At 71.7% G+C, this 54,847-nt stretch carries 53 protein-coding genes; 34 read left to right on the top strand and 19 right to left on the bottom strand.

Going from position 1 to position 54,847, the window contains the following annotated elements:
* Positions 1 to 239 precede the first annotated feature (239 nt).
* From ACTZWW_RS11665 to ACTZWW_RS11640, 6 genes are all read left to right on the top strand, one after another.
* Positions 240 to 1,019 (top strand): protein phosphatase CheZ, encoded by a 780-nt coding sequence (locus ACTZWW_RS11665; RefSeq protein WP_444781124.1) that lies wholly within the window; start codon positions 240 to 242, stop codon positions 1,017 to 1,019.
* A gap of 148 nt (positions 1,020 to 1,167) precedes the next feature.
* The gene (gene rpmG, locus ACTZWW_RS11660) at positions 1,168 to 1,335 is read left to right on the top strand and encodes a 50S ribosomal protein L33 (protein ID WP_372424943.1); all 168 of its coding nucleotides are present in this window, start codon (positions 1,168 to 1,170) and stop codon (positions 1,333 to 1,335) included.
* Between the two features lie 296 nt (positions 1,336 to 1,631).
* A complete protein-coding gene (gene tkt, locus ACTZWW_RS11655; protein WP_444781123.1) occupies positions 1,632 to 3,662 on the top strand; it encodes a transketolase in 2,031 nt (676 codons plus the stop codon).
* 94 nt (positions 3,663 to 3,756) lie between these two features.
* Complete coding sequence (gene gap, locus ACTZWW_RS11650; protein WP_444781122.1) at positions 3,757 to 4,764, top strand: type I glyceraldehyde-3-phosphate dehydrogenase; 1,008 nt, start codon at positions 3,757 to 3,759, stop codon at positions 4,762 to 4,764.
* A gap of 89 nt (positions 4,765 to 4,853) precedes the next feature.
* A complete protein-coding gene (locus tag ACTZWW_RS11645) occupies positions 4,854 to 6,059 on the top strand; it encodes a phosphoglycerate kinase (RefSeq protein ID WP_444781121.1) in 1,206 nt (401 codons plus the stop codon).
* 46 nt (positions 6,060 to 6,105) lie between these two features.
* Positions 6,106 to 7,131, top strand: a complete 1,026-nt coding sequence (locus ACTZWW_RS11640) for a class I fructose-bisphosphate aldolase (RefSeq protein WP_444781120.1) — start codon at positions 6,106 to 6,108, stop codon at positions 7,129 to 7,131.
* A gap of 85 nt (positions 7,132 to 7,216) precedes the next feature.
* Here ACTZWW_RS11640 and ACTZWW_RS11635 read toward each other — a convergent pair whose 3' ends face one another.
* Positions 7,217 to 7,615, bottom strand: coding sequence for a methylglyoxal synthase (locus tag ACTZWW_RS11635; RefSeq protein ID WP_444781119.1), 399 nt, complete (start codon positions 7,613 to 7,615; stop codon positions 7,217 to 7,219).
* Positions 7,616 to 7,741: 126 nt separating this feature from the next.
* Here ACTZWW_RS11635 and ACTZWW_RS11630 point away from each other — a divergent pair, with 126 nt between their 5' ends.
* Positions 7,742 to 8,365, top strand: a complete 624-nt coding sequence (locus ACTZWW_RS11630; RefSeq protein WP_444781118.1) for a vitamin K epoxide reductase family protein — start codon at positions 7,742 to 7,744, stop codon at positions 8,363 to 8,365.
* Here the strand turns inward: ACTZWW_RS11630 and ACTZWW_RS11625 are convergent.
* Positions 8,322 to 9,161 carry an SDR family NAD(P)-dependent oxidoreductase gene (locus ACTZWW_RS11625; protein ID WP_444781117.1) on the bottom strand — a complete coding sequence of 280 codons (840 nt, stop codon included), beginning with the start codon at positions 9,159 to 9,161 and terminating at the stop codon, positions 8,322 to 8,324. The genes ACTZWW_RS11630 and ACTZWW_RS11625 overlap by 44 nt on opposite strands.
* 94 nt (positions 9,162 to 9,255) lie before the next feature.
* Here ACTZWW_RS11625 and ACTZWW_RS11620 point away from each other — a divergent pair, with 94 nt between their 5' ends.
* Positions 9,256 to 9,816 carry a hypothetical protein gene (locus tag ACTZWW_RS11620; protein ID WP_444781116.1) on the top strand — a complete coding sequence of 187 codons (561 nt, stop codon included), beginning with the start codon at positions 9,256 to 9,258 and terminating at the stop codon, positions 9,814 to 9,816.
* Between the two features lie 42 nt (positions 9,817 to 9,858).
* Here ACTZWW_RS11620 and ACTZWW_RS11615 read toward each other — a convergent pair whose 3' ends face one another.
* Positions 9,859 to 11,631 carry an acyl-CoA dehydrogenase gene (locus ACTZWW_RS11615; RefSeq protein WP_444781115.1) on the bottom strand — a complete coding sequence of 591 codons (1,773 nt, stop codon included), beginning with the start codon at positions 11,629 to 11,631 and terminating at the stop codon, positions 9,859 to 9,861.
* A 215-nt stretch (positions 11,632 to 11,846) separates the two neighbouring features.
* On the opposite strand from ACTZWW_RS11615, the gene ACTZWW_RS11610 reads away from it, so the two are divergent.
* Together ACTZWW_RS11610 and ACTZWW_RS11605 are read left to right on the top strand one after the other, a co-directional pair.
* Positions 11,847 to 12,197, top strand: coding sequence for a cupin domain-containing protein (locus ACTZWW_RS11610; protein ID WP_444781114.1), 351 nt, complete (start codon positions 11,847 to 11,849; stop codon positions 12,195 to 12,197).
* Between the two features lie 84 nt (positions 12,198 to 12,281).
* The gene (locus ACTZWW_RS11605; protein ID WP_444781113.1) at positions 12,282 to 13,115 is read left to right on the top strand and encodes a cyclase family protein; all 834 of its coding nucleotides are present in this window, start codon (positions 12,282 to 12,284) and stop codon (positions 13,113 to 13,115) included.
* 4 nt (positions 13,116 to 13,119) lie between these two features.
* Here the strand turns inward: ACTZWW_RS11605 and ACTZWW_RS11600 are convergent, their stop codons facing one another.
* From ACTZWW_RS11600 to ACTZWW_RS11575, 6 genes are all read right to left on the bottom strand, one after another.
* Positions 13,120 to 14,271: a diguanylate cyclase domain-containing protein gene (locus tag ACTZWW_RS11600; protein ID WP_444781112.1), complete on the bottom strand. Its 1,152-nt coding sequence runs from the start codon at positions 14,269 to 14,271 to the stop codon at positions 13,120 to 13,122.
* Between the two features lie 120 nt (positions 14,272 to 14,391).
* Complete coding sequence (locus ACTZWW_RS11595; RefSeq protein ID WP_444781111.1) at positions 14,392 to 14,808, bottom strand: hypothetical protein; 417 nt, start codon at positions 14,806 to 14,808, stop codon at positions 14,392 to 14,394.
* Between the two features lie 100 nt (positions 14,809 to 14,908).
* Positions 14,909 to 16,204: a sulfite oxidase gene (locus tag ACTZWW_RS11590; protein WP_444781110.1), complete on the bottom strand. Its 1,296-nt coding sequence runs from the start codon at positions 16,202 to 16,204 to the stop codon at positions 14,909 to 14,911.
* Positions 16,205 to 16,477: 273 nt separating this feature from the next.
* Positions 16,478 to 19,171 (bottom strand): bifunctional acetate--CoA ligase family protein/GNAT family N-acetyltransferase, encoded by a 2,694-nt coding sequence (locus ACTZWW_RS11585; protein WP_444781109.1) that lies wholly within the window; start codon positions 19,169 to 19,171, stop codon positions 16,478 to 16,480.
* A 163-nt stretch (positions 19,172 to 19,334) separates the two neighbouring features.
* A complete protein-coding gene (locus ACTZWW_RS11580) occupies positions 19,335 to 19,850 on the bottom strand; it encodes a PAS domain-containing protein (protein ID WP_444781129.1) in 516 nt (171 codons plus the stop codon).
* Between the two features lie 227 nt (positions 19,851 to 20,077).
* Positions 20,078 to 21,289, bottom strand: a complete 1,212-nt coding sequence (locus ACTZWW_RS11575; protein ID WP_444781108.1) for a transglycosylase SLT domain-containing protein — start codon at positions 21,287 to 21,289, stop codon at positions 20,078 to 20,080.
* A 349-nt stretch (positions 21,290 to 21,638) separates the two neighbouring features.
* Here ACTZWW_RS11575 and ACTZWW_RS11570 point away from each other — a divergent pair, with 349 nt between their 5' ends.
* From ACTZWW_RS11570 to gmk, 3 genes are all read left to right on the top strand, one after another.
* The gene (locus tag ACTZWW_RS11570) at positions 21,639 to 21,944 is read left to right on the top strand and encodes a hypothetical protein (RefSeq protein ID WP_444781107.1); all 306 of its coding nucleotides are present in this window, start codon (positions 21,639 to 21,641) and stop codon (positions 21,942 to 21,944) included.
* A gap of 217 nt (positions 21,945 to 22,161) precedes the next feature.
* On the top strand, positions 22,162 to 23,046 hold the full coding sequence (locus ACTZWW_RS11565; RefSeq protein WP_444781106.1) for a YicC/YloC family endoribonuclease: 885 nt from the start codon (positions 22,162 to 22,164) through the stop codon (positions 23,044 to 23,046).
* A 70-nt stretch (positions 23,047 to 23,116) separates the two neighbouring features.
* Positions 23,117 to 23,746: a guanylate kinase gene (gene gmk / locus ACTZWW_RS11560; RefSeq protein ID WP_444781105.1), complete on the top strand. Its 630-nt coding sequence runs from the start codon at positions 23,117 to 23,119 to the stop codon at positions 23,744 to 23,746.
* 106 nt (positions 23,747 to 23,852) lie between these two features.
* Here the strand turns inward: gmk and ACTZWW_RS11555 are convergent, their stop codons facing one another.
* From ACTZWW_RS11555 to ACTZWW_RS11540, 4 genes are all read right to left on the bottom strand, one after another.
* Entirely contained in the window at positions 23,853 to 24,944 is a 1,092-nt protein-coding gene (locus ACTZWW_RS11555; protein ID WP_444781104.1) for a crotonase/enoyl-CoA hydratase family protein, read from the bottom strand.
* Between the two features lie 307 nt (positions 24,945 to 25,251).
* Positions 25,252 to 25,422: a hypothetical protein gene (locus ACTZWW_RS11550; protein WP_444781103.1), complete on the bottom strand. Its 171-nt coding sequence runs from the start codon at positions 25,420 to 25,422 to the stop codon at positions 25,252 to 25,254.
* A 17-nt stretch (positions 25,423 to 25,439) separates the two neighbouring features.
* Positions 25,440 to 26,564, bottom strand: a complete 1,125-nt coding sequence (locus ACTZWW_RS11545) for a YeeE/YedE family protein (protein WP_444781102.1) — start codon at positions 26,562 to 26,564, stop codon at positions 25,440 to 25,442.
* A 97-nt stretch (positions 26,565 to 26,661) separates the two neighbouring features.
* Positions 26,662 to 27,639, bottom strand: coding sequence for a sulfurtransferase (locus ACTZWW_RS11540; protein WP_444781101.1), 978 nt, complete (start codon positions 27,637 to 27,639; stop codon positions 26,662 to 26,664).
* Between the two features lie 173 nt (positions 27,640 to 27,812).
* Here ACTZWW_RS11540 and ACTZWW_RS11535 point away from each other — a divergent pair, with 173 nt between their 5' ends.
* On the top strand, positions 27,813 to 28,004 hold the full coding sequence (locus tag ACTZWW_RS11535; protein WP_444781100.1) for a YqaE/Pmp3 family membrane protein: 192 nt from the start codon (positions 27,813 to 27,815) through the stop codon (positions 28,002 to 28,004).
* Here the strand turns inward: ACTZWW_RS11535 and ACTZWW_RS11530 are convergent.
* Complete coding sequence (locus ACTZWW_RS11530; RefSeq protein WP_372424664.1) at positions 27,976 to 28,215, bottom strand: helix-turn-helix domain-containing protein; 240 nt, start codon at positions 28,213 to 28,215, stop codon at positions 27,976 to 27,978. The two genes, ACTZWW_RS11535 and ACTZWW_RS11530, sit on opposite strands and share 29 nt — an antisense overlap.
* Positions 28,216 to 28,365: 150 nt before the next feature.
* On the opposite strand from ACTZWW_RS11530, the gene ACTZWW_RS11525 reads away from it, so the two are divergent.
* Positions 28,366 to 28,704 carry a hypothetical protein gene (locus ACTZWW_RS11525; RefSeq protein WP_444781099.1) on the top strand — a complete coding sequence of 113 codons (339 nt, stop codon included), beginning with the start codon at positions 28,366 to 28,368 and terminating at the stop codon, positions 28,702 to 28,704.
* Here ACTZWW_RS11525 and ACTZWW_RS11520 read toward each other — a convergent pair.
* Positions 28,701 to 29,303, bottom strand: coding sequence for a tetratricopeptide repeat protein (locus tag ACTZWW_RS11520; protein ID WP_444781098.1), 603 nt, complete (start codon positions 29,301 to 29,303; stop codon positions 28,701 to 28,703). The genes ACTZWW_RS11525 and ACTZWW_RS11520 overlap by 4 nt on opposite strands.
* Positions 29,304 to 29,400: 97 nt before the next feature.
* Positions 29,401 to 29,526, bottom strand: a complete 126-nt coding sequence (gene ykgO, locus ACTZWW_RS11515) for a type B 50S ribosomal protein L36 (protein ID WP_029030085.1) — start codon at positions 29,524 to 29,526, stop codon at positions 29,401 to 29,403.
* Between the two features lie 240 nt (positions 29,527 to 29,766).
* On the opposite strand from ykgO, the gene pheS reads away from it, so the two are divergent.
* The 7 genes from pheS to ACTZWW_RS11480 all read left to right on the top strand — a co-directional run bounded on the left by pheS (position 29,767) and on the right by ACTZWW_RS11480 (position 37,604).
* Entirely contained in the window at positions 29,767 to 30,849 is a 1,083-nt protein-coding gene (gene pheS, locus ACTZWW_RS11510; RefSeq protein WP_444781097.1) for a phenylalanine--tRNA ligase subunit alpha, read from the top strand.
* Positions 30,850 to 30,874: 25 nt separating this feature from the next.
* Positions 30,875 to 31,150: a hypothetical protein gene (locus ACTZWW_RS11505; RefSeq protein ID WP_444781096.1), complete on the top strand. Its 276-nt coding sequence runs from the start codon at positions 30,875 to 30,877 to the stop codon at positions 31,148 to 31,150.
* Positions 31,147 to 31,608, top strand: coding sequence for a hypothetical protein (locus ACTZWW_RS11500; protein ID WP_444781095.1), 462 nt, complete (start codon positions 31,147 to 31,149; stop codon positions 31,606 to 31,608). Before ACTZWW_RS11505 ends, ACTZWW_RS11500 begins: the two co-directional genes overlap by 4 nt.
* Positions 31,609 to 31,642: 34 nt before the next feature.
* The gene (gene pheT / locus ACTZWW_RS11495; protein WP_444781094.1) at positions 31,643 to 34,069 is read left to right on the top strand and encodes a phenylalanine--tRNA ligase subunit beta; all 2,427 of its coding nucleotides are present in this window, start codon (positions 31,643 to 31,645) and stop codon (positions 34,067 to 34,069) included.
* 123 nt (positions 34,070 to 34,192) lie between these two features.
* Positions 34,193 to 35,431: a bifunctional glutamate N-acetyltransferase/amino-acid acetyltransferase ArgJ gene (gene argJ, locus ACTZWW_RS11490; protein ID WP_444781093.1), complete on the top strand. Its 1,239-nt coding sequence runs from the start codon at positions 34,193 to 34,195 to the stop codon at positions 35,429 to 35,431.
* A 115-nt stretch (positions 35,432 to 35,546) separates the two neighbouring features.
* A complete protein-coding gene (locus ACTZWW_RS11485) occupies positions 35,547 to 35,729 on the top strand; it encodes a hypothetical protein (RefSeq protein ID WP_444781128.1) in 183 nt (60 codons plus the stop codon).
* Between the two features lie 225 nt (positions 35,730 to 35,954).
* Complete coding sequence (locus ACTZWW_RS11480; protein ID WP_444781127.1) at positions 35,955 to 37,604, top strand: electron transfer flavoprotein-ubiquinone oxidoreductase; 1,650 nt, start codon at positions 35,955 to 35,957, stop codon at positions 37,602 to 37,604.
* A gap of 82 nt (positions 37,605 to 37,686) precedes the next feature.
* On the opposite strand, the gene ACTZWW_RS11475 is transcribed toward ACTZWW_RS11480, so the two are convergent.
* Entirely contained in the window at positions 37,687 to 38,856 is a 1,170-nt protein-coding gene (locus ACTZWW_RS11475; protein ID WP_444781092.1) for a M20 aminoacylase family protein, read from the bottom strand.
* A 398-nt stretch (positions 38,857 to 39,254) separates the two neighbouring features.
* Between ACTZWW_RS11475 and ACTZWW_RS11470 the strand changes: the two genes are divergently transcribed.
* The 8 genes from ACTZWW_RS11470 (at position 39,255) to ACTZWW_RS11435 (ending at position 48,893) form a co-directional block, all read left to right on the top strand.
* Entirely contained in the window at positions 39,255 to 40,850 is a 1,596-nt protein-coding gene (locus ACTZWW_RS11470) for an ABC transporter substrate-binding protein (RefSeq protein WP_444781091.1), read from the top strand.
* Between the two features lie 87 nt (positions 40,851 to 40,937).
* A complete protein-coding gene (locus ACTZWW_RS11465; protein WP_444781090.1) occupies positions 40,938 to 41,918 on the top strand; it encodes an ABC transporter permease in 981 nt (326 codons plus the stop codon).
* Positions 41,919 to 41,930: 12 nt separating this feature from the next.
* On the top strand, positions 41,931 to 42,905 hold the full coding sequence (locus ACTZWW_RS11460; RefSeq protein WP_444781089.1) for an ABC transporter permease: 975 nt from the start codon (positions 41,931 to 41,933) through the stop codon (positions 42,903 to 42,905).
* Positions 42,906 to 43,061: 156 nt separating this feature from the next.
* Positions 43,062 to 44,663 (top strand): ABC transporter substrate-binding protein, encoded by a 1,602-nt coding sequence (locus ACTZWW_RS11455; protein ID WP_444781088.1) that lies wholly within the window; start codon positions 43,062 to 43,064, stop codon positions 44,661 to 44,663.
* Positions 44,664 to 44,744: 81 nt separating this feature from the next.
* Entirely contained in the window at positions 44,745 to 45,725 is a 981-nt protein-coding gene (locus tag ACTZWW_RS11450) for an ABC transporter permease (RefSeq protein ID WP_444781087.1), read from the top strand.
* 104 nt (positions 45,726 to 45,829) lie between these two features.
* Positions 45,830 to 46,744 carry an ABC transporter permease gene (locus tag ACTZWW_RS11445; RefSeq protein ID WP_444781126.1) on the top strand — a complete coding sequence of 305 codons (915 nt, stop codon included), beginning with the start codon at positions 45,830 to 45,832 and terminating at the stop codon, positions 46,742 to 46,744.
* Between the two features lie 110 nt (positions 46,745 to 46,854).
* Complete coding sequence (locus ACTZWW_RS11440; RefSeq protein WP_444781086.1) at positions 46,855 to 47,892, top strand: ABC transporter ATP-binding protein; 1,038 nt, start codon at positions 46,855 to 46,857, stop codon at positions 47,890 to 47,892.
* Positions 47,889 to 48,893 carry an ABC transporter ATP-binding protein gene (locus ACTZWW_RS11435; protein ID WP_444781085.1) on the top strand — a complete coding sequence of 335 codons (1,005 nt, stop codon included), beginning with the start codon at positions 47,889 to 47,891 and terminating at the stop codon, positions 48,891 to 48,893. The genes ACTZWW_RS11440 and ACTZWW_RS11435 overlap by 4 nt, the downstream gene beginning before the upstream one ends.
* A gap of 24 nt (positions 48,894 to 48,917) precedes the next feature.
* Here ACTZWW_RS11435 and ACTZWW_RS11430 read toward each other — a convergent pair whose 3' ends face one another.
* A complete protein-coding gene (locus ACTZWW_RS11430; RefSeq protein ID WP_444781084.1) occupies positions 48,918 to 50,123 on the bottom strand; it encodes a peptide ABC transporter permease in 1,206 nt (401 codons plus the stop codon).
* Between the two features lie 230 nt (positions 50,124 to 50,353).
* On the opposite strand from ACTZWW_RS11430, the gene ACTZWW_RS11425 reads away from it, so the two are divergent.
* The 4 genes from ACTZWW_RS11425 (at position 50,354) to ACTZWW_RS11410 (ending at position 54,185) form a co-directional block, all read left to right on the top strand.
* On the top strand, positions 50,354 to 51,490 hold the full coding sequence (locus ACTZWW_RS11425; protein ID WP_444781083.1) for an FAD-dependent oxidoreductase: 1,137 nt from the start codon (positions 50,354 to 50,356) through the stop codon (positions 51,488 to 51,490).
* A 190-nt stretch (positions 51,491 to 51,680) separates the two neighbouring features.
* Positions 51,681 to 52,922, top strand: a complete 1,242-nt coding sequence (locus ACTZWW_RS11420; RefSeq protein WP_444781125.1) for a glutamate-5-semialdehyde dehydrogenase — start codon at positions 51,681 to 51,683, stop codon at positions 52,920 to 52,922.
* On the top strand, positions 52,919 to 53,545 hold the full coding sequence (locus ACTZWW_RS11415; protein ID WP_444781082.1) for a nicotinate-nucleotide adenylyltransferase: 627 nt from the start codon (positions 52,919 to 52,921) through the stop codon (positions 53,543 to 53,545). Before ACTZWW_RS11420 ends, ACTZWW_RS11415 begins: the two co-directional genes overlap by 4 nt.
* A gap of 25 nt (positions 53,546 to 53,570) precedes the next feature.
* The gene (locus ACTZWW_RS11410; protein ID WP_444781081.1) at positions 53,571 to 54,185 is read left to right on the top strand and encodes a LysE family translocator; all 615 of its coding nucleotides are present in this window, start codon (positions 53,571 to 53,573) and stop codon (positions 54,183 to 54,185) included.
* On the opposite strand, the gene ACTZWW_RS11405 is transcribed toward ACTZWW_RS11410, so the two are convergent.
* Positions 54,182 to 54,679: a nucleoside deaminase gene (locus ACTZWW_RS11405; protein ID WP_444781080.1), complete on the bottom strand. Its 498-nt coding sequence runs from the start codon at positions 54,677 to 54,679 to the stop codon at positions 54,182 to 54,184. The genes ACTZWW_RS11410 and ACTZWW_RS11405 overlap by 4 nt on opposite strands.
* Positions 54,680 to 54,847 lie beyond the last annotated feature (168 nt).

Genomic DNA, 54,847 nt, shown 5'->3' with positions numbered 1-54,847 from the left:
CATTCCCCGGCGACCGCGCTCCGGCACGGACGCCCGGGGGAGAGCGAAGGCCCCGCACCCTTGAAGGTTCGTGGACGTGCGACGCCTCGTTGAGCTTAACCTTAAGCGCGTGTGGATCAACGTGGTGAACGCGGCGCTGCACGGCCCGCGCCCGGCGCTCGTGCGTCCCGTTCACCCAATCCTAAACCTTGATGAGACAAGGTGCGCCATTCCCGTATCCAGAACAGCGTCGGCGACAGATGTCCTTCTCCCAAAAGCGCTACCGCATCGAGGAAACCCTCCGGCACGAGCCGATCACGCTACCGCCGGTGCTCAACGGCGGTTGCGCCGCCGCAGGGGCCGCTCCCGGTGCCGCGGCGGGACCCGGCTGCGCCGACCCGCGGCTGTCGCACATCATCGAGGCCATCGGTGAGTTGCGCCAGTTCCTCGACCCGTCGCAGCGCCTGGCGTCGGACGTGATCGACGCCTATCGCAAGGAGATCACCGAGGTCTACGCGCTGCGCCAGGAGATCGACGCCATGAAGGCGGCGATCACGCAGACGAAGCGCGAGATCGCCTCGCTCTACAAGTCCGACGAGGAGGGCAAGGGCATGCGCCGGGTCGCCGGCGAGCTCGACGCCGTCGTCACCGCGACAGAGGAGGCGACTGGGTCGATCCTGTCGGGCCTGGAGGACATCGAGACGCACGTGAACATGCTGCGCGCGTCGGGCGGAACCAAGGGCTCGGGCGACGAGATCGGCGCCATCCTCGACCGCGTGATCTCGATGTACGAGGCCTGCAACTTCCAGGACCTGACCGGCCAGCGCATCACCAAGATCGTCAACGTGCTCAAGTTCGTCGAGGAGCGCCTCGACCGCATGATCGACGTCTGGGGCGGCCTCGACGCCTTCCAGGAGCTGATCCAGCACGAGGTGCTCGGGCCGAAGGTCGACGACGAGAAGGCGCTGCTCAACGGGCCCAAGCTCGAGGAGGACGCGGGCCACGTCTCGCAGGACGACATCGACTCGCTGTTCGATTGAGGCCTGTCGATCCGGCCTTGACGCGCGACGCCCGATCGCGCATATGCAGGCGACTTTCGGCCGGGCTCGCCCGGCCTCTTCGGTTTTGGCGGTGTGCTGGCGGCCCGACGGGTCCTCGCGCCGCGACGAGGCTCACGAGGACGATCCCATGGCGAAGGCCGTCACCATCAAGGTCAAGCTGCTGTCGACCGCCGACACCGGCTTCTTCTACGTCACCAAGAAGAACACCCGTACGATGACGGAGAAGATGACGCAGCGGAAGTACGATCCCGTTGCCAAGAAGCACGTCGAGTTCAAGGAGACGAAGATCAAGTGAGCCACGCGGGCGCCGTTACGGTCGCCCCGTCTCCTTCGATCCAGACGTCCCAGGCTCCCGCCCGCGGATGCGGGCCGCTACGGAAGGCGCCCACGTGGGCGCCTTTTGCTTGTGCGCTCATGCGCGGTGCTTCTCGCCTGCGCGCTTCGCGCGGTGCGGCAGTGGAACGCGCGCGCTCGGATTGCGACGAAAGTCTCGGGGCCGGCTTTGACTCGATGGCGGGCCATGGTAATCAGCCCGCGACCTCTCATGGCCCCGCGCTCCGGGGCCCGCCCACGAGCCACGGACCAGACCCTGTGAACGACCAGCTCGACCCGGCCCGCGCCGCCGCAGCCGCCGAGGCGGCCCCGACTCCGTCCGACCTCGCCAATGCGCTGCGCGCGCTGGCCATGGACGCGGTGGAGAAGGCCAAGTCCGGCCATCCAGGCCTCCCCATGGGGGCGGCGGACGTCGCCACCGTGCTGTTCACCAAGGTCCTGAAGTACGACGCCGCCGATCCGGCCTGGCCCGATCGCGACCGGTTCGTCTTCTCCGCCGGCCACGGCTCGATGCTGCTCTACGCGCTCCTGCACCTGACCGGCGTCGAGGGCATGACCATCGAGGAGCTGAAGAACTTCCGCCAGCTCCATTCCAAGACCCCCGGCCACCCCGAGAACTTCGTCACGCCGGGCGTCGAGACGACGACCGGGCCGCTCGGCCAGGGCATCGCCACCGCGGTCGGCATGGCGCTCGCCGAGCGCATGCTGGCGGCCGAGTACGGCGAGGAGATCGTCGATCACCACACCTTCGTGCTGGCCTCCGACGGTGACCTGATGGAGGGCATCTCGCACGAGGCCATCGCCTTCGCGGGGAACCTGCGGCTGAGCAAGCTCGTCGTCCTGTGGGACGACAACGGCATCTCCATCGACGGTCCGCTCTCGCTGTCGGACACGACGGACCAGCGCAAGCGCTTCGAGGCCTGCGGCTGGACGACGATGCGCGTCGACGGCCACGACCAGGCGGCGATCGCCCGGGCGCTTGCGCGCGCCAGGAAGTCCGACCGCCCGACGCTGATCGCCTGCAAGACGACGATCGGCTTCGGCGCGCCCACCCGCGCGGGCACGTCGAAGGCCCACGGCGAGCCGCTGGGCGCCGAGGAGCTCGCCGGCGCCAAGAAGGCGCTGGGCTGGGGACACGCGCCCTTCGAGATCCCGGCCTCGATCAAGAAGGCCTGGGAGAAGGCCGGCCGCAAGGGCCGCTCCGCCCGCAAGGCCTGGGAGCAGCGCTTCCAGGCGCTCCCGGCGGAGACCCGCGCCGAGCTCGAGCGGCGCCTCGCCGGCATCCCGCCACAGGCGCTCGTCGAGGCGATCGCGGCCCACAAGCGCGCGCTCGTCGAGAGCCCGGCCGCGGTCGCGACCCGCAAGGCCGGCGAGGCGGTGCTCGAGGCCATCGCGCCGGCGGTGCCCGAGCTCGTCGCCGGCTCCGCCGACCTGACGCCGTCGAACAACGTCAAGGTAAAGACCTCCGTGCCTGTGAAGCCGGGCGACTTCGCCGGCCGCTACGTGCACTACGGCATCCGCGAACACGGCATGGCGGCCGCGATGAACGGGATCGCGCTGCACGGCGGCTTCCGCCCGGCGGGCGCGACCTTCCTCGTGTTCACCGACTACGCCCGCCCCGCCATGCGGATCGCGGCGCTCGCCGGCGTGCCGGCGATCTACGTGATGACGCACGATTCGATCGGCCTCGGCGAGGACGGGCCGACCCACCAGCCGGTGGAGCACCTCGCGGCGCTGCGCGCGATGCCCAACATGCGCGTCTTCCGCCCCGGCGACGCGGTCGAGACGGCGGAGTGCTGGCAGCTCGCGCTCGAGCGCACCGACGGGCCCAGCGTGCTCGCGCTCACCCGCCAGAACCTCGCCCCGGCGCGCACGACGCACAGCGAGACCAACCTCTGCGAGACCGGTGCGTACGAGCTCTCTCCCGCGAAAGGCGCGGCGGCCAAGGCGACGATCTTCGCCTCCGGCTCGGAGGTCGAGATCGCGCTCGCGGCGCAGGCGCTGCTGGCCGAACGCGGCATCCCTTCGCGCGTTGTCTCGACGCCCTCGCTCGACCTCTTCCTCGCGCAGCCGGAGGAGGTGCGCGCGCGCATCCTCGGCGACGCGCCGATCCGCGCGGCGATCGAGGCCGGCGTGCGCTTCGGCTGGGACGCGGTGATCGGCAGCGACGGCGTGTTCGTCGGCATGGAGAGCTTCGGCGCGAGCGCGCCCTACAAGCAGCTCTACGAGCACTTCGGCATCACGGCCGCGGCGCTCGCCGACAAGATCGCGGCGCGTCACAACGGCTGAGCCGCGCGCGCCGTCTCGACGGCGTGCCGCTCGGCGAGACGAGATGCAATCGACGAGCCGGCGCACCGCGCCGGCGTAGCACAGGGAGATCGAGATGACGGTGAAGGTCGCCATCAACGGGTTCGGGCGGATCGGGCGCAACATCCTGCGCGCCATCGCCGAGAGCGGGCGCACGGACATCCAGGTCGTCGCCATCAACGACCTCGGCCCGGTCGAGACCAACGCTCATCTCCTTCGCTACGATTCGGTGCACGGCCGCTTCCCCGGCACCGTCACGGTCGACGGCGACACGATCGACGTCGGCACCGGCCCGATCAGGGTCACGGCGGTGAAGAACCCCGCGGAGCTGCCGCACGGGGACCTCGGCGTCGACATCGCGCTCGAGTGCACCGGCATCTTCACCGCGCGAGACAAGGCGGCGCTGCACCTCGACGCCGGCGCCAAGCGCGTCATCGTCTCGGCGCCCGCCACCGGTGCGGACCTCACGGTCGTCTACGGCGTGAACCACCAGGCGCTGACGAAGGATCACCTCGTCATCTCCAACGCCTCGTGCACGACGAACTGCCTCGCGCCCGTAGCGAAGGCGCTGAACGACGCGGTCGGCATCGACCACGGCTTCATGACGACGATCCACTCCTACACGAACGACCAGCCGTCGCTGGACCAGATCCACAAGGACCTCTACCGCGCCCGCGCGGCGGCGCTGTCGATGATCCCGACCTCGACGGGCGCGGCGAAGGCGGTGGGCCTGGTCCTGCCCGAGCTCGACGGCAAGCTCGACGGCGTGTCCGTGCGCGTGCCCACGCCCAACGTCTCGGTGATCGACTTCAAGTTCGTCGCCAAGCGCAAGACGTCGGTCGAGGAGATCAACGCCGCCATCCAGGCGGCCGCCGACGGCCCGATGAAGGGTGTGTTGAACTATACGTTCGAGAAGCTCGTCTCCTCGGACTTCAACCACGATCCGCACTCGTCGATCTTCCACATGGACCAGACCAAGGTGCTCGAGGGCACGATGGTGCGCGTCATGTCGTGGTACGACAACGAGTGGGGCTTCTCGAACCGGATGGCCGACACCGCCGTGCACATGGCGAAGCTGATCTGACGCAACGCCCCGCGAGACCCGGCGCCAGCCGCGCCGGGTTCTCGCCCGCGATCCGATCGTCGACGCCCCCACCGCACGGAGTGCCCGCCATGGCCGACAAGACCAGCGCCTTCCGCACCCTCGACGACGCCGACCCGCGCGGCAAGCGCGTGCTCCTGCGCGTCGACCTCAACGTTCCCGTCGAGGACGGGCGCGTCGGCGACGCGACCCGCATCGCGCGCGTCGTGCCGACGATCCGCGAGATCGCCGACAAGGGCGGGCGCGTCGTCCTCCTCGCCCATTTCGGCCGCCCGAAGGGCCAGAGGGTCGAGAGCGAGAGCCTGAAGGTGGTCGTACCGGCCCTCGCCGAGGCGCTGGGTCGCGACGTCGCCTTCGCGGAGGATTGCGTCGGAGAGGTGGCCCGCGCGGCCGTGGCGCGGATGGGGGACGGCGACGTTCTGCTGCTCGAGAACACCCGCTTCCATGCGGGCGAGGAGAAGAACGACGCGGACTTCGCCCGGGCGCTCGCCGAGAACGGCGACATCTACGTCAACGACGCATTCTCCGCCGCCCACCGCGCCCACGCCTCGACGGAGGGCCTCGCCCACGTCCTGCCGCCCTTCGCGGGACGCGCGATGCAGGCGGAGCTCGACGCGCTGACGAAGGCGCTCGAGCAACCCGAGCGGCCGGTCTGCGCCGTCGTCGGCGGCGCCAAGGTCTCGACCAAGCTCGATCTGCTCGAGAACCTCGTCTCCAAGGTCGACAGCCTCGTCATCGGCGGGGGCATGGCCAACACCTTCCTCCACGCCATCGGCGTCGGGGTCGGCAAGTCGCTGGCCGAGCGCGACCTCGCCGCGACCGCACAGCGCATCCTCGACAAGGCGAAGGCGACGAGCTGCGCCATCGTGCTGCCGGTCGACGCGACCGTGGCGGAGAAATTCGAGGCGCACGCGCCGCACCACGAGTACGGCATCGACGCCATTCCCGAGGACGGCATGATCCTCGACGTCGGCTCGCTCTCCGTCGACCGCGTGCGCGCGGCGATCGGCGACGCGAAGACGCTGGTCTGGAACGGCCCGCTGGGCGCCTTCGAGAAGACGCCCTTCGACAAGGGCACGGTCGAGGCCGCGCGCTACGCGGCGCAGCGCACCCGCGAGGGCGCGCTCGTCTCGATCGCCGGCGGCGGGGACACCGTCGCGGCGCTCAACCACGCGGGCGTGGCCGACGACTTCTCCTACGTCTCCACCGCCGGCGGGGCCTTCCTCGAATGGCTCGAGGGCAAGAGCCTGCCGGGTGTCGAGGCGCTGCGTCGCTGAGATCCGAACCGTACGAGACCGGAACCGAGGAAAGGAAAGGGGCGCGATGAACATCGACCAGCTGACAGAGGTGGCCTACGCGATGGTGCAGCCCGGCAAGGGCATCCTCGCCGCCGACGAGAGCACCGCGACCATCCAGAAGCGCTTCGACGCGATCGGCGTCGAGAACACCGAGGACAATCGCCGCGACTACCGGGAATTCATGTTCCGGACGCAGCCGGCGATGCGCGAGCACATCTCGGGCGTGATCCTGTTCGACGAGACCATCCGCCAGAAGGCCAAGGACGGCACGCCCCTCGTCGAGGTGATCAAGCAGTCGGGCTCGATCCCCGGCATCAAGGTCGACGCCGGCGCGCGTCCGCTACCCGGCTGCCCGGGGGAGACCATCACCGAAGGCCTCGACCGCCTGCCGCGGCGCATGCAGGAATACTACGAGCTCGGCGCGCGCTTCGCCAAGTGGCGCGCGGTGATCGACATCGCCGACGGCATCCCGACCTGGACGGCGGTGAAGGCGAACTGCCACGCACTGGCGCGCTACGCCGCCATCTGCCAGGAGGCCGACATCGTGCCGATCGTCGAGCCCGAGGTGCTGATGGACGGCGACCACGACATCAAGCGCTGCGCCGACGTCACGGAGTGGGTGCTCAAGACGCTCTTCCAGGAGCTCTACGAGATGCGCGTCGTGCTGGAAGGCACGGTGCTCAAGCCCAACATGATCGTGCCGGGTAAGAAGTGCCCGAAGCAGGCCTCCGTCGAGGAGGTCGCCGAGCGCACGATCCAGGTGCTGGAGCGCTGCGTGCCCGTGGCGGTGCCTGGAATCGCCTACCTCTCCGGCGGCCAGTCGGACGTGGACGCGACGGCGCATCTCGACGCCATGAACAAGATCGGCGGCTTCCCCTGGCACATGACCTTCTCCTACGGTCGCGCCCTCCAGGCCGCCCCGCAGAAGGCGTGGTCCGGCAAGCCGGAGAACGTCGCGGCCGGCCAGGCCGCCTTCAACCACCGCGCCCGCATGAACGGCCTCGCCTCCACCGGCGAGTGGTCGACGGACCTGGAGAAGCAGGGGGCCTGAGGCCCGCCGCGCGCCGCCGATGCGATCGGGGAGGGGGCGTCCGGGAGGCTGGGCGCCCTTTTCGCATTCCGGCCGGCTGTCGCCCTCACGCCCCGTTCGCCTTCAGCACCAGCTCCGCGCTGGCGCGGTTCAGGGCGAAGGGGATGTCGTAGAGGATCGCGAGGCGCATGAGCGCCTTCACGTCGACGTCGTGCGGATGGGGTGTCAGCGCGTCGACGAAGAAGATCATCGCGGCCACGCGCTCCTCGGCGATGAGCGCGCCGATCTGCTGGTCGCCGCCCAGTGGGCCGGACTTGAGCCGCGTGATCTCGAGGTCGGGGAGCGCCTCGGCGATGCGCCCGCCGGTCGTCCCCGTCGCGACGAGACGGAAGCGGGAGAGCTCCTGCGAATGCGTGCGGCAGAACTCCACGAGATCGGCCTTCTTCTCGTCGTGGGCGACGAGGGCGACGATGGGGCGCGGGTCGGCGGCGGTCTCGCTCGGCATGCGGTTCGGCTCTCCAGGGAAGCGCGGGCAGCCTCGCGCGATTTCGGCCGAGGGGCAACCCTCGCGGCAACCCTCGCCGCGGCGCGCGCGTTGGCCGGCCGACGCATCCGACCAGCGAGGCACCCGATGAAGCGATATCTCATGGAGGCGACGAGCCCGGGCTACACGCCCGAGCGCCTGGAGGCGCGCATCCGCCACGACCGCTCGCGGGACATGGCCTATCGCCGTGCGATCGTCGCGACCTCCCTCGTCGGCATGGCCTCGATGGCCTTCGTCACGCTGTTCCAGACCGGCACCGTGCGCCGCCTGCCGGACCCGCCGACGCGCCGGCCGCACTTCGACACCGCCAAGGTGAACACGTCCGACGAGGCCTATTCCTACGGCATGCCCGACGGCCCGCTGACGCTCGCGATGCACGCCGCGAACCTCTCGCTCGCTGCCGCCGGCCCGCCCGAGCGCTGGCGCGAGCGGCCGTGGATTCCCGTCGCCGCGAGCGCCTTCTCCGGCGCGCAGGCGGCGGTTGCCGCGCAGTACCTGTTCTACCGCATGCCCTTCGTCGACCGCGCCTGGTGCCCCTATTGCATGGTCGACGCGCTCGCGCACTTCGCGAGCTTCGGGCTGTCGCTGCCCGAGACGGCCAAGGCGCTCGGCCTCGTCGACGAGCGGCGCGTGCCGCCGCCTCCAACGCGCCGGCGCCCGGAGCCGGTCAGGGCCGGAAGCGATCCGGCACGCCCCCGTCTCGATCGGTGAAGTCGTAGAGACGGGCGAGATCGGCGGTCGCGACGACCCGGCCGGCGTGACGCGCGACGTCCGGGTCCGCCGCCAGTGCCGCCACCGCCCGCCCGACGAAGAGCGGCGTCTCCGTCGCCGCGTCCGCCTCCCCCGCCTCGCGCACCCGCTCGGTCGCCACATGGCCGGGCGAGAGCGCGAGCGCGGTGACGCCGTGGGGCGCGAGTTCCTGCGCGCAGGCGAAGGCGAGGCGGTTGAGGGCGTGCTTCGCGCCGTCGTAGAACACGTCGCCGAGATAGCCCCCGCTCGTGTCGAAGGACACGAAGCCGATCAGCCCCCGCCGTGCCGCCACCATCGCCGGCGCCACGGCGCGCGCCAGCAGCAGCGCGGGGCGCACGCCCGTCTCCTGGAAGCGGCCCATCAGCCCCGCGGGGCGGCGCCAGAACGGCGTGCCCCAGCGCGAGCCGTCCGGGAACGTCTCCCCGTCGAAGCCCTCGTTGCCGCCCCAGACCGACGAGATCGCCACGTCGATCCGCCCGAAGCGTCTGAGCGCCCAGGAGACGAGCCCGTCGACCTCGCGCTCGCTGCAATGGTCGCACACGTAGGGGTGGCCGCGACCGCCCGCCGCCTCCACGGCACGCGCGGCGTCCTCCACGGTCTCAGGGCGCCCCTCGGTGCGCGCGCCGGCCTCGGAGGAGCGACCGGTGACGATCACCGTCGCGCCCGCCTCGGCGAGCCCCAGCGCGATCCCCAGCCCGACGCCGCGGGAGGCGCCGGCGACGAGGGCGATCGTTGAAGATGCATTGATATCATTCATAATAATAACTCCAGCTCATTCAAAACTATCTTGACGCATCGTTCTGATGATGAATATAACCATGTATCGACAGCTTACCGCAGGAGCGTGGAACATGGCTATCTTGGGTGGAGCACTGGATATCGGGAGCAAGATCCTCGGCGGCGGCGGAGAAGGCGGCGGGATCTTCGGAGGGCTGATGAACAAGATGCTGCCCGGCATCGGCGAGTTCGCGAGCATCATCACGAACCCCGGCGCGTTCATGGAGCAGCTCGGGAGCAACCCCATGGGCACGATCATGGGCCTCGCCGCCAAGGCGGGCGAGGCGGGCCTCCTCGGGCCTTGGGGCAAGGTCGGAGCGATGGCCTACGGCGCGCTGCAGGGTCAGGGCCTCTCCGACCTCCAGGCCGGCTCGATGCTGGAGCAGCTCGGGGTCGACCCGCAGAGCGCGATCTTCGGCTCCGCGAGCCAGGTGATCGGCGCCGTCTCGCGCGGCGAGATGGACGAGCAGACCGGCATGGACGCGCTCTCGACGCTGGCGGGTCTCGACCCGGCACTCGAGTCGGCGCTCACCACCATCGGCGGTGGCGGCTTCGACTTCGGCTCGCTGCTCTCGGGCGCCCTCACCGGCGGCTTCGGCGGCCTCCCCGGCGCGGGCGGCTTCCTGCGCGACTGATCGCGCGGGCCGGCGCGCATCGGGCGAGCCCGTCGGCTCGGCTCAAGGCGTGCCGGCCTCCGGCAGCGCGGCCGCGCCGGCGGTCGCGGCGCGGGCGAGGCCTTCGGTCTCGCCCAGATGCGCCTCGCCCATCCAGCGCGCCCGCGCGATACGCGCGGCGTGCGCCGGATCGGTGTCCCCGGCGTCGGCCGCGGCCTTGGCGGCGAGCGCCTCCTCGGCGAGGCAGGCGATTCCGCGAGCGAGCGCGAACAGCCGCAGGTACGGCGTCGCGCCCGCGAGCGCGTCCTCCTGGCGGCCCTCCGCGATCGCGGCGAGCATCCACGACGTGGTCTCGTCGAGGCGCATGCTCGCCTCCCGCAGGCGCGCGGCGAGCATGCCGAAGCCCTCGTGCGCCTCCTTGGTCACCCGGGTCGCGATCGCGCGGATGCGGGCGATCTCGGCGCGCGCCGTGGCGCCGCCCGATAGGGGCAGCTTGCGGGTGACGAGGTCGATCGCCTGGATGCCGTTCGTGCCCTCGTAGATCGGCAGGATGCGCGCGTCGCGATAATGCTGCGCGGCGCCGGTCTCCTCGACGAATCCCATGCCGCCGTGCACCTGGATGCCGAGCGAAGCGACCTCGACCGCGATGTCGGTCGAGAACGCCTTGGCCAGCGGCGTCAGGAGCGAGGCGCGCTCGAAGGCCACCTTGCGCGTCCCGGCCTCGGGGGCGCGCGCCGCCTCGTCGAGGGACGCCGCGGTGAGGAAGCAGATGCCGCGCGCGGCGTCGGTGAGCCCGCGCATGGTCGCGAGCATGCGCCGCACGTCGGGATGCTCGGCGATCGCGACCATGCCCTGGCCGGTGTAGCTCGCAGTACGGCCCTGCCGGCGCTCGCGGGCGTAGGCGAGCGCGCGCTGAGTCGCGCGCTCGGCGATCGCGACGCCCTGGACCCCCACCGCGAGGCGGGCGTTGTTCATCATCGTGAACATGCAGGCCAGCCCGCGGTTCTCCTCGCCGACGAGCCAGCCGATCGCCCCCTCGCGCTCCCCGTAGGCCATGGTGCAGGTCGGCGCGGCGTGGATGCCGAGCTTGTGCTCGAGCCCGGCGCAGACGACGTCGTTGCGCGTGCCGTCGGGCAGGATCTTCGGCACCAGGAAGAGCGAGATGCCGCGCGTCCCGTGCGGGGCGTCGGGCAGGCGGGCGAGGACGAGGTGGACGATGTTGTCGGCGAGGTCGTGCTCGCCGAAGGTGATGTAGATCTTCTGCCCGAAGATCCGGTAGCTGCCGTCGTCCGCGCGCTCGGCGCGGGTGCGCAGCGCCGATAGATCGGAGCCGGCCTGCGGCTCCGTCAGGTTCATCGTCGCGGTCCACTCGCCCGACACGAGCTTGCCGAGCCAGCGCTCCTTGAGCTCGGGCGAGGCGTGCGCCTCGATCGCGTCGATCGCGCCCATGGTGAGGATGGGGCACAGCGCGAAGGCCATGTTGGCCGCGTTCCACATCTCGACGCAGGCGGTGTTGACGAGGATCGGCAGGCCCTGGCCGCCGTGCTCGACGGGCCCGGGCAGCGCGTTCCAGCCCCCCGCGATCCAGTCGCGATAGGCCTGCGGGAAGCCGTCGGGCGTGTGCACGCGCGCGCCCTCCTTGCGCAGCCCCGCGAGGTCGCCCGGCCGATCGAGGGGCGCGAGCCGCTCGCCGGCGAAGTCGCCCGCGGCCTCGAGGATCTGCGCGACGAGCTCCGGCGTCAGGTCCGGGTAGAGGCCGGCCTCGATCTTGGCGTCGAGCCCCGCGACGGCGCGCATGGAGAACAGCATCTCGGACACGGGGGCGCGATAGGCCATGGCGGGCTCCTCGGGGTTCTCTGGCGTTTCCTCTGGCGGCTCTGAGGCGAGCCGTCTTCATGCGACGAAAGGCGGACGCCAGGAGTAGTTCGGATGTGAACTTTCGGCAAGCGGCCGCGCGGTCACGGGGCGAGCAGCGCATCGCTCTTAAGGTTGCGTATATTCTAGATTCGCGACTAATGATCGGGTGTCGCATCGCTCGCGGAGCCCGCCGCATGACCGCGCAGACGCCGCAGCCCCTCGACTTCGCCGCCGCGACGCGGGGTCTCGACGGCCACCACAACTTCGTGCTCGCCGACGTGAACGATCATTGCCTGCGCATCGCCGTCTTCGAGGGGACGTATCGCTGGCACCGTCACCCGGGCTCGGACGAGCTCTTCGTGGTGGTGGAGGGGCGGCTCGAGATCGATCTCGACGAGGGGACGGTCGTCCTCGGGCCGGGGCAGGCGCATCGCGTGCCGGCGGGGGTGCGCCACCGCACGCGCGCGACCATGCGCACGGTCAACCTGTGCTTCGAGCGCACCGACGCCGAGACGGTCTTCGACGAGCGCCCCGGGGACGATTGACGGGATGTCGCACCCGGCTAAGCTCCCTCCTGCCCGATGCGAACGGCGTCACGCGCGAGCCCGCGCGCGAGGGGATAGACGACCATGTGCGACATCTGCGTGACCAACGCGGTCAAGGACCGCATGCTCAGCCGCCGCGACCTCTTCCGCCGCGGGGCGGGCGGCGCGGCCGCCATCGCCGCCGTCTCGGCGGGCGCGGCGACGCTCGGCGCGAGCCCCGCCCGCGCGCAGATCGCCGGCGCGCCGGTCGACCTCACGCACACGCTGCACGAGGGCTTCCCGACCTTCTTCGGCGAGCAGCAATTCTTCGTCGAGAACGTGTTCAATTACGCCGAGCATATGTTCAATCTCAACGTCCTGCGCGTGAACGAGCATACCGGCACACACGTGGACGCGCCGCTGCACTTCTCGCAGGACGGCGCGAGCGTCGACGAGATCCCGGTGACGAACCTCGTCGCCCCGCTCGCCATCGTCGACATCCGCGAGAAGGCGGCGCGGGATGCGGACGCGCAGGTCACGCCCGACGACCTGAAGGCCTGGATCGCGCAGAACGGGCCGCTGCCGGAGGGCTGCTGCGTCGCCATGCTGTCGGGCTGGGGCGCGCACGTGGACGGCGATCGCTTCCGCAACGCCGACGGCGAGGGCAAGATGCACTTCCCGGGCTTCCACGTGGAGGCGGCGCGGATGCTGCTCGAGGAGAGCTCCGCCGTCGGCATCGCGGTGGACACCCTCTCCCTCGACCACGGCCCCTCGCCGGATTTCGCCACCCACTATGCCTGGCTGCCCGAGGGGCGCTGGGGGCTCGAATGCGTGGCGAACCTCGAGGCGCTGCCGGCGACGGGCGCGACGCTGGTGCTCGGCGCGCCGAAGCACCGCGGCGGCTCCGGTGGGCCGGCGCGGGTGCTCGCCTTCGCCTGAGCGATCAGGCGGCCGAGCGGTCGGCGAGCGTCCGGGGGGCGGGGGAGGGGTCGTCGCGCCCGGCGATCTCCAGCGGCCAGCCTGCGACCCGGCCGCGGCCGGCGGCCTTGGCCGCGTAGAGTGCCGCGTCCGCCTGCGCGAGCGCGTCCCGCGCCGACGCCCCGGGCGCCGGCATCGCCGCGATGCCGACCGACGCGCCGATCTCGGCGCGTCCGCCCGGCAGAACGAAGGGGCGCGCCAGCGCCGCCACGATCGCCTCGGCGAGCGGGCGCGCATCGCCGTCGCAGCGGCGCACCACGACAAACTCGTCGCCGCCGAGCCGCGCCAGCAGGTCGTGAGGGCCGACGAGGGCGCCCACGCGTGCCGCGACCTGGCGCAGGAGCTCGTCGCCGGCGGCGTGGCCCAGCGTGTCGTTCACCGGCTTGAATCGATCGAGATCGAAGCACAGCACGCACAGCGGCCCCGCGTCCCCGCCGCGGGCGGCGAGCGCCTCGTCGAGGGCGAGCCGGTTGGCGAGCCCCGTCAGCGGGTCGGTGCGCGTCAGGCGCTCGAGCGCGTGGCGGTTGTCGAGGCTCGTGCGCAGCGTGCCGTACACGAAGCGCACGAACTCGATGTAGGACAGGAAGTAGAAGCCGATCAGCGCCGCCGCGGCCGCATAGTACGGGTCGAGCCGCGCCAGCGCGGCGACGACGAAGGGGGCGAGCAGCAGCGCGCCGGTGACGAGCGCGATGCGCGGGCGCACCGAGGTCCGTGCGGCGAGGCCCGAGGCGTAGCACATGATCATGCCGACGCCGAGCATGTGGCCGAAGGCGTCGTCGAAGGCGAGGGCGCGCGCCACCATGATCCCGAGCGTGCCGGCGAAGACGTAGCTGCCGATCTCGTACCAGCGCTCCCAGCGCGCCGCGACGGCGGCGGTCTTGGGCGTCGGGCGCACCTTCAGATCGTAGGCGAGGATCTTGGCGCAGCGCAGGACGCCGAGCGTCGTGGCGAGCACCGCGAGGACCCACATCCACGTATCGCCCGTCCGCGACGCCACGAGCGCGCCGACCGCGCCGGAGGCGAGCGCGATCACGCTGACGGTCTTCAGCGAGGTGTAGAGCAGGTCCACGAGGGCGACGTAGGCGCGGTCGCTCTCGTGGCGGCGCGTACGCAGCATGCCGGGTCCTCGAGACGGTGCGCCCTCTAGTGGCGCCTCGTCATTCGACCCGAATACCTCTTAAGGGCGGGTGTACGCCGGTGGTTGCGACGTTTGCCGCGCGCTCACGGCCCGGGCCTCTCAACGTTCCGAGGAGAAGTGGCGCTTGAGATAGGAGAGGATCGTCTCCTTCGTCTCTGCATCCATCTCGGCCATGCCCTGCTGCTCGACCATCCAGGTCCAGGTGTAGTCCCACCGCGCGTCGGTGAGGCGCTGCTGGGTGACGATGTCGAGGGAGTGGCAGGCCGAGCAAAGGTAGTAGGTGTCCTCCATGCCCGGCGTGTCGGGAAGGTCGGCGAAGTCGGGATTGCGCGGCACGTCGTCGGCCGGGGCTGTGCCGGAGGGCTGGCCGCCGCCGGGCAGCATGGGGTTGAACCCGCCGCCGGGCCGCATCGGGTCGAAGCCCTGGGCGGCGAGGCCGGCGGGGGTCAGGGGAAGGGCGAGGAGGCTGGCGAGGAGCGCGGTCGCGCGGGCCGCGCGGCGAAGACGGTTCTGCATGGATCGACGTTCTCGGCGGGTGCTGAGCGGGGGGCGAGACGGCACCGGGCGCCCGCGGTCGCGGGCGCCCGGCAGGAGGCGCGGCGTTGGCCCGGCCCGATCAGACGGCGAACAGCGCGATGCGGTGCATCATGTTGTTGCCGTATCCGCGCGGGTTCCAGCCGGGAACGACCGGCGGCTGCATGTTGCCGTCCTTGTCCGTGGCGCGCGCCCAGACCTCGTAGTAGCCCGCTTCCGGCGGGGTGACGCTCGCCGTCCAGCGCTGCCAGGCGAAGGGGTTGGGCGGCGCCATCAGCTCCGCTTCCTGCCAGGTCTGGCCGAAGTCGAGGGAGACGTGCATGGCCGCGACGTCGCCCTTGCCGCACCAGGCGTGGCCGCGCACCTCTGTGGGCCGCCCGGCGGCCACCTCGGCGCCCGTCGCCGGGAAGGTGACGATCGACTTCACCGGCATCTCGAGCATCACGACCATGTCGCTCTCGGGAACCTCGGTGCCCGGCGCGACCGGGTAGGCCGGCAGCCGGTAGGAGTAGCCCGTCATCTTCTCCCCGTCGTGCTCGCGGTCGCGCACCCAGATGCGGGTGAGGTACTTCTGCGAAACCGAGCCGGGGAAGCCGGGGATCACGAGGCGCAGCGGGAACCCGTGCATGGCCGGCACCGGCTCCCCGTTCATCGCCCAGGCGATCAGGTTCTCGGGGGCGAGCGCCTTCTCGATCGGGACGCCGCGGGAGATCACCACCTTCTCCGGGTCGCCGGAGAGGTGCACGTCGTTGCCGTAGTGGCCGGTGTAGACGGCCGACGACTTGACGCCCGCGCGCTCGAGCACGTCCTTGAGGCGCACGCCGGTCCACTCGGGGCAGCCGACGGCGCCGACGGTCCACTGGTTGCCGGACGCGCCGGGCTGGAAGAAGGCGCGCCCGTTGCCGCCGCACTCCACCCACAGCGGGGTGGTGACCGTCTCGAACTCGTTCTGCAGGTCTGCGATCGTCAGCGTCAGCGGGGTCTCGACCTCGCCGTCGATGGTGAGCGTCCAATCGTCGGCGCTCATGTCCATGGCGTGCTGGGGCACGAGGCCGTTGTTGCGCACGAACATCCGCTCGTAGGGGGTGACGTCGTCGTCGAGCAGGTGCGGCGGCGTCTCGGCGTTGACCGGGCGATCGCCGAGCACGACGAGGCCGTCCTTGTCGGTCATCAGGCCCATGCCGACATCCTGGGCGAGCGCCACGGGAACGAAGCCGGGGGGCGCGTTGCGGCCGAAGGGAATCGTGGTGCCGAGCAGCGCGCCCATCGCGGTCAGCCCCGCGCCCTTGAGGAATCCGCGCCGGCCGGGACCGGCGATCTCGCCTGCCGCCGTCGCGGCCGCCTGGCCCGGGGCTTTGGTGGAAGCATCGTCGAGCATGCCGGTTCCTCCGTTCTCTCGTTGTCGTCTGGCCGAGCGACGCACGCTCGTACTGCGTAGCGTAACCCCGGAGTAGTACCTATGCAAGAGAGGGAATTCATCGGGCGGTTTTTCGGCAGCGGCAGACCTAATCCTAAGTTGCCGAATTATTGCTGCGAGCCGCGCTGATTTTATCTATGCGCCACACGGCGCAAACAGCAATCGAGACGGGTTGGGGTGAGATGTAATCGCGCTCTGGGCGGCATCTCGTGGCGCTGATGCGCGCCTTGGTCGTTATCCCAGCTCCAGCCGCACCACCTTCAGGTCCGGATCGTCCGCGTCGGCGCGGATCGCGAAGCCGAGCTGGCGGCACATCTCGAGCATGGTGCGGTTCTCTCGCAGCACCTGGCCCTCGACGTGGCCGAGCCCCTCCTCCTTCGCCCACTCGATCATGAGCTGCATCAGCCGCCAGCCGAGCCCGATGCCCTTGAGGTCGGAGCGCAGCAGGATCGCGTACTCGCCGCTCTCGTGGTTGGCGTCGGCGTGGAGACGCACGGCGCCCATCATCTCGCCCGTGTCCGGGTCGACCGCCACGAACGCGATGGCGCGGGCGTAGTCGATCTGCGTGAGGCGCGCGATGAAGGAATGCGAGAAGTCCTTCACCGGCGCGAAGAAGCGCAGGCGCAGGTCCTCGTCGGTGACGCGCTTGAAGAACCCGAGGAACAGCTCCTCGTCCTCCGGCCTGACGGGCCGCACGAAGACCTCGCGCCCGTCCGAGAGCGCGAGGCGTCGCTCCCATTCGACGGGGTAGGGCCGCACGGCGAAGCTCGCGTGCGGGGCGCTCGCGCGCCGGCCGCTCACGGGGGCGACGGCGACGCGGGCGTCCACGGCGATGACGCCGTCCTTGTCGGCGAGGAAGGGGTTGATGTCGAGCTCGCGCACCTCCGGCAGGTCGGCGGCGAGGTGGGAGAGCTTGACGAGGACGAGCTGGACCGCCTCGAGATCCGCGGCGGGCACGTCGCGATAGGCCGCGAGCACACGCGAGACGCGGGTGCGGGCGACGAGCCCGGCGGCGAGGTTCATGTCGAGCGGGGGCAGCGCGAGCGCCTTGTCGTTGATCACCTCCACCGCGGTGCCGCCGCGGCCGAACACGATCACCGGGCCGAACGTGTCGTCGTGCGCGATGCCGGCGATGAGCTCGCGGGCCTTGGGCTTGCGCACCATCGGCTGGACCGTCACGCCGGTGATGCGCGCCTGCGGCTTGAGCCGGGCGGCGCGCGCGAGGATGTCGCGCGTCGCCTCCTCCACCGCCTGAACGCTGGTGAGGTCGAGCGAGACGCCACCGATGTCCGACTTGTGGACGATGTCGGGGGAGAGGATCTTCACCGCGACCGTGCCGCCCGCCTCGACGAAGGGCCGCGCCGCGGCGCCGGCCTCCTCGGGCGTTCGGGCGAGCGAGACGGGGGCGTCGGGGATGGCGTAGGCGCGCAACAGGCCCGATACCTCGATGGGATCGAGCCAGGTGCGCCCCTCCGTGACGACGCGCTCTACGATCGCGCGGGCGGCGGCGCGGTCGGGCGCGAAGTCCTGCGGCAGGCTCGCGGGCGTGCGCATCAGGATGTCCTGCGCCTCGCGCCAGCGCACGAGGTGCATGAAGCCCTGCACGGCGTCCGCCTCGTTGGCGTAGTGCGGGATGCCCGCCGCCTCGAAGGCGCGGCCCGCCTCCGGGTCCTCGCCGAGCCACACGGCGAAGACGGGCTTGCGGCGAAACGCCGTCTCCCGGTCCCGCGCCACGGTCTCGACCACCGCCTGAGCCGCGGCGGGCGCGGAGGCGAGCGCGGTGGGGACGTTGAGGACGAGGACGGCGTCGTTCGCCGGGTCCTTCAGCAGGGCTTCGAGGGCGGAGGCGTAGCGGCGCGCGTCTGCGTCGCCGATGATGTCGACCGGGTTCGCCCGCGACCACGTCCGCGGCAGCGACGCGTCGAGCGCGGCCCGGGTGTCGGCGGAGAGCACGGCGAGCGTCCCGCCGTGGTCGATCAGCCGGTCGACGGCGAGCACGCCCACGCCTCCGCCGTTGGTGAGGATGGCGAGGCGCGAGCCCTGGAACGGCTTCTGCCGCCCGAGCGTCTCCGCGGCGGCGAAGAGCTCGTCGAGGTCGTAGACGCGCAGCAAGCCGGCGCGGCGGAAGGCGGCGTCGTAGACGCCGTCGGAGCCCGCGAGCGCGCCCGTGTGCGTCGCCGCCGCCTTCGCGCCCTGGGCGTGGCGGCCGGACTTGATCACCACGACGGGCTTCGCGCGCGAGGCCGCGCGGGCGGCGGACATGAACTTGCGCGCCGCGTTGATCGATTCGACGTAGAGCAGGATCGCGCGCGTGCCGCGGTCGGCGGCGAACCAGTCGAGGCAGTCGCCGAAATCGACGTCCGTCTTGTCGCCCAGCGAGACCACGGCGGAGAAGCCGACGTTTCGCTGCCTGCCCCACTCGACGAGGCCCGCCGCGATGGCGCCCGACTGGGACACGAGCGCGAGATCGCCCGGCAGCGGCGCGTTGGCGGCGAAGCTGGCGTCGAGCCCCGCGCGCGGCGCCATGACGCCGAGGCAGTTCGGCCCGACGATGCGCAGGCCGTGACGGCGCGCGCGCTGGCGCGCGTCCTCGGCGAGGGAGCCGGGGCCGTGGCCCAGCCCCGCGGTGATGACGATCGCGGCGCCCGCACCGACCCGCCCCGCGTCCTCGATCACGCCGGGCACGGAGGTGGGGGGAGAGGCGACGACGACGAGGTCGGGGGCCGCCGCGAGATCCGAGAGCCGGGCGACGCAGGGTCGCCCGTCGATCTCGCGATGGCCCGGGTTCACCGGCGTGATCGGCCCCGCGAAGCCGGCGCGGGTGAGGTTGCGCAGCACGGTCCACCCCAGAGAGCCTTCTCGCGGGCTCGCCCCGACGAGGGCGATCGAGCGGGGCGCGAAGAGCTTGTCGAGGTTCCAGGTGCTCATGGTCGGGCCCTCCTGCGGGCGTGGCGCGGGCGCACGGCGGACCGGATCGATGATCGGTCCCCGGGAACGGGTCCGTCATGGGAGGCGCGCGAACGGCGCGAGGTCAAGCGCGACGGATGAAGCACGGTTCGACGACGCCCGTGCGACGCGCCGTCGGCGGTGCTCACAGGCGCACGAGGGAGAGGACGATCTCCTCGTAGCTCTTCCCGAGCGCGGCGAGCCGATCGGCGAGGGCGCCCTGCGAGGCCGCGAGGCCCTCCCGGCGGCTCGCATGCGCGCGCTCGATGGCGAGGAGCTCGGCGTAGAGCGGCTCGATCACCGCGCGGGCGGCGGCCGACGCCCCGCGCCGGTTCGAATGGTAGCCGACGAGGCGTCCCGCGGCGTCGCGGCTCGGGGTGACGTGGGCGAAGACCCAGTAGTGCGCGCCGTCCGCGGCGAGGTTGTTCACGTAGGCGAACACCTCGCGGCCCGCCTCGATCTCCCGCCACAGGTGGGCGAAGACGCAGCGCGGCATGTCGGGATGCCGGATGATGGAATGCGGCGCGCCGATCGCCTGCGCCTCGTCGAGCGCGGCCATCGCGAGGAAGGTGGCGTTGGCGTAGGTGATTCGGCCCTTCGGGTCCGTCTTGGTGACGATGATGTCGCCCGGCGGCAGGGTTCGCTCGACGCCGGTGGGCACGACGAGGCGGTCGAGCCGCCTCCCGGGGCGGACCGGCCGGGGGTCGGCGGTCGAAGCATGGCGTGTCGTGAGCACGGGCGATCACCTTCGCTGGCGCGGTTCCTTGCAGGTTCCTTGCAGGTTTCTGGCAGGTGCCTGGCAGGTCGTGCGCGAAAGGCTAGGCCGCCGCCCGGGGGAGCCGCGCTGATCTGGATCAACCGGCCGCGCTATGCCGCGGCCGTGGACCCTCACCCGCCGCGACGGGCACGGGGTGGGAGCGGCACGGTCTCGCCGTCCCCGCCGGCGATGGTGGCGAGGACGAGCGCGTCGTCCACGAGCACGTCGCCGCCGGGCCGGGGCTCGGCTGCCGCCGGCGCATCCGGCTCCAGCCTGGCGTAGACGGCGCTGCCGTGCGCGAGCAGGCGCGCGAGGCGCCGCGCACGGGCGGATTCGGAGCGCCCGTCGACCGAGACGTAGCGGTCGATGCGGGTGCCGATCATCGCCGCGAAACGCGCGTCGACCTCCGCGAAGCTGAGCGGGCGCTTGCGGTTCCCGCCGTCGTAGAAGATCGCGCGATTGGCCCGTGCGGCGGCGGCGAAGGTCTCGGCGGCGGCGGCCTCGGGGCTCTCGTCCTTGAGCGCGAGAAAGCGCTCCGCGCCGCCCGGGCCGAGGAAGTGGGCGATGTAGACCTCGTGCGGGGCGAGCCCCCGCCCGAGCGTCGCCTCGATGCGCGCGCGGTCGCGGGCGAGCATCTCGCCGGCCATGAGGCCGGACAGCAGCGGATCGCGGCGCAGCGCCAGGATCTCGGCGCGCCGCGCCTCGTCCTCGACGACGTAGCGCCCGTCGGCGTTCTGGGCGATGTCCGCGGCCTCGGCCGCGAGCCCGTGATCGGCGCCGAAGGCGTGGACGACCTGCAGCCAGGTCTGCTCGATGAATTGGAACAGGCCCTCCGCCGAGGATGTCCCCGCGCCCACCGCCGGGCGCAGGCTCGATTCCTTGTCGGCGAGGGCCAGCATGAAGACGGGGTCCGCGCCGGTGCGCGCGGCTGCGGCGCGCACGGCGGTGACGATCCAGCGCTCGACGCGCATGGCGCCGAAGCGGACGGTGCGGGTCTCGCTCCAGAGCGCGCGCCCGAGCGTCTCGATCTTCGCCTTCGCCGCCACCGGCGCCGCGCGCGCCACCCGGGCGGCGAGACCGGCGTGCGTCGCCTGGGGCGTCGCGGCGGCGAGATGCGAGCGCAGCGCATCGAGGCCGGCGGAGGCGAGGGCGAGCGGCGCGAGCCCGGAGACGCAGCAGGGGCCTGTGCTCGCGATCGCCGTCGCGAAGCCGGCGATCGGCGCGCGCGCGCCGTCGACGACGAGGAGATTGGCGGCGAGCCCGATGACGAGCACCGCGGCGATGCGGCGGGCGGGGCGCACGGCCCCGACGGCGCCGAACGCATCGACCGGCCGGGAACTCATCCGGCTCGATCCCGTTGCAGACTGACCCACCTTCGTGGAGCCGCTCGCGGCAGTGCCCGCGGACGCGAAGACTCGCGCCGTGATCGCCTGCGTCATTCCACCCCTCGACGAATGCGCGCCTCGATTCGGGCGCTCCTGATCGGTGAGGCACGCTTCACCTCTCAATCCGGCGGCAATGGGTCAGCGTGACCGTTGCAGCGTGCGACGGTCCGCCGCGTCATCGAAAAGCCGCGGATCGCCGGTACGCCTCTCCGAAGTCGCGGAGCGCCTGTGGCGAACCGTTGCGCGCCGCAGGCGCGTACTCGACGTCCTCGCGGAAGATGCGCTCGCGGAAGGGGAGAAGCAGGTCATGATGGCGGACACCGTCGCTCTCGCGCCCTCCGTCCGCGCGCCGTCGTCCGACGGGGCCGGCGCCGTGCGCCCGCCTGCTCGTTTCAACGTCTTCATGCGCCGCGATGCGCAGGAGCTGCGCTGCGCCGTCCCCGAGGATCGCGCGGTCCCCGCGTTCATCGACGCGCAGGACTGGGCTTTCGTCGGGCGCCTCGACGGCGAGACGCCCGCGCCCCGCGGCTTCGACACCCGTGCCGCCGACGTGCTGGCGCGCTGGAACGGGTTCTACCTGTTCGAGGCCTGGGAGCGCCGCGACGGCCCGTGACGCGCGCCGATCGGGCGACGCCTTCCGGGACGAGGGGGAGGGAGTGCGCCTCTCCGCCGCCCGTCCGACGTCGACCGATGCGCACTCCTCATGTGCCGTCGACGTTCTGCCGTCGACGGCCCCATCCGGCGGGGGACGGCGGGGGCCTGCGTCTTGTTCCGCGCGCCCGCCACGCCTATGGTCCGCGCGCCGCCGGACCGAACGGAGTGATGCGCGCGTGGCCATTGCCAGCATGACGGGTTTCGCCCGCGAAGCGGGGACGACGGGCGCCGCCGCGTGGGCGCTCGAGGCGAAGTCGGTGAACGGGCGGGGCCTCGACGTGCGCCCGCGCACGCCGCCGGGCTTCGACGCGATCGGCGAGGAGGCCCGCCGCGTGCTCTCGCAGGCGTTGACCCGCGGCCAGGTCCAGCTCTCGCTGACGCTCCAGCGCGCCGCCGGCGCCGCGAAGGTGCGGGTGAACCGCGAGGTCCTCCAAGGGCTGCTCGATGCGCTCGCGGACGTGAGGGTGCCGGACGGCATCGCCCCGGCCTCCCTCGACGGGCTGCTGGCCGTGCGCGGCGTGATCGAGCTCGACGAGGACGAGGCCGCGCCGAGCCCCGAGGCGCTGGAGACGGACCTGCGCGCGGCCTTGCCGCGGCTCGCCGAGGCGCTCGCCGCCGCGCGCCGGGAGGAAGGTGCGGCGCTCGAGGCGGTGATCGAGGGCCACCTCGCCACGATCGCCGATCTCGTCGCGCAGGCGGAGGCGCACCCTGGCCGCTCCACCGAGGCGATCCGCGCGCGGCTGTCGTCCCAGGTCGCTGCGCTCGTCGAGGCGCATGTCGGGCTCGACGCGGCACGCCTCCATCAGGAGGCCGCGCTGATCGCCACCCGTGCCGACATCCGCGAGGAGCTCGATCGGCTCGCCGCCCACGTCGCCCAGGCGCGCTCGCTGCTCGCCGAGGGCGGCGCCGTGGGCCGCAGGCTCGACTTCCTCGCCCAGGAATTCGGTCGCGAGGCCAACACCCTGTGCGCCAAGGCGAACGATGTGGAGCTCTCGCGGATCGGGCTCGCGCTCAAGCACGTCGTCGACCAGCTGCGCGAGCAGGTGCAGAACGTGGAGTGACGAGATGGGATCGCAGATCGACGGCCGCGACGATGTCCCGAGCGAGATCGCTCGGTCGCGACGCGGAGTCATGCTCATCATCGCCTCGCCCTCCGGCGCGGGGAAATCGACGCTGTCTCGGCTGCTGCTCCAGACCGACAAGTACATCACCATGTCGGTCTCGGTGACGACCCGCCCGCGCCGTGCCTCCGAGGTCGACGGCGTGCACTACCGCTTCATCTCCGAGCGGGATTTCCTGCTGATGCGCGAGCGCGACGAGCTGCTCGAGCACGCGCAGGTGCACGGCAACTACTACGGCACGCCCCGCGCGCCGGTGGAGGCCGCGCTCGCGCAGGGGCGCGACATCCTCTTCGACATCGACGTCCAGGGGACGCTGCAGCTCTACGAGACGATGCGGCCGGACGTTGCGAGCGTCTTCATCCTCCCGCCCTCCATCGCCGAGCTGGAGAAGCGCCTCGCGCGCCGCGCCGAGGACGACCACGCCACCATCCGCCGGCGCCTGCGCACCGCTCTCGGCGAGATCGAGCGCTGGCGCGACTACGACTACGTGCTCGTCAACGACGACCTGGAGCGCACCTTCCACGACCTCGAGGCGATCCTCAAGGCAGAGCGCGTGCGCCGCACGCGGCGCGAGAACCTCGAGCCGCTGGTCGGCACGTTGACGCGGGACCTCGCCGAGGTGCTTTCGGGAGAGGCGTGACGCGAGGGTGGTGCGCGAAGTCCGCCACGCCGCTCGTTCGAGGCCGGGACGATGCGGGACGCGATCAAACCCCTAAAGGGAGCGGAGACGTCGGCGTCCGTGGCGCTCAGGCGACGGCGCCGGCGGCGCCGCGATTGAAGCCGCCCTCGTCGCCGGTGGCGTGCGCGCGCCGCCGGTCCTGCGCGGCGACGAGCCGTTCCATCTTGCGCAGGTCGGCGGCGCCGAGCGACATGGCGGCGTCGACCCACATCTCGACGATGTCCACCATCTCGGTGAAGGCGAGCGGCCGGGCTCGCCGCGCCGCGGCGTACATGGCGGCGTGGGCGTTGTGCCGCTTGCGATTGCGGACGATGTACGCCTCGACCGCGGCCGCCCCCTCGCCGGGGTCGGCGAGGACGTCGACGAGGCCGAGCTCCGCGAGCTCCTCCGCGTCGTAGAGACGGCCGCTCTCGATCATCTCCCGCATCGCGCGACCGGGCAGCTTGCGCGAGAGGAACGAGTAGGCGCCCATTCCGGGGAAGAGATTGAACAGCACTTCGGGGAAGCCGCACTTGGTGCCGCGCTCGGCGACGACGACGTCGCACGACAGTGCCGCCTCGAAGCCGCCTCCGAGCGCATCCCCCTGGACGAGCCCGATCGTGACGATCGGCAGGCCGTAGTTCTCGTGGTTCGCGTAGACGACCTCGATGCACGAGCGCGCATAGGCGGAGAGCCCGGCGCGGTCGCCGGCCTTGATGCAGGCTCCGAAGAGAGCGAGGTCACCGCCGAGGTTGAACACGCCGGGATGGCGCGAGCCGACGACGAAGTAGCGGAACGGCGGCGTTCCACCCTCGGGCGTCGCGGCGAAGAGGTCGACCAGCGAACGCTGCATCGCCTGAAGCCCACGGAGCAGGCCGGGCGTGTACGACGGGCGGCCCGTCGGAGCCATCGTGCACCAGTAGGTCTCGCTCTGCGGATCGAGCCGGACGGAGACCTCCTCGAAGCGGTCGGCGGCGACCCGCAGGTGCGCCGGGAGCCCCGCGGCGGCCTTGAGGCCATCGAGCGCCTCCAGCGGGGACAGGCGCCGGTTGGCAGCAGGGCGACGCCAGGAGCCGCGGGCGATCGGCAGATCGCGACCGTCGCGCCCCTCGCGTTGCTCCAGGGCCTCGAAAAGCTCGCCCATCGGCTCGGCGCTGCCGAGCACCGCGCGGAAATCCATGATCTGCCTCATCTCGGTGACCGCGCCGTGCGGGGCGCCGTTCCGTCCGTCCGATCGCAACTAACCATAGCCGCCCCTAAACGGAAACCGCTAGAATGCGATCGAAACCGGAAAGGTTTCGTTAGGGTTAATCAGGCGTCCCGAGACCATTGCCAACAATTAAAAGCTGCCGATCGCCACTTGTCAAATGAAACACGTATTTTTCCATAGCGCGCAACGCCCGCGGATACGTGCGGCCACCACGCGAGCGTGGCGGCGCTTGAGGCTGCCGCGGACGTCGTCCCGCCGCTGCGCGCAATTGTCGCGCTCAGCCCGGTGCCGCAGCGCAATGCGCGCCGGACGGGGCGGCGCCCGATCCGAGCGCCGCGGGGGGCGGCGCGCGGAACGGATCGAGGGGGCGGCTCGCCCCGATGTCGAGGGCCACGAGGAGCGCGAACGCGGCGATCAGCGCGAGCCCGACGGTGCGACGTTGCGGCATGACGCTCGCCCTCCCTCTCAGCGCGCCGGCTCGAGCCCGGCGGCGGGCCGCGGCGCGACCTGCAGCCAGGCGAGCAGGCGCACGCCCAGGATCGATCCCACGAAGGCCGCCGCGAACCAGGCCCAGCCGTGCAGCGAGCCGGTCGCGATGCCCGAGAAGAAGGCGCCGACGTTGCAGCCGAAGGCGAGCCGCGAGGCGTAGCCCATCAGGAGCGCCGCCACGACGATGCCGACGACGAGCCGCGGAGCCGGCCGCGCCGGCGGCGCATCCATCACCCTGCGCCAGCGCGCGGCGATGAAGGCGCCGGCGACGAGCCCGAGGTTCGTGAGCGAGGTCACGTCGGTGAGGATCGAGGAGGCGAGCCGCTCGGCATTGCCGGGCGCGGCCCAGAACGCCGTCTGCGAGAGGTCCGCCCCGGCGGCGGTCGCGACCTTCGCGCCCCACAGGCCGAGCCCGTAGACGATGCCCCAGGGCTGGCCGGCGACGACGAGGTTCAGGATCGCGAGGCCGGCGAGCAGCGCCGCCGCGAGGAAGAGCCGCCCCTGCGGCAGGCGCGCGCCCTTCTCGGCCCGCACGCCCACCACGACCGCCACCGCCGCGAGGCCCGCGAGCGTCGCCGCGAGAGCGCCCTCGGCTCCGAGGAGGCCCGGGAGCGTCAGCACGGGCAGCGAGGCGAGGCTCGTCCACCAGGCGAGATGCAGCGTGCCCAGGAACGAGCCCACGATGAAGAACAGGAGGGCCAGCGCCCCGAGCGCGTTGCCCGAGCCGGCGTTGACGAGCGTCCCCGAGCCGCATCCCATGACGATCTGCATGCAGGCGCCGAAGACGAAGGCCCCTGCGATCATCGCGGCCCCGACGGGCGCATGCGCACCCATAAGCTCGCCCGGCGCCGCCGCGAGCAGCGGCAGCGCGACCGCGGCGGTGAGCCCGATGGCGAGGAGCTGCGCCATGACGCCCCGCCCGTCGCGGCGCGTGAGGAGCGCCTTCCACGGCCCGGCGAAGCCGAAGCGCAGGCCCTCGAGGGTCAGCCCGAAGCCGACGCCGACGAGGAACAAGATGGCGAAGCGCAGGCCCACGAAGAGCGCGAGGAACGCGGCGACGACGAGGGCGAGGAGGACGAGGCCCGTGCGCGTGAGGAGCATGAGGAAATCTCCGTCTTGGACGGCGCTGGCGGAAACGGCCGAGGCCCGCCTGCGATCGGCGGGCCTCGTGCGTGGAGAGAGCGTGCCGAACGCCGCGTCAGAGGACGTTCGCCAGCCACTGCCGCGTGGACATGATCAGCCACTCGATGCGGCCGGGCTCGTTGTCGAGGGCGCGGCCGGAATTCGACCACTCGACCACGCTCTCGGGATAGAGCTTCACGCCCTCGATCCCGGCGAGCTCGGAGAGCGCGAACCAGTTCGTCGCCGCCCAGTGCCCCGTGTTGCAGAAGGACACGAGGGTCGCGCCGTCGGCGAGCCCGGCGCTCTGCGCGATCGCGCGGGCGCGCTCGGCGTCGACCACGAGCGGCCCGCCGTCGACGAACCACGAGGCGTGGCTGAAGTTCTCCGCCGTCGGCAGCGTGCCGGGGCGCGCTGCGGCGCCGTGCCAGAGCTCGCCGAGGAAGAAGGGCTCGGGCCGCGCATCGACGAGGGTGGCGTCGCCGCGCGCGACTGCCGCCTCGATCTCGTGCGCGCCCGCCCGCCATGCGTCGGAGAGGACGGCGTCGAAGATGGTGGGATCGGGGCGCACGGGCTCCGTGGAGAGCCCGCGCCCGGAGGCGACCCATCCGCTCACGCCGCCGTTGAGGATGGCGATGCGCTCGACGCCGAGCGACTTCAGGGTCCAGTAGACCCGGGCCGCGGAGCCGAAGTCGGAGGAATCCGATCCCTGGTGCACGATGACGACCGGCGTCGCCTCGTCGATGCCGCTCTCGCCGACGAGGACGGAGAGGAGCGCGGGCTCGGGGAGCGCACCGGGATTGTCGGTGGGCCCGCGCCATTGCGTATAGGGGGCGTTGACGGCGCCGGGGATGTGCCCCTCGGCGAACGCCACGGCGGCGCGGATGTCGAGGACGACGGGATCGACCGTCTCCTCGAGCACGGCGAGCCGCGCGGGATCGACGAGCCTGTCCCAGTCGTCCTGCGCGAGGGCGGGGGCGGCGACGGCGATGCCGGCCAGGAGCGCGAGGCCCGCCGTGGCGGCGCGGGCGACGGAGCGGAGCGTGTGGACGGTCATGCGGACCTCCTCGGGAAAGCGACGTCGGCGCCGTATATAGGCACCTATTCCCGCGTTGTCACGCAAATTCTCTTATTTTACATTTTTGTGTGTATTTTGGCCCCGGAACCGCCACGCCACCCCTCCCGTTCTCTCGTCGACAGACTCTCACGAAAAGACGGAACACAGCTCCCATGGCCGACTTTCTGCGCATCCTCATCGCCATCCTGCTGCCCCCGCTGGGCGTCTTCCTGCAGGTGGGCCTGCGGGGCCCCTTCTGGCTCAACATCCTGCTGACGATTCTCGGTTACATCCCCGGGATCATCCACGCGGTCTGGGTGATCGCGAAGTACGGCCCTAGCGCGGAACAGCGAGCGAGATCGTGATCCGGGCGTCGTCGAGCGCAAAGGAGATCCCGCCCTGCGCGAATGCGCCGCGGACGCGCTCGACATTCGCCGCGCTGGAGCGCAGCGGCCCGCGCGTGGGGTCCTCCATGCGCTGGATCGTCGGCAGCGAGACGCCGGCGCGCGCCGCCAGATCGGCCTGCGTCCAGCCCACGAGGTCGCGCCCCGCCTTGATCATCCCACAGGTCAGCATCGGCTCGTCCACCCCGCATCGGCAGCGATAATCGCCTCGGAAGCTGGCGCGGCGCTGACCGTCTGGCCGCCGCCACGCTCTCGACCGCCGTCCGCGGCTCGTCTATCCAGGGCTTCCGAGAGGACACGGGCGATCCGGGAGCGGCATCGGATGCGGACGATCGAGGACCCGCGCGGGCGCATCGAGCGGCTCGAGGTGGAGATCGCGGCGCTGGAGGAAAGCGCCGAACGCTGCGGCAAGGTGATGCTCGCCGCCCGCATCGGCATCCTCGCAGGCATCGTGATCCTTGCCGCGGCCTTCCTCGGGCTCGTGCGGCTCGGCGGCCTCGCCTTCGTGCTCAGCGTCTCGGCGATCCTGATCGGGATCGTGCTCTTCGGCTCGAACCGCTCCACCCGCGACGCCCTGCGCGCCGACATCGCCCGGCGCCGCGAGGCCCGCGACGCGCTCATCGACGCGATCGATCCACGCGAGGTGGGCGAGGGCGGCTAAAGCTCCACCCCGTCCACCTCCCGGGCGAGCCGGCCGACGATCGTCTCGATGCGGGGCAGGTGCGGGTGGATGGCGAGCGCGCGCTCGAAGCTCTCGAGCGCGCCGCGCTCGTCGCCGGCCTGCATGAGCAGGTTCCCGAGCCCGGCCCAGGCGGCGAAATGGCGTGGCTCGAGCGATACGACCCGATAGATGTCCGCGATCGCCGAGACCGGGTCGTCGAGCATGGTGAAGGCGATCGCCCGGCGGTTCCAGGCCTCGGCCCAGCCCGGCTCGATGACGAGGACGCGGTCGATCAGCTCGATGGCGAGCGCGGGGTCGCGGGCGCGCATCGCCTCGCGGGCGCGATTCATCAGGAGGTCGGCCGTGGGCGAGCCGGATTCGAGCCAGCGGCGCTGGATCAGCAAGGCGACGCCCCGCGCCTCCGCGGCGCTCTCGGTCTGCGCGAGACGCGCGAAGAGCTGGTCGATGCGCCCGTCGGTCGCGGTCTCGGTCGAGTGAGGTGCGCGGGACCCGCCGTCCTGCGCGCGCGCGTCCGGTGCCGCCGCGACGAGCACGGCGGCGAGGCCGCAAGCGAGGAGCGAGATACGGAAACGACGCATGCCGGATGATCGCCTCATCCGGCATGCGTCGTCAATCGTGTCGGCCCGCGCCCGCCTGCGACCGAAAGCGGCGGGGCTCGCGGCGCCGGCTCGCGCCTCAGCCCTGGCGGGCCTTGAAGCGCTTCTGCGTCTTGTTAATGATGTAGACGCGGCCCTTGCGACGCACGATGCGGTTGTCGCGGTGGCGCGTGCGCAGGGACTTCAGCGAGTTGCGGATCTTCATGGTATGCTCTCCTCGGCGCGGTTCGCGCCCGACGCCGCCTGCGAGGGTCTCGAACGTCCGCATCGCCGAAGGCGACGTCAGAGACGCGAGAACCGCCCGCACGCGGCGCCCGCGTGACGTTGGAGGGGGCAATAGCCGGAACGCGCGCGCGGGTCAACGCCCGCGCAGGCGCATCCGGCACTTGACGCCCCGCCCGCCAGGCGCTTGATCAGCGCGACGCGCGAAACCGCCGAGGGACCGATGACCGACCTGACCGTGCTCGAACGCGACATCCTCGCCCGCATCGAGGCCGCGACCGACGAAGCCGCGCTCGAGGGTGTGCGCGTGTTCGCGCTCGGCAAGAAGGGCGTCGTCTCCGAGCGGCTGAAGTCGCTGGGCGGCATGACGCCCGACGAGCGCAAGACGCTCGGCCCGCAGATCAACGGCCTGCGCGACGCCGTCCAGGGCGCGATCGCCGCGCGGAAGGTCACGCTCGAGGAGGCGGCGCTCGCCGAGCGCCTCGCCGCCGAGCGCGTCGACGTGACCCTCCCGGTGCGCGAGAGCCCCGAGTCGCGCGGGCGCATCCACCCGATCAGCCAGGTCATCGACGAGCTCGTGGCGATCTTCTCCGACATGGGCTTCTCGATCGCCGAGGGACCCGACGTCGAGACGGACTACTACAACTTCACCGCCCTCAACTTCCCCGAGGGCCATCCCGCCCGGGAGATGCACGACACGTTCTTCATGCGCGAGGACGCGCAGGGCGCGCGCAAGCTGCTGCGCACCCACACCTCGCCGGTGCAGATCCGCACCATGGAGAGCGTCGCGCCCCCGATCCGGGTGATCATCCCGGGGCGCACCTACCGCCACGATTCGGACCAGACCCACACCCCGATGTTCCATCAGGTCGAGGGGCTCGTGATCGACAAGGGCGCGACGCTCGCCAACCTCAAGTGGATCATCGAGGAGTTCTGCAAGGCGTTCTTCGAGATCGAGAACGTCAAGATGCGCCTTCGCCCGTCCTTCTTCCCCTTCACCGAGGTCTCGGCGGAGGTCGACATCCAGTGCGACCGCTCGGGCGGCGAGATCCGCTTCGGCGAGGGCAACGACTGGCTCGAGATCCTGGGCTGCGGCATGGTGCACCCCAACGTGCTGCGCAATTGCGGCCTCGATCCCGACGTCTACCAGGGCTTCGCCTGGGGCATGGGCATCGACCGCATCGCCATGCTGAAATACGGCATCCCGGACCTGCGTGACATGTTCGAGGCCGACAAGCGCTGGATCGAGCACTACGGCTTCCGCCCGCTCGACCTGCCGACGCTGGCCGGTGGGCTGTCGAGCTGAGGGCGCGAGCACACGAGGCGCGGCCATGACGGACGAGGAGATCAGGCGGCTCGTCGAGCCCATCCTGCGCAGGCATCTCGGGCCCTTCGGCTTCGAGACGGCGGAGGTCGTCTCGGGCCGGGACCACGACGGGGACCCGGCGATCTTCGTGCGGGCGCATTACCGGCCGAGCGACCCGAGGACGGCGGGCAAGGCGCGTATCCACGCCTCCATCGCGATCGCGGACGCGCTGTCCGAGCGTGGCGAGGACCGCTATCCTTACCTTCGGCATCTCATTCCGGACGCGGAAGTCAGCCCATGACGCCCGCCGATCTCATCGCGACCGCGCGGACCCTGGTCCGCGGGAGGCGGGGGCGGCCGCGGCAGGCCAACCTGAAGCGCGCCGTCAGCACCGCCTATTATGCGACGTTCCACGCGGTCGCACGGATCTGCGCGAACGCCCTCGTGGGCGCGTCCAAGGCACGGACCGACGCCTGGGTCCTGACCTATCGCGGCCTCCAGCACGGCTTCGCCAAGGACGTGCTCGCGCGTCGGGACACCCGCGCCATGCACGGGGGCGTGCACGAGTTCGCGAGCGCCTTCGTGCTGCTCCAGGAGATGCGGCATCAGGCCGACTACGATCCACGCGCGAGCTTCACGCCCGCGGAGGCGATCGCGGCCATCGACGATGCCGAGAGCGGCATCGCCGCCCTCGCGGCCGTCCCCGCCGCCATCCGCCTCGACCTCGCCGCCCGCCTCCTCTTCAAGCCCCGGCCCTGACCGGCGCCACCCGCGACACGAACGGATCCGACCGATGAAGCTCACTCTTTCCTGGCTGAAGGAGCATCTCGAAACCGCCGCCACCCTCGACCAGGTCGCCGAGACGCTCACCCGCATCGGCCTCGAGGTGGAGGCCGTGGACGACCGGGCGAAGGCGCTCGCGCCCTACCGGATCGCCTCCGTGCTCTCCGCCGAGCAGCACCCCAATGCCGACCGGCTGCGGGTCTGCACGGTCGATCTCGGGGACGGCGCGCCGCCCACCCAGGTCGTCTGCGGCGCCCCCAACGCGCGCGCCGGCATGAAGAGCGTGTTCGCCCCGCCCGGCACCTACATCCCGGGCAAGGACATCACCCTCGGCGTCGGCGTCATCCGCGGCGTCGAGAGCGCCGGCATGCTCTGCTCGGAGGCGGAGCTCGGCCTCTCGGAGGACCACGACGGCATCATCGACCTGCCGCAGGAGGCCCCGACGGGTCAGGCCTTCGCGGCCTATGCGGGCCTCGACGACGCCGTGATCGAGATCGGGCTCACCCCCAACCGCTCCGACTGCGCCTCGATCCGCGGCATCGCCCGCGACCTCGCCGCCGTCGGGCTCGGCGCCCTCAAGCACGTGCCCGAGCCGACGCTCGAGGGGGCGTTCGATCTGACCGTGACGGTCGTGCGGGACCTGCCGGGCGAGGAGCACCTGTGCCCGGCCTTCGGCCTGCGGCTGGTGCGCGGCGTGCGCAATGGCCCGTCTCCCGCCTGGATGCAGCGCCGCCTCAAGGCGATCGGGTTGCGCCCGATCAACGCGCTCGTCGACATCACGAACTACATGACCTTCGACCGCGGCCGCCCGCTCCACGTCTTCGACGCGGACAAGGTCCGGGGGAATCTCGTCGTGCGCAAGGCGCGCGCGGGCGAGAGCCTGCTCGCGCTCGACGGGCGCACCTATGCCCTCGACGAGAGCGTCGTCGTCATCGCCGACGACGACGGCCCCGAATCGATCGGCGGCATCATGGGCGGCGAGCACACCGGCTGCGACGAGGGCACGACCAACGTGCTGATCGAGTCCGCCCTGTGGGACCCGCGCGACATCGCGCGCACGGGCCGCAGGCTCGGCATCGTCACGGACGCGCGCTATCGCTTCGAGCGCGGGGTCGACCCCAACGACACGCTGCCGGGCCTCGACATCGCCACGCGGCTCGTGATGGACCTGTGCGGCGGCGAGCCGTCGACGCGCATGCTCGCGGGCGCCATCCCCGACACGAGCCGCATCATCACCTTCCCTTGGAGCGAGACGAAGCGGCTCTCGGGCCTCGACGTGCCCCAGGCGGAGGCGAAGGTGATCCTCCAGGAGCTCGGCTTCCATCTCTCCGGCTCGGGCATGGGCGACAGCGTCAAGGTGCTGCCGCCGTCCTGGCGCCCCGACATCGAGGGCAAGGCCGATCTCGTCGAGGAGATCGTGCGCATCGCCGGCATCGACCGGATCGAGTCGCGCCCGCTGGCACGCGACCGCGGCATCGCCAAGCCCGTGCTCACCCTCGTCCAGAAGCGCACGCGCTCGGCCAAGCGCACGCTGGCGGCGCGCGGCATGCTCGAGGCCGTCACCTGGTCGTTCATCGCCAAGGAGCAGGCGCTGCTCTTCGGCGGCGGCGATCCCGCGCTCGAGGTGGCGAACCCGATCGCGTCCGACCTCTCCGACATGCGCCCCTCGCTGCTGCCCGGGCTGATCCGCGCCGCGCAGCGCAACGCCGATCGCGGCTATCCGGACGTGGCGCTGTTCGAGGTCGGCCAGTGCTTCCGCGACGACACGCCCGCGGGCCAGACCGTGCGCGCCGCCGCCGTGCGCCGCGGCACTGCGCGGCTCGAGGGTGCCGGCCGCCACTGGGACGGCGGCGCGCGGACCGTCGACGTCTTCGACGCCAAGGCCGACGCGCTGGCGCTGCTCGCCGCGCTCGGCATGCCGGTCGGCTCGCTCCAGATCGTCGCAGGCGGGCCGGCCTGGATGCATCCCGGGCGCTCCGGTCGCATCCAGCTCGGGCCCAAGGCCGTGTTCGGCCATTTCGGCGAGCTGCATCCCTCCGTGCTGAAGGCGCTCGACGCCAAGGGGCCGATCGTCGCCTTCGAGATCGACCTCGAGACGCTGCCCGCCCCGAAGCTGAAGCCGACGAAGGCCAGGCCGCCGCTCGCGCTCTCCGGCTTCCAGCCGCTCACCCGCGATTTCGCCTTCGTGGTCGACGCCGGCGTCGAGGCGGCGGCGATCGTGCGCGCGGCGCAGGGCGCCGACAAGGCGCTCGTCACCGACGTCGCCGTCTTCGACGTCTACGAGGGCGAGCGCGTGGAGGCGGGCAAGAAGTCGGTCGCCATTGCCGTGACGCTCCAGCCGCGGGAGAAGACGCTGACCGACACGGAGATCGAGGCGATCTCGCGGAAGATCGTCGGCGAGGTCGGCAAGAAGACCGGGGCCGTCCTGAGGACGTGAGACGCCGGGCACGAGGGCGAACGGTGGCGCGATCCCCGGACGGGACGCGCCGCTTTCCCCTCGCGCGGCGGCGGCGGGTGCGCTAGAAGCGCGCCGTCCCCGCTCGACCACCGGATCCGCGCCATGGCCACGCCCGTCTCCCCCCTCGCCCCCGCGACACTCCCGACGCTGCCCGAGCTCGCGGGCGTGCGCCTCGCGACCGCCGCGGCGGGCATCCGCTACCGCGGCCGCACGGACGTGCTCTGGGTCGGGCTCGACGCCGGCACCGCGGTGGCGGGCGTGTTCACCCGCTCGAAGTGCCCTTCCGCCCCGGTCGACTGGTGCCGCGCGAACCTCGCGGGCGGGGCGGCGCGGGTGCTCCTCGTCAATTCCGGCAATGCCAACGCCTTCACCGGCCGCAAGGGCGCGGACGCGGTGGCGCTCTCGGCCCAGATCGCCGCGCGCGCCGCCGGCTGCGCGCCCGCCGAGGTGTTCGTGGCCTCGACGGGCGTGATCGGCGAGCCCCTCGACGCGGAGAAGTTCGAGGGCGTGCTGCCCGAGTGCGTCGCGCGTGCCGAGGGCGGCGCGGCCGCCTGGGAGGCGGCGGCGCGGGCGATCATGACCACCGACACCTTCCCCAAGCTCGCGACCCGCACGGTCGTGCTCGACGGCGTGCCGGTGACGCTCAACGCCATCGCCAAGGGCGCGGGCATGATCCAGCCCGACATGGCGACGATGCTCGCCTTCGCCTTCACCGACGCGGCAATCGCCGCCCCCGTGCTCCAGGCGCTGCTCGCGGCGGCGACGGAGCGCTCGTTCAACTGCGTCACGGTGGACGGCGACACCTCGACCTCCGACACGCTCATCGCCTTCGCCACGGGAAAGGCGCCGATGGCGCCGATCGCGTCGGCGGACGACCCGCGCGCGGCCGTCCTCGGCGCGGCGCTGGAGGACCTGCTCGTCGAGCTCGCCCAGCTCGTCGCCAAGGACGGCGAGGGCGCGCGCAAGTTCGTGACGGTGCGGGTTTCGGGCGCGGTGGACGACGCCTCGGCGAGGCGCATCGCCTTCTCCATCGCCAACTCGCCGCTCGTGAAGACCGCGATCGCCGGCGAGGACGCGAACTGGGGGCGCGTCGTGATGGCCGTCGGCAAGGCCGGCGAGCCGGCGGACCGCGACCGGCTCTCGATCGCCTTCAACGGCGTGCGGGTCGCCCGGGAGGGCGCGCGCGACCCGGATTATTCCGAGGAGGCCGCCTCCGCGGCGATGCGCCGCCCCGACATCGAGATCGCGGTCGCCCTCGGCCTCGGCGATGGGGCGGCGCGGGTGTGGACATGCGACCTGACCAAGGCCTACGTCGAGATCAACGGCGACTACCGCTCCTGAGCCGCGCTTGCGCGCCGCGGCGCTTTGCGCCAAACACGAGCGCGAAGCGCCGCCCGGAGATCCCGCCTTGGCCACCAAGACCAGTTCCCGCAATCTCCTCACCGTCGTCTCGGTGATGATCCTCGTCGGCGTCGAGGTGTTCGGCGTCGCGCTCGCCGCCGGATGGGCCATCGCGGGGCTGTTCGAGCTCGGCGACACGGTGAGCTACGTGCTGATGGCGCTGTTCAGCGTGCTCGGCCTCTACCTCATGTGGGGCTTCTGGAAGAAGGCCGTCGAGATCGAGCCCGTCACGGGCTGACGCCTCCCCGCACGCTTGCTCCGGGCTCGAAAGGTTCGTATCTGAACCGGGCCGCCCGTGCGCCGTTCTCATCCTGGTGCAGCCATGCTTCGCATCGCCGGCCCGGGCCACCCGTGCGCGCGCCGGGACCGATGCGCCAGCCGAGGGAGTGAACGCGTGAGCGAGAACGACGCCCCGAAGACCGCGGCCGAGGAGACGGCGGAGAACCTCCCCCCGCGCGAGGCGATGGATTTCGACGTCGTCGTGGTCGGCGCCGGCCCCGCCGGGCTCGCGACCGCCATGCGGCTCAAGCAGCGCGCGGCGGAAGCCGGGGCCGAGGTCTCCGTCGTCGTGGTCGAGAAGGGCGCGGAGGTCGGCGCGCACATCCTCTCGGGCGCGGTCGTCGACCCGTCGGGGCTCGACGCCCTGGTGCCGGGCTGGCGCGACGATCCCGAGCGGCCCCTCGACACCGAGGTGACGAAGGACGAGTTCCTGTTCCTCGGCCCCGCCGGCGGCGTGCGGCTGCCGAACCTGTTCATGCCCTCCCTGATGTCGAACCACGGCAACTTCATCGGCTCGCTCGGCCGGGTCTGCCGCTGGCTCGCCCCGCGCGCGGAGGCGCTCGGCGTCGAGATCTACCCGGGCTTCGCCGCCTCGGAGGTGCTGGTCGAGGACGGCAAGGTGGTCGGCGTCGCCACCGGCGACCTCGGCATCGGCCGCGACGGGGAGCCCGGGCCGAGCTACACCCGCGGCATGGAGCTGCGCGCGAAGTACACGGTCTTCGCCGAGGGTGCGCGCGGCAACCTCGCCAAGCAGATGATCGCCCGCTACGGCCTGATGGAGGGCCGCGAGCCGCAGAAGTACGGCATCGGGGTGAAGGAGCTCTGGGAGGTCCAGCCCGAGAGGCACCGCGCGGGCCTCGTGCAGCACTCCTTCGGCTGGCCGCTCGACAACCGCACCGGCGGCGGCTCCTGGCTGTATCACTACGGCGAGAACCTCGTCTCGGTGGGATTCGTCGTGCACCTCAACTACGAGAACCCGACGCTGTCGCCCTTCGACGAGATGCAGCGCTTCAAGACGCATCCGATCATCGCCGAGACCTTCGAGGGCGCCAAGCGCATCGCCTACGGCGCGCGGGCCATCGTCGAGGGCGGCTGGCAGTCGGTGCCGAAGCTCTCCTTCCCCGGCGGCTGCCTCGTCGGGGACGCGGGCGGGTTCGTCAACGTGCCGCGAATCAAGGGCTCCCACAACGCCATGCTGTCGGGCATCCTGTGCGCCGACCACGTCTTCGAGGCGGTGCAGGCGGGACGCGGCCATGACGAGGTCGCCTCCTACGAGGAGGCCTGGCGCGCCTCCGCGGTGGGCGAGGACCTCTACCGCGTGCGCAACGTCAAGCCGATGTGGTCGCGGTACGGGACGGCGCTCGGCGTCGCGCTCGGCGGGCTCGACATGTGGACGCACCAGATCATGGGCTCGTCCTTCTTCGGCACGCTGCCCCACGGCAAGCCCGACCACGAGTGCCTGAAGCCGCTCTCGGAGGTGAAGCCGAAGAGCTACCCCAGGCCCGACGGCGTGCTCACCTTCGACAAGCTCTCCTCCGTGTTCCTGTCGAACACGAACCACGAGGAGGACCAGCCGAGCCATCTCGTGCTGCTGGACCCGAAGGTTCCGGTCGAGCACAACCTGCCGAAATACGGTGAGCCGGCGCGGCTCTACTGCCCGGCGGGCGTCTACGAGATCGTCTATGCCGATCCCGACGCGAGGACGGACCCGAAGTTCGTCATCAACGCCCAGAACTGCGTCCACTGCAAGACCTGCGACATCAAGGACCCGACGCAGAACATCCAATGGGTGACGCCGGAGGGCGGCGGCGGGCCGGTCTACCCGAACATGTGAGGTGGCGCGCGAGGCGCTGCTCGACGACGGCGGGATGGATATCCGCCGTCGTCGCCGCTCGTGCCGACGCGCGACCTGCGCCTCAGGAGGCCGGCATCGCCGTCTCGACGAGCTTGGCCCACAGCGAGACGCCGTACGGAATAGCCGCATCGTTGAAGTCGTAGGCCGGGTGATGGACGCCGGCGGTGTCGCCGTTGCCCATGAAGATGTAGGCGCCCGGCCGGCTCAGCAGCATGTAGGAGAAATCCTCCGCACCCATTTGCGGCGCGACCGTCCAGTCGACGGAGCGCTCGCCGCCGATCGCCTCGGCGACGCGGCCGAGGAATTCGGCCTCCTCGGCATCGTTGCTCGTCACGGGATAGCCGCGGCGATAGTCGACGCGGCCGGTGGCGCCATGCGCCGCGCAGACGCTTTCCACCACCTGGCGGATGCGCGCCTCGCACAGATCGCGCACGTCCTCGTCGAGCGTGCGGGTCGTGCCCTTGAGATGCGCCGTCTGCGGGATGACGTTGTAGGTGTCGCCCGTGCGGATCATGCAGATCGAGATCACCGCGCTCTTCAGGGGGTCGACGTTGCGCGCGACGATGGCCTGGAGCGCCGTGACGAGCTGGGAGACCACGAGCGCGGTGTCGACGCACTCGTGCGGGCGCGCCGCGTGGCCGCCCTTGCCCTCGACGTGGATGTCGAAATGGTCGGCCGCCGCCATCAGCGGGCCCGGGCGCAGCGCGAAGGCGCCGACGGGGATGCCCGGCATGTTGTGCAGGCCGTAGACCTTCTGGACGCCGAAGCGCTCCATCAGGCCGTCCTTGACCATGGCGTCGCCGCCGCCACCGCCTTCCTCCGCCGGCTGGAAGATCATCACGGCGGTGCCGTCGAAGTTACGCGTCTCGGCGAGGTACCTCGCGGCGCCGAGCAGCATGGCGGTGTGGCCGTCGTGGCCGCAGGCGTGCATCTTGCCGGGGGTCTTCGAGGCGTGCGGCAGGCCGGTGGCCTCGTCGATCGGCAGGGCGTCCATGTCCGCCCGGATGCCGATGACCCGGCCGCTCCCCGTCGCGCGGCCCTTGATCACCGCGACGACGCCGGTGCGGCCGATCCCCTCCACCACCTCGTCGCAGCCGAACTCGCGGCACTTCTGCGCGACGATGCCGGCCGTCCGGTGGACGTCGAACAGCAGTTCCGGGTTCTCGTGGAAGTCGCGGCGCCAGACGCCGATCTCGTCGGCCATCTCGGCGACGCGGTTGATCACGGGCATGGGATCGTTCCTCGGTGCGGGGCCGACGCCGTGCACGCCGGGCGGGCGTGGACGAACGACGACGGATCAGGTGCGACACAAGCAGACAGGCTCTCCCCCGGTCAATCGGCGCAATGGCCGCGTTCGCGCTGGGCGATCCTGCACATCGTCTCGTGCGAGTGGGTCACGTACGTGCGTGATTGCACAAGCCGACTGTGCAAGCCCGCGATTCGCGCCCGATCCGCGACGGCAGCAGGCCTCGCGCATCGCCCTCTCGGCCGGGGACGCCCGCACGCCCGCTCTGGACCGCGGCGCGAGCGGCGCACTAGGATGCGCCCGAGCCGGCGCCGATCTCGGGGCCGGGCACGCCCTCCGAGGCCCGCGCCAGACGGGTCCGCTCCAGTGGAGAACGACCGCTCATGACACATCGCACCTCGCTCCTGGCCGTGACGTCCGCCGCGCTGCTGTGCGCGACGGCGCTCTCGGCGTCGGCCGTCACGCTGCGCTACGCCAACCAGGGCGATCTCAAGTCGCTCGACCCCTACACGCTGAACGAGACGACGGCGAACGCCCATCTCGGCCACGTCTACGAGGGCTTGACCAAGCGCGGCCCGGATCTCGCGATCGAGCCGGGCCTGGCGGAGAGCTGGGAGATCCTCGACGACGGAAAGCGCTGGCGCTTCAACCTGCGCCAGGGCGTCACCTTCCAGAACGGCAACCCCTTCACCGCCGACGACGTGATCTTCTCCGCCGAGCGCGTGCGCGCCACGGGCTCGAACTTCCAGACGCGCGTCCCGGCGGACGCCGAGTTCGTGAAGGTGGACGATCACACCGTCGACGTCGTGCTGCAGACGCCCAACCCGATCCTGAACGCGCAATGGGACACCTGGTACATCATGGACCAGGAATGGGCGGTCGAGCACGGCATCGAGATGCCGACGCCCGCCTCGGCGGAGACGCCGAGCTACGCCGCGCTCAACGCCAACGGCACGGGCCCCTTCTCGGTGAGCATGCACCAGCCGGGCGTGCGTACGGTGTTCACGGCCAACGAGGATTGGTGGGGCGAGCCCCAGCACAATCTCGACGAGATCGTGTTCACGCCGATCTCCTCGGACGCGACCCGCGTCGCCGCGCTGCTCTCCGGCGAGGTCGACGTGATCGAGCCGGTGCCGATCCAGGACATCGAGCGCGTACGCGCCTCGGACCGTGCCGACGTGCTCACCGGACCTGAGCTGCGCACGATCTTCCTCGGCTTCGACCAGGAGCGTGACGAGCTCCTCTACTCCAACGTCGAGGGCGAGAACCCCTTCAAGGACCCGCGCGTGCGCGAGGCCTTCATGCGCGCCATCGACGCGAACTTGATCCGCGACCGCGTGATGCGCGGCCTGTCGACACCGTCCGCCCTGATGATCGCGCCGGAGCTCTTCGTGCACTCGGGCGATTTCGAGCGCACGGCCTACGATCCCGAGCGCGCCCGCGCGCTTCTCGCCGAGGCCGGCTACCCGGACGGCTTCGAGGTCGGGATGGACTGCCCGAACGACCGCTACGTCAACGACGAGGCGATCTGCCAGGCGGCGGTCTCGATGCTCGCGCGCGTCGGCGTGACGGTGAACCTCAACGCCCAGCCCAAGGCGCAGTACTTCGCCAAGGTGCTGAAGTCGGGCGGCTACGACACCTCGTTCTACCTTCTGGGCTGGACGCCGAGCAGCTTCGATTCGCACAACGTCCTCAACGACCTGCACGGCTGCCGCACCGAGGGCTCGCCCCGCGGCGAGACCAATCTCGGCGGCTACTGCAACGAGGAGGTCGACGCGCTGATCGAGCAGATCCTCGTCGAGACCGACGAGGAGACGCGCAACGCGCTGATCAAGCAGGCCTACGAGATCACGACGGGCGAGTTCGCCTACATCCCGCTGCACCAGCAGGCGCTCGCCTGGGGCGTGGCGGACGGCGTCGAGCTCGTGCAGCGCGCCGACAATCAGGTGCTGCTGTACTGGGCCCGCAAGGGCGAGTGATCGCCCGGTCCCACGAAGGGCGGCGGCGGAGCGACCCTCCTCCGCCGCCCGTCCTTTTCGTGCCATGCATCTCGAGCCGGTCCAGCCATGATCGCCTTCATCATCCGCCGCGCGCTCCAGGCGATCGGCGTTCTCGTCGCCGTGGGGCTGATCGCCTTCTCGATGTTCCGCTTCGCGGGCGACCCCGTGAACCAGCTCGTGGGCATCGACACGCCGGCGGCGGAGCGCGAGCAGATCCGCCAGTCCCTCGGCCTCGACGACCCCGTGGCGATGCAGTTCGCCCGCTACGTCGTGAAGGCTGCGCAGTTCGACTTCGGCATTTCCTACCAGTTCCGCCAGCCGGTTTCGGACCTCCTCGCCTCGCGTGCGCCGGCGACGCTCGAGCTCGCCATCGTGGCGACGATCTTCGCGCTCGTGGTCGGCATCCTGATGGGGGTCTATTCCGCGCTGCGGCGTGACACCGTGCTCGCCAAGCTGTTCCAGGCGGTGTCGCTCGTCGGCATCTCGCTGCCGACCTTCCTCATCGGCATTCTCCTGATCTACGTCTTCTCGGTGTCGCTCGGCTGGCTGCCCTCCTTCGGCCGCGGCGCCGTCGTCGATCTCGGCTGGTGGACGACCGGGCTGCTGACGCCCTCCGGCTGGGCGGCGATCGTCATGCCGGCGATCACGCTCGGCCTCTTCCAGATGACGCTGATCATGCGCCTCGTCCGGGCCGAGATGCTCGAGGTGCTGCGCACCGACTACATCCGCTTCGCCCGGGCGCGGGGCCTGACGAGCCGGGCCATCAACTTCGGCCACGCGCTGAAGAACACGCTCGTGCCGGTAATCACGGTCGCCGGCCTGCAGTTCGGCTCGGTCATCGCTTTCGCGATCATCACCGAGACCGTGTTTCAATGGCCGGGCATGGGGCTGCTCTTCGTCCAGGCCGTGCAGAACGTCGACATCCCCATCATGGCCGCGTACCTGATGTTCGTCGGCGCGATCTTCGTCGTCATCAACCTCGTCGTCGACATCCTCTACACGGTCGTCGACCCGCGCCTGCGCAGCTCCCTGCGCGCCCCGACCTGAGGAGCGGACAGGATGCGCAACCCCACCCCCGCCTCCAGCCTCGAGACCGAGGAGAAGGCCGCGATCGACAGGCAGCCGTCGCTCCTCGTCCGGGCGCTCGACAGCGATCTCGTGGCGAGCTTCGTGCGCTCGAAGCTCACGATCGTCGCCGCCGTCGTCACGCTCGCCTTCTTCCTGCTCGCCGTCTTCGCAGGCGCGATCGCGCCGCAGAACCCCTTCGACCCCGCCCAGCTCGACCTCCTCAACTCGCGCCTCCCGCCGATCTGGGCGGACATGGGCACGGCGCCCTACCTGCTCGGCACCGACGAGCAGGGGCGGGACATGTTCTCGGCCATCGCCTACGGGCTGCGGATCTCGCTCCTCGTCGGCTTCCTCGGGGTGATCCTCGCCGCCGGCATCGGCATCACGCTCGGCCTGCTCGCGGGCTATCTCGGCGGCATCGTCGATACCGTGGTGATGCGCATCGCCGACGTGCAGCTCACCTTCCCCGCGATCCTGATCGCGCTCCTCGTCGACGGTGTGGCGAAGTCGGTGCTGGGCGGCCAGCTCGACGAGGGCACGATCCTCGTCGTGCTCGTCCTCGCCATCGGCTTCTCCTTCTGGGTGCAGTACGCCCGCACCGTGCGCGGATCGGTGATGGTGGAGAAGAACAAGGACTACATCGCCGCCGCCAAGCTCATCGGCCTGCCCGCGCCGGTGATCATGGCGCGCCACGTCCTGCCCAACGTCACGGGGCCGGTGCTCGTGATCGCGACGATCAACCTCGCGCTCGCGGTGATCACCGAGGCGACGCTCTCCTTCCTCGGCTCGGGCATGCCCGAGACGATGCCCTCGCTGGGCACGCTGATCCGGATCGGGAACAACTACCTCTTCTCGGGCGAGTGGTGGATCGTCGCGTTCCCCGGCATCGCGCTCGCCGCGCTCGTGCTCGCCATCAACCTGCTGGGGGACTGGCTGCGAGACGCGCTCAATCCGAAGCTGCGATGAACGCGCGTTGCGTCGGGTGCGCGACGTCCCCTCGCCGAATTCCCCGGCCATTTGCTCCAAGTGCCCGTGACAACGCGACAACGGGCCTTCTATGATCCGCGCCATCGGTCGCGGCGCGCGGGAAAGAACGCGCCGGGCCACCACCAGGAGAGGACGATGTCAGCCACCCGCACCACCCTCGCCGCCGTACTCCTCGGCGCGACCTTCCTCACCGCGGCCTCCGCCGACGCCCAGACCCTGCGCTGGGCGCGCGTCGGCGACGCGCTCACGATGGACCCGCACGCGCAGAACGAGGGGCCGACGCACGCCCTCAACCACCACATCTACGAGACGCTCGTCGGCCGCGACCAGGCGGGCGAGATGATCGGCGTCCTCGCGACCGACTGGCGCATCGACCCCGAGAACGAGAACGCCTGGATCTTCGATCTGCGCGAGGGCGTCACCTTCCACAACGGCAATCCCTTCACCGCCGACGACGTGGTGTTCTCGATCGAGCGCGCCACCTCGCCGACGTCCGACATGAAGGGCCTGCACTCGACGGTGACCGGCGCGGAGAAGATCGACGACTACACGGTCCGCATCGTCTCCTCGGGCCCGAACCCGCTCCTGCCGAACAACCTCACCAACACGTTCATCATGGACGAGGAGTGGTCGGTCGAGAACGCGGTCGTCGAGCCGCAGGATTTCGCCGCCGGCGAGGAGACCTTCGCCGTCCGCAACACCAACGGGACCGGCCCCTACGTGCTCGTCTCGCGCGAGGCCGAGGTCCGCACCGTCCTGCGCCGCAACGACGATTACTGGGGCATCGACCAGTTCCCCGTCGGGCCGGCCGAGATCGTCTACACGCCCATCAGCGAGGCTGCGACGCGCGTCGCGGCGCTCCTGTCCGGCGAGGTCGACTTCGTGCAGGACGTGCCGGTGCAGGACATCGAGCGCCTCTCCAACGAGCCGGGCATCCGGGTCAACCTCGGCGTCGAGAACCGGGTGATCTTCTTCGGCATGGACGTGGGTTCCGACGACCTCGACACGGACGACGTGGAGGGCGCCAACCCCTTCGCCGACCTGCGCGTGCGCGAGGCCATGAACATGGCGATCAACCGCGAGGGCATCGCGCAGGTGGTGATGCGCGGCCAGGCCATGCCCGCCGGCATCATCTCGCCGCCCTTCGTCAACGGCTGGACGGAGGAGCTCAACGCCTACCCGCAGCCCGACGTCGCCGCCGCCCGTGCGCTGATGGAGGAGGCGGGCTACGGCGACGGCTTCACGGCGACGATGCACTGCCCCAACGATCGCTACCTCAACGACGAGGCGATCTGCCAGGCCGCCGTCAACGCGCTCGGCCAGATCGGCATCGACGTCAACCTCGTCTCGCAGTCGCGCTCGCTGCACTTCCCGCTCATCCAGCGCGAGCCGCCGGAGACGGATCTCTACCTGGTGGGCTGGGGCGTGCCGACCTTCGACTCGGAGTACATCTTCTCGTTCCTGTACCACACCCGCGACGGCGAGAGCCTCGGTACCTGGAACCCCACGGGCTACTCGAACCCGGAGGTGGACGAGATGATCAAGTCGCTCGCATCCGAGACCGACATCGCCGCGCGCGACGCCACGATCGCGGAGATCTGGGAGCAGGTGAAGGCGGACACGGTCTACATCCCGGTCCACACCCAGATGCTCTCCTACGCGATGCGCGAGAGCGTGGACATCCCGGTGGATGCCGAGAACCAGCCGAAGATGAAGTACATCGAGATGGCCGAGTGATCTCGGCCCGATCGACGCAACTCGGTCGGGAGGCGGCGTGCGCCGCCTCCCGACGCTCGCCCTCGTGACAACGGCGGATCGATGATCGCCTACATTCTCCGGAGCATGGCACAAGGCGTGCTCGTGCTTCTCGTCGTCGCCTTCATCGCCTTCTCGATGTTCCGCTTCGTCGGCGACCCCGTCGCCAACATGGTGGGGCAGGAGGCGACGCTGCAGGACCGCCAGGAGCTGCGCGAGCGGCTCGGCCTCGAGCGGCCGTTCCCGGTGCAGTTCGCCATATTCGTCGGCAACGCGGTGCAGGGGGACTTCGGCATCTCCTACCGCCAGGCCCGCCCGGTGTCGGAGCTCATGCGCGAGCGCCTGCCCGCGACGGTCGAGCTCGCCGTCCTGTCCGCGCTGTTCGCGACGGGGGTCGGCGTGGCGCTCGGCGTCTACGCCGCGATCCGACGCGACGGCTTCCTCGCCAACACGGTGATGACGGTCTCGCTGATCGGCGTGTCGCTGCCGACCTTCCTCATCGGCATCGGGCTGATCTACGTTTTCGCCGTGGAGTTGCGCTGGCTGCCGTCCTTCGGGCGCGGACAGACCGTGGCCATCGGATGGTGGACGACCGGCCTGCTCACCGAATCGGGGCTGAAATCCCTCGTCCTGCCGGTGCTGACGCTCGGCTTCTTCCAGCTGACCCTGATCATGCGGCTCGTGCGCTCCGAGATGCTCGAGGTCATGCGCGCGGACTTCATCCGCTTCGCCCGCGCCCGCGGCATTCCGGAGCGGACCATCGAGTACCGCCACGCGCTGCGCAACACGCTGATCCCGGTCGTCACCATCGCCGGTCTCCAGCTCGGCTCGATCATCGCCTTCGCGATCGTCACCGAGACGGTGTTCCAGTGGCCGGGGCTCGGCTCGCTCTTCGTCCAGGCGGTGCAGTTCGCCGACGTGCCGGTGATGGCCGCCTACCTCGTCTTCGTCGCGACGGTCTTCGTCACCATGAACCTCCTCGTCGACATCACCTACGTCCTGCTCGACCCGCGCCTGCGCGGCGGGCGGGCGCTCGCCAAGTGAGGGACCGGCCCATGCCCGAGGAGATCACGGATCGCGCCCGGCCGGTGGTGGACGGCGCGCACGGCCCGATTACCGGCGACGTCATCGCCACGCCCGCGGCCCGGATGGGCGTGCTCGCACGCGCCTGGGATTCGGACATCGCCTTCTCCTTCCGGCGCTCGCCCGTGACGATGGTCTCGGCGGTCGTCGCCCTGGTGATGATCATCGCGGCCGTGCTGGCGCCGTGGATCACGCCGCAGGACCCGTTCGACCCGGCGAGCCTGAACATGATGGACGGCTTCACGCCGCCCGGTGAGCCCAATGCCTTCACCGGCAACGTCTACATGTTCGGTACCGACCCGCAGGGGCGCGACATGTACTCCGCCGTGCTGCACGGCGCGCGGGTGTCGCTCATCGTGGGCCTCGCCTCGGTCGCGTTCTCGCTCACGGTGGGCGTGACGCTCGGGCTCCTGGCCGGCTATCTCGGCGGGCGCACGGAGGCGGTGATCATGCGCGTCGCCGACGTGCAGCTGTCCTTTCCCGCGATCCTGATCGCGCTCCTCGTCTTCGGCATCGCGCGCGGCGTCATCCCGCCGGCGCAGCAGGAGCAGGCGACGTTGTTCGTGCTGATCTTCGCCATCGGCATCTCCAACTGGGCGCAGTACGCCCGCACGGTGCGCGCGACGACGCTCGTGGAGAAGTCCAAGGTCTATGTGGACGCGGCCCGGCTGATCGGCCTCAAGCCCTTCGTGGTGATGGTCAAGCACGTCCTGCCCAACGTCACCGGGCCGGTGCTGGTGATCGCGACCATCAACCTCGCGCTCGCCATCATCGAGGAGGCGACGCTCTCCTTCCTCGGTGCCGGCATGCCGCCGACCCAGCCCTCGCTGGGCACCCTGATCCGCAGCGGCCAGCAGTTCCTGTTCTCGGGCGAGTGGTGGATCCTGTTCTTCCCGGGACTGGCGCTGGTGCTGCTGGCGCTCTCCATCAACCTGCTGGGGGATTGGCTGCGCGATGCGCTCAATCCGAAGCTGAGGTGAGATGGCGACCGCATGCGCGATCGCGATCCCATGCGAGCAATCCCGATGCGAAATAGCCTCATGAAACAGAGAGCCGTTCTCTCGATCTCGACCCCGCGAGCCTCGAACCGATGACCGACCCCGTCCTCTCCGTCCGCGACCTCCGGGTCGAGTTCCACACCCGCCGCGGCATTCTCAATGCCATCGACGGCGTGTCCTTCGACATCGCCAAGGGCGAGGTGCTCGGCGTCGTGGGCGAGTCGGGCGCCGGAAAGTCGGTGACCGGCTCCGCCGTCATCGGGCTCATCGACCCGCCCGGGCGCATCGCCGGGGGCGAGATCCTCCTCTCGGGCCAGCGGATCGACAACCTGCCGCCCGAGGAGATGCGCAAGGTGCGCGGCAAGCGCATCGGCATGATCTTCCAGGACCCGCTGACCTCGCTCAACCCGCTCTACAAGATCTCCGAGCAGCTGATCGAGACGATCCTCACCCACACCGACCTCTCCCCCGCGCAGGCGCGCCAGCGGGCCATCGACCTGCTGACGGAGGTCGGCATCCCCGCGCCCGAGAAGCGCATCGACAGCTACCCGCACGAGTTCTCCGGCGGCATGCGCCAGCGCGTCGTCATCGCGCTCGCCCTGTGCGCCGAGCCCGAGCTGATCATCGCCGACGAGCCGACGACCGCGCTCGACGTCTCGGTCCAGGCGCAGATCATCACGCTCCTGAAGCGGCTGGGGCGCGAGCACGGCACGGCGATCATGCTCGTCACCCACGACATGGGCGTCATCGCCGAGACGGCGGATCGTGTGGCGGTGATGTATGCCGGGCGCGTCGCCGAGATCGGCCCCGTGCACGACGTGGTGCGCAACCCGCTCCACCCCTATGCCGAGGGCCTGATGGGCGCGATCCCGACGCTGGCCGGCGAGGAGGCGCGGCTCGTCCAGATCCCCGGCTCCATGCCACGGCTCACCCGCATCCCGCCGGGCTGCGCCTTCAACCCACGCTGCGGCTACCGGTTCGGGCGCTGCACCGTCGACAGGCCCGATCCGCTGCCCTGGCGCGGGCACAAGGTCGCCTGCCATCTCTACGATCCGGCCTCCGGGCCGCATTTCCTCGGCGAGGGCCGCACCCTCGCCGCCGCCGAGAAGCACGAGGAGGCCACGGCGTGACGACACAGCCCTATGTGCGCGTGAGCGATCTCTCGCGCTCGTTCGACGTCTCCAAGCCGTGGCTCAACCGGGTGCTGGAGGGCGGTCAGAAGCAGTATCTCAAGGCCGTCGACGGCGTCTCCTTCGACATCCCGAAGGGCGAGACCTTCGCGCTCGTGGGCGAGTCGGGCTCCGGCAAGTCGACGGTCGCGCGCATGGTCGTCGGGCTCCTGCCGCCGTCCGGCGGCGAGGTGACGATCGACGGCGTCTCGATGTCGGACCGCAAGGCCGAGGTCGAGCGCCAGCGGCTGCGCCGCCGCATCCAGATGGTGTTCCAGGACCCCTACGCCTCGCTGAACCCGCGCTGGCGGGTCGATCGCATCGTCGCCGAGCCGATCCGTGCCTTCCGCCTGGTCGAAGGCGAGGCGGACATCCGCGCGCGGGTGGGCGAGCTGCTCACGCTGGTCGGCCTGCATCCCGACGACGGCGTCAAGTACCCGCACGAGTTCTCCGGCGGCCAGCGCCAGCGCGTGGCGATCGCCCGGGCGCTCGCCTCGAACGCCGAGTTCCTGGTCTGCGACGAGCCGACGTCGGCGCTCGACGTCTCGGTCCAGGCGCAGATCCTGAACCTGATGCGCGACCTGCAGGACAAGTTCGGGCTCACCTACCTGTTCATCTCCCACAACCTCGCCGTCGTGCGGCACATGGCGACGAAGATCGGCGTGATGTATCTCGGCCGGATCGTGGAGATCTCCGGCGGGCGCGAGATGTTCACGAATCCCAAGCACCCCTACACGCGCATGCTGCTCGACGCGGTGCCGGACCTCGCCATGTCCGGTCAGGATCGCGCGCCGGTCGCCGGCGAGATCCCCAACCCGATCAACCCGCCCAGCGGCTGCACCTTCAACCCGCGCTGCCCCTGGGCGAACGAGCGCTGCCTCGCCGAGCGCCCCCCGCTCGCCGGCGGCGTCGCCTGCCACGCGGTGCACGAGGGCAGGCTCGCGGTGAAGGACGCGGCGTGAGGGGAGGGGAGCGCGGCGACGGTCCTATTCGGCCGTCTGCTTCCCCCGCCCCAGGATCGCCCCCAGGATCGCCTTCGGGCGCTGGGTGCGGAACTGGCCGCGCTCCACCGCCGCGAAGAGCAGGGCGGCCGCCATCGCGCTCGTGACGAACCACATCTGCGTGTAGCTCGCGCCGACGACGAGCATCGCCAGGCCCGCGGAGAGCGCGGCCAGCGCGCCCGGCGCGACGGCGGCGTGGATGCGGGTCGTGCCGAGCGCTGCGGCGGCGACCGCCGTCGCCAGGGCGGCCGCGCCGACGAGGCCGAGATCGACCCAGACCTCGAACAGGAACGTCGCCGGCGCGGCCGCCGGGACGAGGCCGACGCTCGCGCCCCGCAGCGCCGTCTCGAAGCCGAAGCCGGTCACGAGCCGGATCGGCTCGGCCAGGATCATGCCGCGCCAGGCGGCGAGCCCCGGCTCGAGCGGGGCGAGCGCGAGCGCGAGCGCCGGCGCCGCGAGGATCAGCCCGCCGCCGCCGAAGGCGACGAGGCGCGCGGCGAGCCGCGGCTGCGAGGCCGCGACGAGGTACACGGCTGCGCCCGTGGCGAAGCCGGCGAAGGCGAGCGCGCTCGGCGCGAGGCCGGTGGCGATCGCCACCGCGAGCACGATGGCGACGCTCTGCAGGTCGCGTCCGCGCGAATGCAGCCACGCCGCGGCCGGCCAGACGAGGAGCGCCAGCGCCACCACGCCGCGGTCGCGCGTCAGCGTCTCCTCGTCCCAGGCCGGGCGGCTCTCGACGAGGAGGAGGCCGACGGCGACGAGCGCCGCCAGACCGACGCCGATCGCCAGCGGGTAGAGGTTGGCCGAGCGCATCCGCACGGGGAGCGCGAGGTAGCCCGCCACGCCGAGCGCGAGCGTCGCCGCGAGGTTGCCGAGCCGCTCGCCCGCCGGGCCCGCGAAGGGCGCCCAGGCGAGCGACAGCACCGCCCAGCCGAGCCCCACGAGCCCGGCGATCCCAGCGAGCCGCCCGAAGAGCGACGCCACGCCCGCCGAGACGCCGCGGTGATCGCCGTCGATGAAGGCGGCGATGGCGAGGAGCGCGACGCCGATCGGCGCGATCACCACGACGCCGCGGCGCGTGACGAGCGCGACGACGGGCAGCCCGATCATCAGGATGGCGAAGCCGAGGCGGCGCAGCAGCGCCGCCGCGTCCGCGGCGGGGTCTCTGTGGGGGGAACGCTGGCGCACCATGGTCGCGGGGGCCTGACCGGTCTAGAAAGGGGCCGTCGATGCACCCGCCGCGCGGGGGATGCTCGCGGGGACGCTCGGGCCGATCGGCGCACCATATCAGACGGGCGCCGCCTGGACCTGTGCGCCGGATGCAACACATTCGCCGGTGCGCGCGCCGAATCGAGGTCTCGTAGCCGGGATTCGCCGAAGCGTGCCGGCGGCGGCGCACCGAGAGCGGGCAGGGGAGAACGATGGCGGGAAAGACGCGCCTGGTCCTGGCGGGGGGAGGGCACAGCCACGCGATCGTGCTCGACGCGCTGCGCCGAAGGCCCGAGCCGGGGCTCAACGTCACGCTGATCTCGCCCGCGGTGGCGTCGCCCTATTCCGGCATGCTGCCGGGCCACGTCGCGGGGATCTACTCCCGCGAGGCGATGCACATCGACGTGCGCCGCCTCGTCTCCGCCGCGGGCGGGCGCTTCGTCGAGGACGCGGTGGCGCGGGTCGACGCGACGGCGCGGCGCGTGCTGATCCGCGGCGGCGCGGCGATCCCCTACGATCTCCTGTCGCTCGACATCGGCATCACTCCCGACCTCTCCGCCATCGCCGGCGCGGATGCGCACGCGATCGCGGTCAAGCCCATCGGCGACCTCCTCGCCAAGCTCGGCCGGCTGATCGCCGCGGTCCGGGAGCCCGACGGGCCGCGGGACGTCGCGATCGTCGGCGGGGGCGCGGCGGGCCTGTGCCTCGCCTTCGCCCTGGCACGGCGGCTGCGTACGGAGGCGACGGACGCCGGGCGCGAGGCCGCGCGCCTGCGCCTGACGTTGATCACGGCCCACGCCCTCCTGCCCGACCTCAACGCCCGGGCCCGCCGCCTCGCCCGCGCGGCGCTGGCGCGCGCCGACATCGCGCTCGTCGAGAACGACCGTGCCTGCGCCGTGTCGGCCCGGGCCGTGACGCTCGCGAGCGGCCGGGAGGTCGCGTCGGACGCGACGCTCGTCGCGGTCGGCGCCGGCGCGCCGGAGCTGATCGCGCGATCGGGCCTCGCGACCGATGCGCAGGGCTTCCTCGCCGTGCGACCGACCCTCCAGGCGGTCGGCGACGACGCGATCTTCGGCGCTGGGGATTGCGCGACCTCGGTCGGCGATCCGCGCCCCAAGGCCGGCGTCTTCGCCGTGCGCCAGGGTCCGGTGCTGGTCGAGAACCTGCGGCGCGCCGCCCGCGGCGCGCCGCTCCTGCCCTTTCAGCCGCAGAAGGACTGGCTCGTGCTGATGTCCACCGCCGACGGGCGTGCCATCGCCGCGCGCGGCCGCCACCTCGCGCTGGAAGGGCGGGCCGTGTGGTGGCTGAAGGACCGGATCGACCGCCGGTTCGTGGAGGGGCTGGCGTAGCGCGCGGCCGCGCCCCGCGTGACCTCCCGCGCCTCCCCGTGCTAAGACCGCCGTCCCCGTATCGCCTCACCTTCGCGAGCGAGAGCCCATGTCCGTGTCGACCGCATCCCAGACCGCCGCCGAGAAGAGCGCCGCCGCGAAGCCCGCGCCGCTGCGCGCCGTGCCGGCGTCCTCGCCGCTCGAGGGGATCATGCGCCAGATCGGCCGGGCCGCCCGCGCTGCCGCGCGCACGCTCGCGGTGACGCCGGCCGCGGCCAAGGACGCCGCGCTCGCCGCCATGGCGGCCGCGATCCGCGCCGACACGGCCGCGATCCTCGCCGAGAACGCCGCGGACGTGGACTCCGCGCGCGCCGCCGGCCAGCCGGCGTCCTACCTCGACCGCCTGGCGCTGACGGCCGAGCGCGTCGAGGCGATCGCCGCCGCCGTCGAGGCGATCGCCGCGCTGCCCGATCCCGTCGGCCGGGTGCTCGCGACCTTCGAGCGGCCCAACGGGCTCGTCATCGAGCGCGTGGCGACGCCGCTCGGCGTGATCGGCGTGATCTTCGAGGCGCGCCCCAACGTCACCGCGGACGCCGGCGCGCTGTGCCTCAAGGCGGGCAACGCCGCCATCCTGCGCGCCGGCTCGGACTCGATCCGCGGCGCGGGCGCCATCGCCGCCGCCATGCGCCGCGGGCTGAGAGAGGCCGGCCTGCCGGAGGACGCGATCCAGCTCGTGCCGACGAAGGACCGCGCGGCGGTGGGCATGATGCTCGCCGGGCTCGACGGGAACATCGACGTCCTCGTGCCCCGCGGCGGCAAGAGCCTCGTCGCGCGGGTGCAGGCGGATGCCCGTGTGCCGGTCTTCGCGCATCTGGAGGGGATCTGCCACGTCTACGTCCACGCGGCGGCGGACCTCGAGATGGCGAAGGCGATCGTGAAGAACGCCAAGCTGCGACGCACCGGCATCTGCGGCGCGGCCGAGACGCTGCTCGTCGATGCCGCCTGCGCGGGCACGCATTTGGCGCCCCTGGTCACGATGCTCCTCGACGCCGGCTGCGCGGTGCGCGGCGACGAGGCCACCCGCGCCGTGGACCCGCGGGTCGAGCCGGCGAGCGAGCAGGACTGGCGCACGGAGTATCTCGACGCGATCATCTCCGTGCGCGTCGTCGACGGGATCGAGGCGGCGATGACCCACATCGCGACCTACGGGTCGGGCCACACGGAGTCGATCCTCACGCAGGACGCGGCGGCGGCGGAGCGCTTCCTGGCGGAGGTCGATTCGGCCATCGTGATGCACAATGCCTCGACCCAGTTCGCCGACGGCGGCGAGTTCGGCTTCGGCGCGGAGATCGGCATCGCCACCGGGCGGATGCACGCGCGCGGGCCGGTGGGCGTCGAGCAGCTCACCTCGTTCAAGTACCGCGTGCGCGGCACGGGCCAGACGCGGCCGTGATCCGCCTTCCGCCGGCCGCCGCCGGCATGCGCATCGGGCTGTTCGGAGGGTCCTTCAACCCGCCGCACGCGGGCCATCTTCACGTGGGGCGCATGGCCATCCGCCGCCTGCGCCTGGACCGGCTCTGGTGGCTCGTGACGCCGGGCAACCCCTTGAAGGAGCGCGCCGGCCTGCCACCGCTCCCCGAGCGCATGGCGGCGGCGCGGCGGCTCGCCCGCGACCCGCGCATCGTCGTCACCGGCTTCGAGGCCGAGCTCGCCGCGCCCTACACGATCGAGACGATCCGCTTCCTCCAGCGCCGGCTGCCGGGGGTGCGCTTCGTCTGGATCATGGGAGCCGACAGCCTCGCCAGCTTCCACCGCTGGCAGGCGTGGGACGAGATCGCCGCGCGTGTTCCGATCGCCGTGATCGACCGGCCGGGCCTGACGCTCGCCGCACCCGTCGCCCCCGCCGCGCGGGTGCTCTCCCGCGGGCGCAGGCCGGAGGGCGAGGCGGCGGCTTTGGCGAACGCCGCACCGCCGGCCTGGACCTTCCTGCACGGGCGACGCTCGACGCTCTCGTCGACGGCACTGCGGCGGGCGGCATCGCGCGGCGATGGCGCAGGCACGCCGAACGGCGTATGAAGGGCCGCGTTTCCGGAGCCTCCCCATGGACCTCGCCGCCCTCCTCGCCTTCGCCGCGATCCTCTTCGTCGCCGCCGCCTCGCCGGGGCCCGGCATCGCCGCAATCGTCGGGCGGGTGCTGGGACGCGGCACCGACGGCGCGGTCGCCTTCACCGTGGGCGTCGCCATCGGCGACGTGGTCTGGCTCACCTGCGCGATCTTCGGCCTCGCGGCGCTGGCGCAGAGCTTCCACGGCGTGTTCGTGGCCGTGAAGCTCGCCGGCGCCGCCTATCTCCTGTGGCTCGCCTGGAAGATGTGGACTGCGCCCGTCGTGGCGCGCGAGATCGCGGCGCAGGCGCCGAAGGAAGGGGCCGCGCGGCTCTTCCTCGCCGGGCTCGCGCTCACGCTCGGCAACCCGAAGACGATGGTGTTCTACCTCGCCCTCCTGCCCACCGTGCTCGACGTCGCCTCGGTGACGGCGCTCGGCTACGCCGAGCTCGTCGGCGTGACGCTCGCCGTGCTCGGCGTCGTCTTCGCCGGCTACATCGTGCTCGCCGCCCGCGCCCGGCGGCTGTTCACCAGCCCCCGCGCGATGCGCGTGCTCAACCGGGTGACGGGGACGGTGCTGGCCGGGGCGGCGGTGACCGTGGCGACGCGCTAGCGCCGCTCCCTGAAGAACCCCCGCAGCAGCTCCCCCGCCGCCACCTCCCCGATCCCGGAATAGACCTCCGGCGCGTGGTGGCACGTCGGCTGCGCGTAGAACCGCCCGCCGTGCTCGACCCCGCCGCCCTTCGGGTCGGCGGCGCCGTAGTACAGCCGGCGGATGCGGGCGAAGGAGATGGCGGCGGCGCACATGGCGCAGGGCTCCAGCGTGACGTAGAGGTCGCAGCCGACGAGCCGCTCGTCGCCCACGGCCGCGCAGGCGGCGCGGATCGCGACGATCTCCGCGTGGGCGGTGGGATCGCTCGCCTCACGGGTGCGGTTCGCGCCCACCGCCAGGACGGTGCCGTCCTTGACGATCACCGCGCCGATCGGCACCTCGCCGCGGGCGGCGGCGGCGCACGCTTCCGCGAGCGCTCGCTCCATGAAGCCGGCCTTCGCGCCGCCGGAATCCGATCCGCTCCTCGCCGTCATGATGCCCTCGCGTCGCCGCATGCGAAGTGCTATCAGGCGCGCATGGCGAACACCACAGACGACACGAAGAAGCCTCGGTCCGACCGCGGGCGCAGCGGCGAACGCGGCAAGGCGGGGCGCGGTCCCGGCGCGCGCGGCGACGCGACGGCGGGCAAGCCGGGGGGCGCCGGCCCGCGCCGCGACGGCAAG

The organism is Salinarimonas sp. NSM (assembly GCF_052380005.1).
Taxonomy (GTDB): Bacteria; Pseudomonadota; Alphaproteobacteria; order Rhizobiales; family Beijerinckiaceae; genus Salinarimonas.
The sequence above is the reverse complement of the archived record's forward strand: the minus strand, read 5'-3'. Positions and strand labels throughout refer to the sequence as shown.

What these genes read in the sequence shown, in the direction of transcription:
- ACTZWW_RS11640 (WP_444781120.1), top strand. Translation starts at nt 6,106, where the DNA reads ATGAACATCGACCAGCTGACAGAGGTGGCCTACGCGATGGTGCAGCCC.
- gap (WP_444781122.1), top strand. Translation starts at nt 3,757, where the DNA reads ATGACGGTGAAGGTCGCCATCAACGGGTTCGGGCGGATCGGGCGCAAC.
- ACTZWW_RS11610 (WP_444781114.1), top strand. Translation starts at nt 11,847, where the DNA reads ATGACCGCGCAGACGCCGCAGCCCCTCGACTTCGCCGCCGCGACGCGG.
- ACTZWW_RS11555 (WP_444781104.1), bottom strand. Translation starts at nt 24,944, where the DNA reads ATGGATTTCCGCGCGGTGCTCGGCAGCGCCGAGCCGATGGGCGAGCTT.
- pheT (WP_444781094.1), top strand. Translation starts at nt 31,643, where the DNA reads ATGAAGCTCACTCTTTCCTGGCTGAAGGAGCATCTCGAAACCGCCGCC.
- ACTZWW_RS11630 (WP_444781118.1), top strand. Translation starts at nt 7,742, where the DNA reads ATGAAGCGATATCTCATGGAGGCGACGAGCCCGGGCTACACGCCCGAG.
- gmk (WP_444781105.1), top strand. Translation starts at nt 23,117, where the DNA reads ATGCTCATCATCGCCTCGCCCTCCGGCGCGGGGAAATCGACGCTGTCT.
- ACTZWW_RS11450 (WP_444781087.1), top strand. Translation starts at nt 44,745, where the DNA reads ATGATCGCCTACATTCTCCGGAGCATGGCACAAGGCGTGCTCGTGCTT.
- ACTZWW_RS11645 (WP_444781121.1), top strand. Translation starts at nt 4,854, where the DNA reads ATGGCCGACAAGACCAGCGCCTTCCGCACCCTCGACGACGCCGACCCG.
- ykgO (WP_029030085.1), bottom strand. Translation starts at nt 29,526, where the DNA reads ATGAAGATCCGCAACTCGCTGAAGTCCCTGCGCACGCGCCACCGCGAC.
- ACTZWW_RS11600 (WP_444781112.1), bottom strand. Translation starts at nt 14,271, where the DNA reads ATGCTGCGTACGCGCCGCCACGAGAGCGACCGCGCCTACGTCGCCCTC.
- ACTZWW_RS11595 (WP_444781111.1), bottom strand. Translation starts at nt 14,808, where the DNA reads ATGCAGAACCGTCTTCGCCGCGCGGCCCGCGCGACCGCGCTCCTCGCC.
- ACTZWW_RS11420 (WP_444781125.1), top strand. Translation starts at nt 51,681, where the DNA reads ATGCGCCAGATCGGCCGGGCCGCCCGCGCTGCCGCGCGCACGCTCGCG.
- ACTZWW_RS11615 (WP_444781115.1), bottom strand. Translation starts at nt 11,631, where the DNA reads ATGGCCTATCGCGCCCCCGTGTCCGAGATGCTGTTCTCCATGCGCGCC.
- ACTZWW_RS11430 (WP_444781084.1), bottom strand. Translation starts at nt 50,123, where the DNA reads ATGGTGCGCCAGCGTTCCCCCCACAGAGACCCCGCCGCGGACGCGGCG.
- ACTZWW_RS11480 (WP_444781127.1), top strand. Translation starts at nt 35,955, where the DNA reads ATGGATTTCGACGTCGTCGTGGTCGGCGCCGGCCCCGCCGGGCTCGCG.
- ACTZWW_RS11530 (WP_372424664.1), bottom strand. Translation starts at nt 28,215, where the DNA reads ATGCTGACCTGTGGGATGATCAAGGCGGGGCGCGACCTCGTGGGCTGG.
- rpmG (WP_372424943.1), top strand. Translation starts at nt 1,168, where the DNA reads ATGGCGAAGGCCGTCACCATCAAGGTCAAGCTGCTGTCGACCGCCGAC.
- ACTZWW_RS11425 (WP_444781083.1), top strand. Translation starts at nt 50,354, where the DNA reads ATGGCGGGAAAGACGCGCCTGGTCCTGGCGGGGGGAGGGCACAGCCAC.
- ACTZWW_RS11460 (WP_444781089.1), top strand. Translation starts at nt 41,931, where the DNA reads ATGCGCAACCCCACCCCCGCCTCCAGCCTCGAGACCGAGGAGAAGGCC.
- ACTZWW_RS11410 (WP_444781081.1), top strand. Translation starts at nt 53,571, where the DNA reads ATGGACCTCGCCGCCCTCCTCGCCTTCGCCGCGATCCTCTTCGTCGCC.
- ACTZWW_RS11440 (WP_444781086.1), top strand. Translation starts at nt 46,855, where the DNA reads ATGACCGACCCCGTCCTCTCCGTCCGCGACCTCCGGGTCGAGTTCCAC.
- ACTZWW_RS11635 (WP_444781119.1), bottom strand. Translation starts at nt 7,615, where the DNA reads ATGCCGAGCGAGACCGCCGCCGACCCGCGCCCCATCGTCGCCCTCGTC.
- ACTZWW_RS11590 (WP_444781110.1), bottom strand. Translation starts at nt 16,204, where the DNA reads ATGCTCGACGATGCTTCCACCAAAGCCCCGGGCCAGGCGGCCGCGACG.
- ACTZWW_RS11535 (WP_444781100.1), top strand. Translation starts at nt 27,813, where the DNA reads ATGGCCGACTTTCTGCGCATCCTCATCGCCATCCTGCTGCCCCCGCTG.
- ACTZWW_RS11485 (WP_444781128.1), top strand. Translation starts at nt 35,547, where the DNA reads ATGATCCTCGTCGGCGTCGAGGTGTTCGGCGTCGCGCTCGCCGCCGGA.
- ACTZWW_RS11455 (WP_444781088.1), top strand. Translation starts at nt 43,062, where the DNA reads ATGTCAGCCACCCGCACCACCCTCGCCGCCGTACTCCTCGGCGCGACC.
- ACTZWW_RS11665 (WP_444781124.1), top strand. Translation starts at nt 240, where the DNA reads ATGTCCTTCTCCCAAAAGCGCTACCGCATCGAGGAAACCCTCCGGCAC.
- ACTZWW_RS11475 (WP_444781092.1), bottom strand. Translation starts at nt 38,856, where the DNA reads ATGCCCGTGATCAACCGCGTCGCCGAGATGGCCGACGAGATCGGCGTC.
- ACTZWW_RS11545 (WP_444781102.1), bottom strand. Translation starts at nt 26,564, where the DNA reads ATGCTCCTCACGCGCACGGGCCTCGTCCTCCTCGCCCTCGTCGTCGCC.
- ACTZWW_RS11525 (WP_444781099.1), top strand. Translation starts at nt 28,366, where the DNA reads ATGCGGACGATCGAGGACCCGCGCGGGCGCATCGAGCGGCTCGAGGTG.
- ACTZWW_RS11500 (WP_444781095.1), top strand. Translation starts at nt 31,147, where the DNA reads ATGACGCCCGCCGATCTCATCGCGACCGCGCGGACCCTGGTCCGCGGG.
- ACTZWW_RS11445 (WP_444781126.1), top strand. Translation starts at nt 45,830, where the DNA reads ATGGGCGTGCTCGCACGCGCCTGGGATTCGGACATCGCCTTCTCCTTC.
- ACTZWW_RS11505 (WP_444781096.1), top strand. Translation starts at nt 30,875, where the DNA reads ATGACGGACGAGGAGATCAGGCGGCTCGTCGAGCCCATCCTGCGCAGG.
- ACTZWW_RS11550 (WP_444781103.1), bottom strand. Translation starts at nt 25,422, where the DNA reads ATGCCGCAACGTCGCACCGTCGGGCTCGCGCTGATCGCCGCGTTCGCG.
- ACTZWW_RS11585 (WP_444781109.1), bottom strand. Translation starts at nt 19,171, where the DNA reads ATGAGCACCTGGAACCTCGACAAGCTCTTCGCGCCCCGCTCGATCGCC.
- ACTZWW_RS11540 (WP_444781101.1), bottom strand. Translation starts at nt 27,639, where the DNA reads ATGACCGTCCACACGCTCCGCTCCGTCGCCCGCGCCGCCACGGCGGGC.
- ACTZWW_RS11570 (WP_444781107.1), top strand. Translation starts at nt 21,639, where the DNA reads ATGATGGCGGACACCGTCGCTCTCGCGCCCTCCGTCCGCGCGCCGTCG.
- pheS (WP_444781097.1), top strand. Translation starts at nt 29,767, where the DNA reads ATGACCGACCTGACCGTGCTCGAACGCGACATCCTCGCCCGCATCGAG.
- ACTZWW_RS11470 (WP_444781091.1), top strand. Translation starts at nt 39,255, where the DNA reads ATGACACATCGCACCTCGCTCCTGGCCGTGACGTCCGCCGCGCTGCTG.
- ACTZWW_RS11405 (WP_444781080.1), bottom strand. Translation starts at nt 54,679, where the DNA reads ATGCGGCGACGCGAGGGCATCATGACGGCGAGGAGCGGATCGGATTCC.
- argJ (WP_444781093.1), top strand. Translation starts at nt 34,193, where the DNA reads ATGGCCACGCCCGTCTCCCCCCTCGCCCCCGCGACACTCCCGACGCTG.
- ACTZWW_RS11465 (WP_444781090.1), top strand. Translation starts at nt 40,938, where the DNA reads ATGATCGCCTTCATCATCCGCCGCGCGCTCCAGGCGATCGGCGTTCTC.
- ACTZWW_RS11520 (WP_444781098.1), bottom strand. Translation starts at nt 29,303, where the DNA reads ATGCGTCGTTTCCGTATCTCGCTCCTCGCTTGCGGCCTCGCCGCCGTG.
- ACTZWW_RS11625 (WP_444781117.1), bottom strand. Translation starts at nt 9,161, where the DNA reads ATGAATGATATCAATGCATCTTCAACGATCGCCCTCGTCGCCGGCGCC.
- ACTZWW_RS11605 (WP_444781113.1), top strand. Translation starts at nt 12,282, where the DNA reads ATGTGCGACATCTGCGTGACCAACGCGGTCAAGGACCGCATGCTCAGC.
- ACTZWW_RS11575 (WP_444781108.1), bottom strand. Translation starts at nt 21,289, where the DNA reads ATGAGTTCCCGGCCGGTCGATGCGTTCGGCGCCGTCGGGGCCGTGCGC.
- ACTZWW_RS11620 (WP_444781116.1), top strand. Translation starts at nt 9,256, where the DNA reads ATGGCTATCTTGGGTGGAGCACTGGATATCGGGAGCAAGATCCTCGGC.